The organism is Moritella viscosa, from assembly GCF_900120065.1.
Classification (GTDB): Bacteria; Pseudomonadota; Gammaproteobacteria; order Enterobacterales; family Moritellaceae; genus Moritella; species Moritella viscosa.
The window spans coordinates 1-57,671 of sequence record NZ_FPLG01000034.1; the positions used below are offsets into that span (position 1 = coordinate 1).

Consider the following 57,671-nt stretch of genomic DNA (forward strand, 5'->3'; position numbering starts at 1 on the left):
TGCTGGCTTTGGCTGTCTTGTTGGTCTTGACTGTCTTTGCCTTTATCACCTTGTTGTTGTTTCTGTTGTTGTTTTATTTGCTTAGCAAGTGCTAAGTTACCTTTCGCATCGTTATTTTTAGGATCCAATTTTAGTGCTTGCTCGTAGGCTTTAGTGGCTTCATCAATATTACCGAGCTGCATTAAAGCATTACCTTGATTATAATAGGAATCACTGCTTGGATCATTCGCCCACAGATCGATAGCTTGTTGGTATTTTCCCGCTTCATATAATGCGCTGGCCTGCCATTTTTCGTCAGAGAAGGTATCAGCAGCTTGCTGGTATTGCTTATCTTGATACAGCAATGCACCATTTTCGTTGCTGTTGTTCCATACCGAGGTCTCGGCCGCGTAGCTCGATTCTGGTTGTAGTAAAAACATGAAGAAAAAGCTAAAAAATAACTCTTTACGAAAACTGAATGCCGCTAATAAGGCGATTAAAGGCAGTAGCCAAATACCATCATCATTACGCTGTTCTGTGGTTAGTTCCGTCTTTTGGTTATTTTTAAAACTGAGTGGATGGTTAAATAAGTCCTTCAACTGTTGGCTACCGTGAGTTATTACTTGTACTTGTCCTGAGTTCGATTGTGCCGTGTCTTTCAATAAACGGGCATTCAGCTGAGGTACGACGATTTTTCCTTGGTTGCTCTTAAGTAATTGACCATTAATGGTTTTAATCGGGGCCCCTTGTGCGGTGCCGATACCAAGAATCGATAAGCTGTAATCCGTGTCGGCTAACAACGCGTTGATGCTATTAGCTTGATCTGAATTAATACCATCTGTCACTAGCAGAATTTGTCCTTGCTGATAGCCTGCATTAGTGAGTAACTCGATTGCCTGATGAATACCTGCCTCTGGCTTAGAGCCTTTTACAGGCATAATTTCAGGAGACAAATTTGGTAACAAGTTCAATAAAGTGCTTGTGTCTGTCGTTAATGGCGAGATAACAAATGCATCACCTGCATAAGCAACCAAGCCTATTTCCCCTTCTTTAATGCCATTAATTATGTCTGTGCTTTTAAAGCGAAGTTGCGCTAGGCGATTTGGCTTAAGATCCGTCGCACGTATCGATAATGACATATCTAATACCATTATTTTGGCTTGTGAAATACTTGCCACTGGACGCTCTGTATAGCTAAAACTTGGGCCTGATAATGAAATAGTTGTGAGTACCCAAATACAGACTAATGGTATAAAGAAATGCTTGGATTTTGTTGTTGGTTGATGTTGTGCTAATAAGAACTGCGCTATTTCAGGCGAAAGTACCGTGTGCCAACCTTTTGCTTGATCATTCTTACGAAAATACCAAGCAAGTGCGATGAGAGGTAATAACGCCAGTAACCATAATGGGCGTAATAACATAAAATCAGTCATGGCTCACTCCTTGACGTAAATAGCAGACTAAAATGGACAATAATAACGCGATTGCTAATGGCCAGTGGAACAGATCTGTTTGTGGTCTGAATTGTTGTTGCGCTTGCTCTACTGGTTCTAGTTTATCGAGTTCGGCATAGATAGCGGTTAAGCTACTTGCGTCACGCGCGCGAAAGTATTGGCCACCAGTTTGCGCTGCGATTGATTTTAAAGTAGTTTCATCTAGATCACTTGAAGGGTCTACTTTCTCTTTACCGAAGAAAGTGCGTTGATAATAAGCATCTGCGCCGACGCCAATAGTATAGATTTTAACGCCTTGTTCTTGTGCAAATTTAGCCGCTTCGAGTGGTTTTACTTCACCGGCGGTATTCTGACCATCGGTGAGTAATATCAATATTTTTTGAGGATTGTCTGCAGCATCAAAACGCTTTAACGCTAAACCAATACCTTCACCAATCGCGGTTTTTTCACCAACGAGGCCAAGTACAGCTTGTTGCATATAACCACTGACAGTTTTTAAATCGAAAGTAAGCGGAGCTTGTAAATAGGCATTATCAGCAAAGAAAATAAGTCCGACACGGTCGCCTTTACGCTGTTGGATAAAATCAGCAACAACGGTTTTTACTAATGATAAGCGATCGACCATACGGTTATTGATTTGCATGTCTTTCATCTGCATAGAACCCGACAGATCGACTGCGAGCATCATTTCACGGCCTTTTTGTGGAACTGACTGTGGTTCACCTATCCACATAGGGCGTGCAGAGGCGATGACAAGACATAACCACATTAATGTTAAAAGCACCATGGTACGAGGCTTTTTTGTTGTCGTGCCCGTCGTTGTATCAATATAAGGTAAATTAGGGAGTACTAACGGCAATTGTGGTCGGCTTGCTGTACTTAAAAAACGAATAAGTAGTGGTAATGGTAATAATAGTAATAGCCAAGGCCAATTAAATTCAAACATTACTGTTTCTCCACAGGCATAAGCGGTGTTCTTTTTATCCAGTTTTGGCAGGTTTCAAAATGCGAGGATTCAGCGATCATATTTGGTTTCGCACTATATAAATCAAGTATCCATGATGCTGAATTATTTGAAAACTCGGTAAATACCCGTTTTTTAGAACTGGCTTGTTGATCGAGGAAACTTAACCATGATTTACCGTGTAAAGAGGCCGCGGTTTCACGTGGGAAACTGGCTAAAACAATACGTTTAAGCAGATGGTGTAAGTCGTTTACCTTACAACCCTGCTGCTGTAATTGTGTTAATTCAGCTAGTGCTAAGCGGGTTAATTTGGATTTTTCGATGTAGCGAAATACAGCGTAAATAGCTAATCCAATTATTAATAATACAGCGATGATAGCTAGCCACCAATACAGTGATAGTGGCCATGTCGATACTGGCGCTGGTAGATGAATGTCTTTTAATTGTGCTAACGGATCCATGCGCTTTATTTACCCTTGACCTTTAATTTGACTCAATAATGATTCACCACTACTGATCCTGTGGTGACGAATACCGTATCGATTCATTATTTTTCTTAATGCTTGTTGTTTCATATCTGCATGTTGTTGATATTTTTGACGACAGATCGCGTTACTTGGATTAACGAAGCCATGTTGTTGGCCATTTGATACCGCGAGGCGGACATCGCCAGAAATGCTAGGAAGAGAGAGCTCTAACGGATCGTAAATTTGCCAAGCTTCAACTTCATTATGCCGTTTTAATAACGCTAATTGCTTTTGTGCTTTGTCATCAAGATGAAGAAAATCGCTGATGATCATAATATGACTGCCAGTTTTACATAGTAAGCGTAAACGAGTAAGGGCACTTGTAAGCGATTCTTTCGGCTCGGTATTCATGTTATTAGTCGCATCAACACTAACGGTTTGAGACATAGTCAGTTGTGCATTATGCAAGGTTACTGTTTCACTGAGTAATTGCATAATACCGCGTTGTTGACGTTGTGGTTTTAGCTCTTTATGACCAAAATTTCCAATGATAATACCGCCTACACGATCACTTTTATGTTTTGTCGCCCACGCTAGTAATGCAGTCAGGTGACAGGCTTGCACTGATTTTAGTCGGTATTGACTGCCAAAATACATACTTGATGACAGGTCAAGTAAGACATAAACAGGCCGCTCTTTTTCTTCACTGAATAACTTACTGTAGGTTTTACCTGTGCGTGCGGTAATACGCCAATCAATACTACGGATGTCATCACCAGGTTGGTATTGACGACACTCGCTAAACTCCATACCACGACCTTTGATTGGCGAAAGGTGACCGCCGGCCAACCGTGCTTTGGCTAAGGTTTTGCTCGCTAACAGGCTATTGGTTTGGTAGCTGTATTGTTGCAGCTCTTTTATCGAAACGTCGATTGCAGACATAGACTAACTCGTTTACGAAAATGCAATTAATGACAAAATGCGGTCAATAACTTGGTTTGCAGTAATGCCATCAGCTTCCGCTTCAAAGCTCAGTAGTAAACGATGACGTAGGATAGGGTAGAGGCAGGTTTGGATATCTTCGGGTAATACATGATCACGGCCGTGTAACCAAGCACGAGCACGTACGCAGCGGGCAAGAGAGATAGTCGCACGTGGACTTGCACCATAGTTGATCCAGCTGGCTAGCTGCGTATCTAAGGTATCAGGATTTCGTGTTGCCATGATCAAATCGACAAGGTAATGCTCGAGGGCAGGGGCAAGGTGAATATTAAGTACTTCTTCACGCGCTTGCATAATCGCTTGTTGAGTGATTTTTGTAATGGGTGTAGCCGCGTCTTGCTGTGCTTCTTGTGTGGTTAACCGTAAAATTTGTAATTCAGTATCTTTATCTGGGTAGTCAATTTCTAGATGTAGCATAAAACGGTCGAGCTGTGCTTCGGGTAATGGGTATGTACCTTCTTGCTCAATTGGGTTCTGCGTTGCCATTACCATAAATAGCTTTGGTAATAACATGGTTTTGTTGCCAACCGTTATCTGCTGTTCGGCCATAGCTTCTAGCAGCGCAGACTGTACCTTAGCTGGTGCACGGTTAATCTCGTCCGCAAGCACAATATTGTGGAACAGAGGACCGGGTTGAAAATCAAAGGTGCCGGTTTCGGCGCGATAGATATCAGTACCGGTTAAATCTGCAGGCAGTAAATCGGGCGTGAATTGAATACGATGGAAATTGGCTTCTAAACTATCTGCCAGTGCTTTTACTGCACGTGTTTTGGCCAATCCGGGTGGACCTTCTACTAAGATGTGACCATCTGCTAGTAACGCGATTAATAAATTGTCGACAAGTTTTGCTTGTCCAAGAATTTGGCTGTTAAGATAGCCGCGTAATTGATTAAAGTTTGATTTTGGCATAATTATCTATCGTATAAAGTTAATATAAACACTACTTTACCGACAATGTGTTGACTGTAAAAGTTCAAACTTATTTTATATAAAAATTTTATAAAATGTTTTTACAGAACTTTACTGGTAATGACTATTTTATAGTGCGGATGGGAGTAATATATCTACAGATATTTTCTCTTTAGGTTGATATGACTACTATTAAGCATTATTTTTTCACACAATATTTTCTTTTGGATCACATATCTAAGATGAAAGACTCAATTTTCAAACTAATGTTTGAATATTGTGACCAAAAGGTTAATATTGACTTAATTTTATGAGGTCTGACCTCTTTTTACTTAACGGAATGAGGATAAGTGATGGCTAAACCACAAAGCCTAACCACCCGCAACGGCGATCGTATCGCGGTGGTCACTGGATTACGTACCCCGTTTGCTAAACAAGCAACAGCGTTTCATGGGGTTCCAGCATTAGATTTAGGCAAAATGGTTGTTAATGAGATGCTTACTCGTAACGACATTGACCCTAAAATTGTTCAGCAAGTTGTATTTGGACAAGTTGTTCAAATGCCTGAAGCGCCAAACATTGCGCGTGAAATCGTATTAGGCACTGGCATGGACATCGGCACCGATGCATACAGTGTATCACGTGCATGTGCGACAAGTTTCCAAGCTATTTCAAATGTTACCGAGTCTATCATGGCTGGTTCTATTGATTGTGGTGTTGCTGGTGGTGCAGATTCATCTTCAGTCGTGCCAATTGGCGTATCTAAAAAGCTTGCTCATCAGTTAATTAACTTAAGCAAAGCAAAAACGACTAGTGATAAATTAAAAATTGCCCGTCAGCTAAGCTTGAAAGATTTATTGCCTGTCGCACCTGCGGTTGCAGAGTACAGTACGGGTTTGACTATGGGTCAGACAGCAGAACAAATGGCTAAGTCTTATAACATCTCGCGTCAAGCGCAGGATGAACTTGCTCATCGTTCTCACTCTCTGGCTGCTAAAGCTTGGGAAGAAGGGAAGCTAAAAGACGAAGTAATGACGGCTTATCCAGAACCAATGAAGTCATTTATTGCTGAAGATAACAACATTCGTAAAAATTCAACAGTTGAAGGTTATGCGAAACTACGTCCTGCATTTGACCGTAAACACGGTACTGTAACTGCAGCAACAAGTACGCCACTTACAGATGGTGCGGCTGCGGTATTATTAATGAGTGAAAGCCGCGCGAAAGAACTTGGTCTAGAAGTACTCGGTTATATTCGCAGTTATGCTTATGCTGCTGTGCCTGCTGATGTTGATGGTCTAATTGGTCCATCATATGCGATACCTGAAGCGTTAGACCGTGCAGGTATTAAATTTGACGACTTAGCACTATTTGATATGCATGAAGCATTTGCTGCACAGACATTAGCAAACCTAAAATGTCTAGAGTCAGATACGTTTGCACAGGAAAAATTAGGTCGCCCAGAGCGCGTTGCTAATATCGATGAAAGTAAGTTCAACGTACTGGGTGGTTCACTTGCATATGGTCACCCATTTGCAGCGACTGGCGCACGTATGATCACGCAAACATTGCATGAATTGAAACGTCGTGGTGGTGGTCTAGGGTTAACGGCGGCATGTGCTGCTGGTGGTCTAGGTGTAGCAATGATTGTGGAGAGTGCGTAATGAGTCAGCAAGATAAAACATTTTCACTTGAGATCCGTGAAGATAAGATTGGCGTTCTAACAATGGACGTACCCGGCGAAACGATGAACACTTTACGTGCGGAGTTCGCTGATGAAATTTCTGATTTGATGAAAGAAATTAAATCAAATTCAGACCTACAAGGTTTAGTACTGATCAGTGGCAAAAAAGATAGCTTTGTTGCTGGAGCTGACGTGACTATGATTGATGCGTGTGAAACGGCTGCAGATGCAGAGCAGTTATCACTTGAAGGTCACCGTGTTATGGGTGAACTGGAATCATTAAATATTCCTGTTGTTGCAGCTATTCACGGCCCTTGTTTGGGTGGTGGTTTAGAACTTGCTCTTGCTTGTCATATCCGTGTTTGTACAGAAAGTACAAAGACAGTATTAGGTGTACCTGAAGTGATGCTAGGTCTATTACCTGGTAGTGGTGGTACACAGCGTCTACCACGTCTAATCGGTGTGGCTAAGTCTCTTGATTTGATGTTAACAGGTAAACAAGTACGTGGTAAACAAGCGCTTAAAATGGGACTTGTTGACGATGTAGTGCCTGAAACAGTACTGCTTGAAGTGGCTGTTAAGTTAGCTAAAAAAGGTAAGATCCAACGTCACCTCAAACGTGATTTAACTAGCAAGCTACTAGAAACAAACAAAATTGGTCGTAACATCATGTTCGATCAAGCTAAAAAACAAACGCTTTCTAAAACCCGTGGTAATTATCCTGCACCAGAAGCAATTCTAGAAGTGGTTAAAGTTGGTCAAGAAAAAGGTTTTGAAGCAGGTTTAAAACTTGAAGCAAAACGTTTTGCAGAGCTTGCAATGACATCTGAATCAGCATCACTGCGTGGCATTTTCTTTGCGACAACAGAGATGAAGAAAGAAGATGGCGTTGAAGGTGTTGCACCGAAGAAAGTGAAAAAAGCAATCGTACTTGGTGGTGGCTTAATGGGTGGCGGTATCGCTAACGTTACTGCAACCAAAGCGAAAGTACCTGTGCGTATTAAAGATATTGCACCACAAGGTCTGCTTAACGCCCAAAAATACACGTATGACATTCTAAATAAGAAAGTTAAACGTCGCTTTATGTCGAAAGCCGACATGCAAAGTCAACTGGCTATGATCACAGGTACAACTGAGTACACTGGTGTGAAGAGCGCTGACATTGTTGTTGAAGCGGTATTTGAAGATCTTAAATTGAAGCACAAAATGGTGGCAGATATTGAAGCTAATTGTAACGAAAATACAATTTTCGCATCAAACACGTCTTCTTTACCTATTACTCAGATTGCTTCTGAAGCGAAGCGTCCTGAAAATGTAATCGGTCTGCATTACTTCAGTCCAGTGGACAAAATGCCACTTGCAGAGATCATTACGCATGAAGGTACGTCTGACCAAACTATCTCAACAACGGTTGAATTTGCGCGTAAGCAAGGCAAAACACCTATCGTTGTTAAAGATGGTGCTGGCTTCTATGTAAACCGTATTCTTGCGCCTTACATGAACGAAGCTGCACGTATCATTTTAGAACAAGAACCTATTGAAGCCGTTGATAAAGCATTAGTTAACTTTGGTTTCCCTGTTGGTCCTGTAACACTTCTTGATGAAGTCGGTATCGATGTTGGTGCTAAGATCGGTCCAATCTTAACGAAAGAGCTAGGTAGCCGTTTTGAAGCGCCTGCTGCGTTCGATAAGCTACTGGCTGATGATCGTAAAGGTCGTAAGAACGAAAAAGGTTTCTACCTATATGGTAAGAAAGCGAAGAAAGGTAAGAAGCAAGTTGATGAATCTATCTACAAGCTATTTAACCTGAAACCTGAAGCTAAAATGGATCCGAAAGCAATTGCAGAACGTGCAGTATTATTAATGCTGAACGAAGCGGCACGTTGTCTTGATGAAGGTATCTTACGTAGTGCGCGTGATGGTGACATTGGTGCAATCTTTGGTATCGGTTTCCCTCCTTTCTTAGGCGGTCCATTCCATTACATGGATTCAATTGGTATTGCTGAACTTGTTGACAAGCTAGAACGTCATCAAGATAAATACGGTGAGCGTTTTGCACCGTGTGAATCGCTTATAGCAATGGCAAAAGAAGATAAAAAATTCTATAACTAATTGCGTGATGCATTAGCTTATTAAATTTAAAAGCGGCGTTAGATGTAAATCTAACGCCGCTTTTTTGTTTTAAGTGCACTCATTTAATACAAGATTAATGACTATCACCAGTTATTGGATTAACAGTCGTATCACCATTAGCACTGACCGTAATATTAATACCTTTACCGTCGGGATTGTAACGAATCGTATTATCTGCCGTGATAGTGCCGTTAGCGCGAAAGATAATGACAGAGGTAAGACCTGTAACTGATAAGTTTGAATCACTGTCAGTATCTATCGTTGTTCTATTAACGACTTCAGCTGCAACCGCTGTGCTCGTTGCTAGGGTAAGAACATTATCTGCAGCTGTCATATATAAAGGACGGTTATGGGCAATAGCAGTATTTTTGGCATAACTAAGCGCGCTATTAATCAATGTGGTCGCGTCGTCTATACGGCTTTGTTGTATGGTATTTTGGTAACTGGGAACGCCAATGCCAATGAGTATGGCAAAGATAGCGATAGTGATCATTAATTCGATGAGTGTGAAACCCAATGATTTTTTCATTCTTACACATCCTTGTTAAAGAAAACAATAGATTAACATGATAACAAGGATCAAAAAAGGGACCACTTTTTAGTATATAGAGTGGTCCCTTCACATTACTTTATTAGAGTCTGTTTATGACAGGTTAGATTACCAATGCACACCGCGCATGATAGCTGCAAATGCAACTTGCTCGGTACTTGCTTGTGTTGGTTTATCTTTGTCTTCTTCTTTGCCCTTCGCAGCAGCTGAATCATTAAACATACGGTAGCCCGTGTTCATAATGATCTCACTTACTTTAGGGAATAGTGAGTAAAGTACTTCAGACATAATACCGACTTTCGTCGCGATACGTTTCGGCTTACGAATAATTGCTTGAGCAATCAAATCAGCTGCTTCTGATGGAGCAAGCGTTGGTACATTGTCATATACTTTCGTTGGACCAATCATAGGTGTACGTACTAACGGCATGTTAATCGTCGTCATGTTTACGTTACGGTCAGAGAACTCTGATGCGGCACAACGTGTAAAGGCATCAAGTGCTGCTTTCGATGCAACATAAGCAGAGAAACGCGGCGCATTTGTTAACACACCAATTGATGAGATGTTAATTACATGACCTTGCTTACGTTCTAACATGCTTGGTGAGAAGCCCATGATTAAACGAATTGAACCAAAGTAGTTTAACTGCATTGTTCTTTCGTAATCATGGAAACGGTCAAATGATAAATCAATTGAACGACGGATTGAGCGACCAGCGTTATTGATTAATACATCAACAAATTCATGTTCAGCAAGCACTGACTTAACTAATTCATCACATGATTCCATGTTTGAAATATCACATGAATAGATGTGTGCTTCACCACCAAGTTCTTGGATTTGAGCCTGTGTTGCTTCTAGTTTTGTGACATCTCGTGCAACAAGGATTAATTTGGCGCCTGTTGGAGCGAGTTTTAATGCCGTTGCCTCACCAATACCAGAACTTGCACCTGTGATGATAATTGTTTTACCACTTACATTACCTTTCAGGGTCATGTCATTGACTAGGTCATCATTTAGGTTACGCTCCCAATAATCCCATACCGCAGGTGCGTATGCGTCTAAGCGAGGCACTTTGATATTAGAACCTTCTAGCGCACGTGCTGTTTCACGGTCATCGAAGCTTGTTGGGTAGTTAAGGAAGTTCAATACGTCTTTTGGAATGCCAAGGTCATTTAATACCCCTTCAGTAAGCTGTTTTACTGCTGGTAAATGGGTGATTGCTTGACGAACTGAAGCCGGTAAGAAATTAGCGATTCGAGAATCAATTCGGAATGCCGTTTTTGGTGCGTTACCCGCTGTAGCGAAGATATTAAGTACTTCACCCACTTTAAATGGTTTTGGATCTACAAGGTGGAAGCAGTTACTGTGCACTTCTTCCTTGTGACTAATGTAGTCAATTGCATCTGCAACATAGTCGACAGGGACAATGTTCAGACGACGGCCTTCAACACCGATCATTGGCATCCATGTTGGAATTGTCTCACGAATCTTTTTCAATAGTTTGAAGAAATAGTATGGACCATCTACCTTATCGATTTCACCTGTTTTAGAGTGACCAACAACCATTCCTGGACGATAAATACGGAAAGGAATTGAACATTCATCACGAACTACTTTTTCAGAAACATGTTTGGTGCGAAGATACGGATTCTCCATATTTTCAGCTTCTTCAAACATATCTTCGTAGAAAGTACCATTGAACAAGCCCGCTGCAGCAATAGAACTTACATGATGAAAGCTTTTTGCCTTCATATTTACAGATGCTTCAACAGCGTTGCGTGTACCTACAACATTCGCAGTTTCTTGTGATTCGGCATCGGCCTTCATGTCGTAGATTGCAGCAAGGTGGTAAACGTTATCAATTTGGTCTGTGTGCTCTGCTAACCATTGCTCATCAATCCCTAAATTCGCTTTAGTGATATCACCAGTAACCATTTTGATACGACTTTTAACACTTTTATGCACTCGATCCTTTAATGCATTGAACTTGTGCTCTGAGCCTTGGCGAGTTAATACATAAACTAACGCATCTTCTCTTTCTACTAGACGTTCAATTAAGAATCGACCAATAAATCCTGTACCACCGGTAACTAAGTATTTCATTCCATTATCCTCAATTAAACTGTGTTTGCTTTTTGTTAAATTTAAAGTGAGCGTGTATCACTTATGTAGTAGTAATATCATTGATATAAAAATGAATGTCAATGCTGTTCCGTTAACGTAACTTGATATTTGGCTTTTCTAACAACAGCTTGTCAGTATTTTATGACGCATTGTTAGGTTTTTGTGTTGGTAAGTTCTGTTAACTAAAAATTAACGTTTAGTGTAAAAGCTCGATTTTTTCAATCGTAGTTATACTTCGTTTTTACAACGTAAAAGTTTACTTTTTTACGTGTTATTGACAAGTATTGACTTGTGAAATTAAAAATAATGCTAATTTTGGATGGCATATTCTAAATATTATTGTTAGCTACAACTTGGTGGCAGGGTATTAGCAAAAACTTAATCACCTAAAATAAAAAAGTTATTATTTATCAGTTACTTACTGTTTAAGTGAAAGCTTCTATTTATTTGTAGGTAGTTTGGTGGGCGTTTGCACTAATACTTTTGTGTTAAAGTTTATAAAATCTCACCGCTTTCAACCTACATTATCGATGATTTTCGTATGATTAAAGTCAAAAAAATTAATTTTAGATAACTTATTTTGGTAAGGGTTTTTGACCTTTCAACGTATATTATTAATTAAGTAATAGTGCATAGTAAGACTTTAATATTAGAATATTTATTCAACAGCCCATATCTAGCCCAAAAGTATTAAATTCTAAAATTAACCTTTTCACAATTAATTATTTTTTAATTGTGTTTCTGTAATTGATAGCGCTATCATTTGTGATGCGACTAATTCACTTGTGGTTGTTTAATATTTACCTTCGTTAATAATGTGCTCGATGTCGCCAATTTTTTATTTTTACTCTTTGTAATTGTGATTATTCGTTGATTTCTGCTACCTCTAAATTTTAAACTTGGATCGACTTGTTGTTGTTCAAATTTACCGTCAACAAGATAATCAATATAATGAACGACGGCTTTTTGCTGTGGTGTTAATTGTTCTATCGTATAACCTGTCCATAGCCATATATCTTTTCCAACACATTCTTTTTTAACTCTTTTTATTAGTTTTAATATAGCTTCTAAGTTTGCTGGATAGAGAGGATCGCCACCGCTTAAGCTTAATCCTCGACGGAGTATCCGCGTATCATTCAAGTCATTAATTATTTTGTCTTCTATCTCTTGGTCGAATGGGGAACCATTGCGTGGAGACCAAGTCGATTGGTTATAACAGCCTTTGCATTGGTGTTCACAACCACTGACAAATAAGGTTACCCTTGTTCCTGGGCCATTGATGACATCAAGGTCAAAATATTGAGAATAGTGCATATTTACTTCTTAAACGCTAGCCAATAAGAGATTGACTAGCTAGTTAATTAATCTGAATATGGTTTTTTATAAATGTGTTGTAAAAAATTGATTAATTTATAAATGTTTAACGCGTCGTTTTACTTCTTCTTGTTTACCTTCATTAAAAGGACGCGCATCTGGGCTACCTAAGTAACCACAGACTCGACGGGTAACAGAGACTTTCGCAGCATCGTGATTACCGCACTTCGGACAGGTGAACCCTTTACTGGTACATTCAAACTCACCGGTATAACCACAGGCGTAACATTCATCAATCGGTGTATTAGTGCCGTAATAAGGAACGCGTGAATAGCTGTAATCCCATACATTTTCTAGCGCTTCGATGTTGTGTTGCATATTGGGATATTCGCCGTAACAGATAAAACCACCACTACTAATCGCAGGGTAGGGCATTTCAAAATCTATTTTGTCGTATGGATTAACTTGTTTCTCAACATCTAAATGGAAACTGTTGGTGTAATAGCCTTTATCTGTCACATCCGTGATATCACCAAAGGTTATTTTATCTAATTTAGCAAAACGACTACACAGATTTTCACTCGGTGTTGCATACAAACTAAATGCGTAACCAGTTTCAGTAGTCCACAGTTCTGTAATAGCTTTCATATGAGTAAGCATGGCAGTGGCTTTTTGTTGCAATCTATTACTATCAAAAGGGTGTGTTTGATTACCAAATAGTGCATTGATTGCTTCGTGTAAACCTATGTAGCCTAAAGAAATAGATGCGCGACCATGTTTGAATATTTCTAATACGTCATCATCTTCTTGGAGGCGAACACCGCAGGCTCCTTCCATGTACAAGATTGGCGCAACACGTGCTTTGACACCTTTAAGGCGAGATATGCGAGTTTCTAGTGCGCGTTTACACAGGCTTAAGCGTTCATCGAGTAATTGATAGAAGCGCGATTCATCACCTTGTGCTTGAATGGCGATACGCGGTAAATTAAGGCTGACAACCCCTAAGTTATTACGGCCTTCATGCACTAATTCACCTTGTTCTTCATAATTGCTTAAGAAGCTACGGCAACCCATGGGGGTTTTAAATGACCCCGTAACTTTTACTACTTGGTCGTAATTTAAAATATCTGGATACATACGTTTACTTGCGCACTCTAGTGCAAGCTGCTTAATATCGTAGTTTGCATCTGCGGATTTATGGTTTAAACCATCTTTGATTGCAAAGACCAGTTTTGGAAAAACAGCCGTTTTATGATTTTTACCTAAACCCGCAATACGGTTTTTAAGAATTGATTGCTGAATTAGCCGTGCTTCCCAAGTCGACCCTAAACCAAAACCAAAGGTAACAAAGGGCGTTTGCCCATTAGCAGTGTGTAAGGTATTAACTTCATATTCTAACGATTGGAACGCATCGAAACATTCTTTTTCTGTGCGTGAACGTGCAAACTTCTCTTTATTCGGGATATCCCATTCTTCTGCTAATAGGGTGTTTTTATTAAAACTTGCGGTGACATATGGCGCTAAGACCTCATCAATACGGTTGATTGTGGTCCCACCATAAATGTGGCTAGCCACTTGTGCAATAATCTGTGCAGTGACTGCCGTTGCCGTAGTAATGGATTTAGGTGTTTCAATCTCAGCGTTACCCATTTTGAACCCTTGGGTTAACATGCCGTCAAGGTCGATCAGCATACAGTTAAACATCGGGAAGAAAGGTGCATAGTCAAGATCATGATAATGAATGTCGCCAGATTCATGCGCATGAACAATATCACGTGGCAAGATATGTTGCTTGGCATAATGTTTCGCGACAATTCCCGCCAGCAAATCTCGTTGCGTAGGGATCACTTTACTGTCTTTATTGGCATTTTCATTAAGCAATGATTCGTTGCTTTGTTCAATAAGCCCTTTGATCTCGTTGGTTAGAATACTTTGCGTTTCGCGGGCTATATCGCGCTGATGACGATACTCGATATAAGCGCGGGCAATGAGTTTGTTGCTTTCTTGCATCAACACATCTTCAACGGTGTTTTGAATCGTATGGATTTCGATTGCATGTTCACTGGATACATCTTGCTGGATCAGTATTTGATGAACCTTATTCGCCATTTCTGCCGCATAATGACGACTCTCTTGTTGCACTGATTTAGCCGCTGCGAAAATGGCGTTTTGTATGCATTGAATGTTAAAAGGCACACGACAACCATCTCGTTTAATGACAAATAGATCCACAAAATACTCCTTAGATATTATACACCCACACTATATGTGGGTTAATTTCAAACATTAGACACAATATGTAGTGTATTAGGCTTTAAGTTTACTTTTTTTGTATTGATTTAGATCAAAAACAATTAAGGCTTCACTTGGATTTATCAAGACTGTATTGTCGATCAATAAACAAACTGGTTTTACTTGTAAGTTGCTTTTTAAGCGATGTTTAAACGTAAAGTGAGCAGTGGTATCGTGATGAGATAAAAAGCTTTACAAGTCTGGGAGCTTATTCTAATATCTGCTCCATTGCTGCGGAGGGGTGGCAGAGTGGCCGAATGCACTGGTCTTGAAAACCAGCAGGGGTTAATAGCTCCTCGAGAGTTCAAATCTCTCCTCCTCCGCCATCCATTCAAGAGAGTGCTAATTTTAGTAGTCTTTCTTATCTACAGTATTAAAATCAATCTCCATATCATTATTCGAATACTCGTAATAAACAATTATTAGTTGTTTAGTCCTACCATTATTTCTAATTGGAAAAATCCTATATTCATTTTCAATTCGAAAGTCTTGGCTTTGTAATTCCTTCTTAAATATTCTCTGTTTTACAGTTAAATACCGTTCCTCACGGAAATAGTGCTATTTATATTTCACTTCTAAAAAACAGATTTTCTAACCCTTATTCTGTGATAAATAAATCTTACAGAGGGCATTGGTAGTCAGGCTAACTTGATTAAGCAATGAGTTGCTTAAAGCAAGAGGAGAAATGAAAACTATTTTTGAGAAAGAGGGTTAGTGTGCCCTTATGGAGTCATTGACCAGTAAAGTAACTACAACTAACAAATCACATCAATTTAAGTCGTTAATATTAATATTCCATCCTACATTGACACTTATCACTATAAATGATTTAATTACTAGCATTAACTGAATAATAATGATTTGCGTTCGCGCTTGTGTTCGCCTCGGTCTCACGCCTTTATAAGTTAGGTAATTAATGTTCATTGACAAAAAAAACCAACGTTAATAGTTTTTATTAGTACTGCGTTATACAGTAGCTCTTTATTTGCTCAAAATTTACCAAATTCAGAATCATCTATGAATAATAATGTTGTCATTGGTACAACTGTCGTTAGAGGCTCTAATGCAATAGATGGTGAAGAAGACTCAAGAAAAGAAATTATAGATCGAGCTGAATTAGATTCTAGTTCACATCAACATGCCGCCGAAATGTTACAAGATGCACCAAGTGTTTACACACCTATTAGTTATTCCGATCCAACTGTTAGCGTCAATATGCGGGGGGTACAAGATTTTGGACGGGTAAATACTAATATTGATGGGATGCGTCAAAACTTTCAGAGGAGTGGTTATCAAGACAGAAATGGCTCTTTAATTGTTGATCCCGAATTACTCAGTTCGATCCATATAAAAAAAGGGGTTTCATCAGGTTCTGGGGGACTTGGAACAATTGGTGGACAAGTTAATTTTAGAACTGTTGATTTTGACGACGTTATTAAAAAAAATAATAATGGAGGAATGATTGTTCGTGGTGAAACGGGTGTTGGTAAATGGGCAAATGGTAATAAGTATAAATCAAGTTTTACTGCAGGCTATAAGTTAACTGATAATGTTTCAGTTATGGCTGCTGTCAGTGATACCAAAACTGGCGATTATCGAATGGGTAGTGAAGGTGAGAGTATTATAAGGCCTGGACGAGTTCAATCTGGTCATAGAATCTTAGAAAAATTTGCTGTGCCGGACCATCTACTTAATACATACAAAACAGGCTACTCAATGTCATCGTATTTAGGAAAAATACGCTGGAATTTTAGTGAAAACCAAAGTCTAAAACTAAGTTATATGAAAACTAAATCAGAATTTAATGTTGTTGATTATGATGATAGTCGAAGTGATGAAACATTACATCATTGGCGTTTTAAAGCAAATGATAAAATACAAAATGAAAATATTAATCTTGGTTATACCTTTCAGTCAGATAACCCATTATTGAATTTAAGCGCGAAAGTATATCGAGCAAATACACAATTACATGAATACTTTCCAGAATCATCAAATATTCCAAAGTCAAGCCAAGATCTTTGCATAACAAATCCTGGTAAATATTACTTTATGACGGGTAAACGTTGTTCGGCTCAGACTTCAATTTATGAAACGAACACTTATGGAATTACCTTAAACAATCAATCTTTTATAAATTTCAGAGATACTATTCTTAGTGCTGACTATGGGGTTGAATGGGTAAGTGATAGAACAATACCACGGGAGATAAATGGGCCAAATGGAGCTGCATCAGGGATCGCTTCCACACCTAAAGGCTCGCGAGAATTGGCGAGCACCTACTTAGATACTCGTCTGGATTATCTTGAATGGTTATCTTTATTCGCAGGTGTTCGTTTTGATAGTTATAAATTAAAAGGTGATGCTAGTGTTAAGACTAAGTTCTCAAATATGGATACAGGGATAGATGAAACATACTCGGTGACTAATACTGGTTATGCTACGTCTCCAACTATAGGTATATCAATTCGTCCCTTTGATTTTATGGAAATATCATCAAATTATGGAAAAGGCTGGCGACCACCAAGTTTAACAGAAACACTTCTATCTGGTGGAACACCTGCGTCAGGCCTCTCTGCAACAGTATTAATTCCAAGTCCAGTTTTGAAACCTGAAACATCAACAAATCTTGATCTCGGTGTAACATTTAACTTTGAACAACTTTTTACTCAAGATGACGAGCTAACTCTCGCTTTATCTCATTATCGTACCAAAGTGGATAATTATATGATTATGCATTTAGGTGTTATTACTCCAGATGCGAATGCTACAGATACTCTTGCTTTTGTTAATAGAACTGACCCCGTAATAATTGAAGGCTCTGAGTTGACAATTAATTATGATACTGGCTTTGCTTACGGTGGTATGTCTGCGTCTATTATTGATGTTGATGAAGGTAACCAATGTTATAACCCTAATGTTCTATTAACGCTTAAAGATCCAGTGAATAAAAAGGCATGTGGGAACACTTTTTATTCCCCTTTCCCTAATCAGAACAAGTTAACTGCTTATCTAGGTATGCGTTTATTAAATCAACGTCTCGATACCAGAATTACTATGCGCAACATTTCTGATAAAGAGGATTCAGTAAATACAGCAGCTAAGCCTAATAGAATACTGAATGGTAACTCAGGTATAGGTTATACACGTTGGGACCTGACATTAAAGTATATGGCAACTGAAGAACTAACCATTAATTTATATGGACGAAATTTAACAGACCAACAATATAGTAATTCTCTTGGTGCATATTGCGGTGTAATTCAAGCTCCAGGACGAAGTGTTGCTATTGGAGCTCGATACCAATTTTAATTCTATAAAAACATTAAGCAATCCTAATATTTAATTTCAATATTAAAAGGACATTTTCAATAATGCAAACAACCGTAGTCTTAGCTTTAGCTGGAACAATTCTGCTTACAGGATGTAATAGTAGTGATAATTCATCATCATTAAGTAATAAATCAGTTACGCCTGTTGTATCGGTTAAGCTTTCTAAAAAAGAAGAAGCATTAAAGCGAATACTCGATCAAGCAGGTAAACATACAGCTGTATCGTTATCTTCAACGGATTGGATCATAGCGGCTATAAAGAATTATGATCCCAATAATAAAGCGAAATATGAAAAAGCGTTAGCTGCAGATCAAAGTAAAACTATTATTTCACGTCAATTACTTGAAGCCCTTGTTGCAAAACTTAATATAATTCCTGCTATTGGTGCAGTGTTCTCAACAAGCTCGGCATTTGCTGCTTTAAGGTCTGATGGAACCGTAGTTACTTGGGGAAATAAAACTGAAGGTGGAGATATCTCTAACCTTACAACCCCACTCGTTAACGTAGTCTCTATTTTTTCAAATGAAACTGCATTTGTAGCATTGAAGTCTGACGGAACAATTATTACTTGGGGAAACCCACTGTGTGGCGGTGATAGTAGTAAAATTAAAAAGGATCTTACCGATATCGTATCTATCTACGCCACAGATACCGCATTTTCAGCCTTAAAATCTGACGGAACGGTTATTACTTGGGGCCAGTCTTCTGATGGGGGGGATAGTAGCTCAATAGTTAAAGAACTTAAAAATGTCGTCTCTATTTTTTCTACTGAAAGTGCATTTACGGCCTTAAAGACAGATGGTAGCGTGGTTTCTTGGGGAAATAAGGACGCTGGTAATAACCTAACCAAAAAACTGACAGATGTAGCCTATATTTTCTCTACTAATAAGGCTTTTTCAGCTTTAAAATCAGATGGTTCGGTTAAAACATGGGGAGATGGAAAATTTGGGGGGGGATAGTAGCGCATTAATGGGTTATTTCAGTAGCTATCTTGAATATATTGTCTCTATTTCCTCTACCAACTCCGCTTTTACAGCTTTAACAAAAGATGGAACCATATTTACTTGGGGTAATAAAGCTGAAGGTGGCAATGGTTCAACAATTAAAGCGCCATTAACTGGTATTAATTCTATTTATTCAACTAATTCTGCATTTTCCGCTTTAAAACCTAATGGCGATGTAGTGACCTGGGGTAATAAAGCAGAAGGTGGTGACAGTTCAACGGTGAGTGGTAACTTACATAACGTTATATCGATTTATTCAACTAATACTGCATTTGCCGCTTTAAAATCTAATGGTGATGTAGTGACTTGGGGCTACAATATTAATAGTAGCAATTCGACACTTAAAAATAAATTAATTGATGTGATCAGTATCTATTCAAATAATGCTGCATTTGCTGCCTTAAAATCAGATGGTACAGTCGTTACTTGGGGTAATAAGACTGAAGGTGGTGACAGCTCTAAGCTTAATAATACATTAACTGATGTTATATCTATCTTTTCAACAAATACTGCCTTTGCTGCCTTAAAATCAGATGGTACCGTTGTTACGTGGGGTGACCAACATAATGGTGGTGATAGTAATAGTGTGAAAAATGAGTTAAATACACAAGCTTCTTATCTCACTAACAATGATATGGATAATGATGGACTATCAGATAAAGAAGAAATGGATGTATGTATTAATGCATTAGGGAGTGGCGGTTACCAACTAAATGGTGGTTTACCACCATGTACTTTAGCCGGATTATCTGATAGTGATGGTGATGGCCTAAAAGATGGTATAGAAAAACAACAGCATCTAGACCCATTAACTCAAAGTACAAATGCTAAAAAAGCAATTGAAACATTACAACAGTTTGATTCTAGCCAATCTTATTTAGATGCTTTAGTTAAAGATTCAGGCGATATTCCATTATATTGGCATATACCTAAAACTGTAACTACTTCAAAAAAATCACTTAAATTAACTTTCAGCGATGCTTTTATTAAAACCGATTTTAATAAAGATGGTATCGAAAATAACACCTTGAAAGATTACTTCACTTCATTTGATGGCTCTATTACTTTTAGTAAGTTAAATATGGGTGGTTCATTCAATGGAACAGGTTCATATGAAGGCAGTCAATTTGGACTAACATCGACTTCAGGACCAAATGCTTTTGTGGCATCAGCAAAAAATGGCTATAAATTACAATTCACTTTTTTCAGCTCACCAAGTTTCACGTTATATGGTGAATTAGACAGCCTAGATTTAGGTGTTAAATTAAATAAATCAAATGGAGATGTATGGACAACAGATTCATCAATGTTAATTATTGATAATTTATCTTCATTTATAAATAATGGGACAAATAAAATAGGTCGTATCATTGATCGCTCTACAGGAAAAAATGATGTTCATAATATTGTATATGGATTGATGCTAGGTGAAACTGCAGAATTGGCAAAAACATTGACTAAAGCAGGTGTTAACCTTGATGCCGAGATTACAAGAGCTGGAACAATGGTTTATAATGTTAAATGATTTGGTATAAATAGTTCTGTATCTAGACAAAGAACTAAAGATAAAGGCTCGTTATCCGTTAAGATAACGAGCCTTTATCTAATTCTTGTCAAACTTGAAAACCAGTAGGGGTTAATAGCTCCTCGAGAGTTAAAATCTCTCCTCCTCCGCCATCCATTCAAGAGAACACTAATTGATTTCATCGGTCAGTGTTTTTTTATATCCCATTTTCAACATTTTTTTCACTAATCTTCTGCTAACTTCATTATTATAGCTGCATACTTACTCATCTTCTTGGGATATAAGCTTATGAATCCATGTATCTATAATCGAATTAGTTCTTTTTTTATTACCGTATCTGTTGTTACCAGTTTACTTTTCTCCACGACGATTATTGCTGAAAGCAAGGTCAGCCAAGCGCCGATATTTGCATTACCTGGTATCGATAATACCCAAGTGAATCTTGAAGACTACCGCGGAAAGGTTGTATTAGTTGATTTTTGGGCATCTTGGTGTACGCCCTGTATTCGTTCATTTCCGTGGATGGATGAAATGGTTGAAAAGTATGGTGAAAAAGGCTTTGTAGTGATAGCGATTAATATGGATCAAGAATCTATTTTAGCGACCAAATTTTTGCAACGTTACCCCAACAAATTAACTATCGCGTTTGATCCGCAAGGTGCTGTCGCTGAGCAGTATGAAATAATGGGATTGCCTAATTCGTTTATACTTAATAAGAAGGGCGAAATTGTGTATAAGCATATCGGCTTTAGATTGGCGGAGCTAGATAAATACGAAGCTGAAATCTTGTCGCTATTACCTTAGACCTAGCTGTTACTGGAGAGTTAATTAGTTGTGGAGATGACTTATGAGACGGATTTTATTGTTGGCTAGTGTATTGAGTCTGACTGCGTGTTCATCACTTGGCGTTAGGCCTTGGGAACGAGACTTGTTAGCGAAACCTGAAATGCAGCTTGCAGATAATCCGATGGAAATTGGGTTTGACGATCATACTTATTTCAGTAAAGAAGGTTCGAGTGGCGGCGGTAATTTTGCTGGTGGGGGGTGTGGATGCAACTAAAAAGAAACAGTACAATCTTTACCAATATCTCGATTACACTCGCGGCAGCCACCTGCGTACTTTCTGCGCCAGTGACAGCTCAACCGTCAGAATTCGACAGTTGGGATGTTGATGCAGGTCTGTTGATTTATGCTGAGAGTGATCATCAAGTGCAAGCCTATGAGGGAGCTCTTTCCTTCACTAAGCAAATTGATGACGAGCGCAGTATTAATCTTAAAGGCATTATTGATGTACTTACTGGTGCTTCACCTAATGGCGCGGTTGTACAAAATAAAGCGCAAACATTTACTCGCCCGTCAGGTAATGGTAATTACACTACGGCTGCAGCTGATACACCGCTTGATGATACTTTTCATGATACGCGGGTTGCACTTAGTACTCAATATCAACAGCAGCTAAGTCGCCTTTGGTTGTATTCTGGTGGGGTATATCTGTCTAAAGAATATGACTATCTTGCCTTGTCAATCAATAGTGCGTTGGCGCGTGATTTTAATAAGCGTAATACCACTGCATCTTTCGGTTTTGCTTATGCCTACGATACTATTGACCCAGAAGGTGGCATCCCAAATCCTGGTGTTTCGGTTGATGATCCTAACAACCGTTTAACGGACTCTGATACCAAGCAAACCCTTGATTTTCTCTTTGGTTTAACGCAAGTTATTGATCGTCAAACATTGATGCAATTAAACTATTCGATTAGTGATGTGAATGGTTATCAAACTGACCCCTTTAAAATCTTGTCGGTGGTTGATAGTAATGGGTGGGCGAATGATTATGTTTATGAAAATCGTCCCGATCAGCGCACTAAGCAAAGTTTATTTTGGCGTACTAAATACAATATACAGCCATCTGGCCAAGTGCTTGATGTTAGTTATCGTTATTTTTGGGATGATTGGGGAATAACCTCACATACCATTGACAGTAAATGGCGAGTTCAACTTTTAAATCAATATTTTATTGAACCGCATCTCCGTTATTATAGCCAGCAAGCGGTTGATTTTTATCGTGTCTATCTTGATGAAGGCCAGCCAATACCGGAATATATGACTGCCGATTATCGTTTGGGTGAGTTACAAACTTATACCATTGGGCTTAAATATGGTTTCCCGATTGCGGGTAATGAGTTCAGTGTGCGGCTTGAATATTACCTTACTCAGGTATCGGGTGATGATTCTCTGGCTAAAGGGACTGGTATGGCGGGATTAGATCTTTATCCAGATAAAAGCGCCATCATACTGCAGAGTTTCTATCGCTTCTAATACCGTTTTTAATGTCTATATGAGCAGGTACAAGATTTGAAAAAAGACGATCTATTAAACAAAGACAGCGCTTTACAGCAAGGCGGTACTTCAAAAAAAGCCTTTACCTTAAAACGAAAATCAGGCTATTGGCTCGGTGAGTTTACCGTCATGGCCAGTCCTTGTCAGATCTTATTAGATAACCTAGATGAAGCTCAAGCGTATAGCCTTACTGCGCAAGCATATGCAGAAGCAAAACGCATTGAACTAAAATACAGTCGTTTTCGTGATGACAATATTATTGCCCGCCTTAATAGCTCTGCTGATGAAACCATCTCGGTAGATGAAGAAACGACACGGCTTATTAATTTAGCTGATTTATGTTTTCAACTCAGTGATGGTTTATTTGATATCAGCTCTGGTGTATTAGGTAAACTCTGGCATTTTAAGCAACAAACTCAACTCCCCAATGACGCTAATATTAAAGCGCTATTACCGAATATTGGTTGGCAAAAAGCAAACTGGAATGAACCGCTATTACGTTTACCTAAAGACATGAAAATTGACTTGGGTGGTATTGGTAAAGAATACGCGGTCGATAAAGTTGCGCAGCTATTACAGCAACAACAAACGAATAGTGCATTTTTGGTTAATTTGGGTGGTGATATTTATGTCAATAAATCACGCAGTAATGGTGACGCTTGGCAAGTCGCGATAGAAGATCCACAGCATCTTGGTGAAAGTAAGCTTATGGTTAGCTTAGCCCAAGGAGGCCTTGCAAGTAGTGGTGATAGTCAGCGCTATATTGAAGTCGATGGCCAACGTTATGGTCATATCCTCAACCCCAAGACAGGCTATCCCATTACTGGTGGCCCAGCTCAAGTTACTGTCTATGCCCAAAACTGTGTGCAAGCGGGCATGTTGGCAACCATTGCGTTATTACAAGGCGAGTTTGCTGAAGACTTCTTGAAAGCGCAAGATTGCCGTTATTGGTTGTCTGACTAACTACACTGGTTTTGTGGCGTTCCTGCAATAAAGGCATTTATATTGGCAATAAGCTGGTTAGATAATGTTTGAATTGCAGAGTCTGATCCCCAAGCGACATGCGGTGTTAATATAAGATTAGGCAGATGTGCATTAGCGATTAGGGGATTATTATCATCAGCAGGCTCTTGGGTAAATACATCAACACCTGCGCCAGCAATTTGTTGGCTATATAATGCCTCCACTAACGCCACCTCATCAACCAGACCACCACGTCCCGCGTTAATCAAAATGCTCGTACTCTTCATTAGCTTAAATTCGTCACTGCCGATGATATTGTGCGTTTGTTCTGCAAGTGGGCAATGCAGTGTCAGTACATCCGCTTGTTGTAAGACAAATTCAAATGGGCTGTAGCCTTTACGACACTCATTCGCCCCTTTGCGTTCAGCAAAAAGTACTGTCATACCTAGTGCTCTAGCCAATGTTGCAACAGCATTACCGAGGCTACCTTTACCAATAATACCAATCGTAGAGCCCGCAATATCAGAAATGGGGTGGCTAAAAAAGCAGAACTGCTTTTGCTGCTGCCAAACACCGGCTTGAATATCTTGATGGTAACCGACAAGATTTCGTTTTAGTGCAAACATCATGGCTAATACATGTTCTGGTACGGAGTTGGTGGCATAGCCTTGGATGTTACTGACGGTGATGTTGTGCTGACGACAATAACCTAAATCAATGTTGTTGGTGCCAGTCGCCGCTACGGCAATCATTTTTAATTGTGGGCACTGACTTAATACCTGCGTATTTAAAATGACTTTATTAGTAATGACAATGCTTGCATCTTGCAGCCGTTTAATCACTTGCTCCGATGTTGTTGTCGCATACTCATGCCATTGGCAATCAACATCAGGTTTAGGGATCGTAATGTGTTCTGGGATCGTAGAGCGGTCGAGAAAGACAATAGTATCCATGTAAACAAGTCCAATTTGATAGTTAAGATTGATAGTTAATATTAATGATTAAGGTTGAAAGTAGATTGAAATAACGCTTGTACTAATTTGTCCAGGCTGATATTTTTAATACATGAAATTAAAACCTATTTTTATACTTATCACAACATCTTGGTGGCACTCTCTTTTATAAGAGCGGTGTTGAATACTTTTGTTCACAGATCGCCGGATGGCAACTGATGAATAAAGTATGTATGTCTCCGGTAATCTATTTTGGAGATATACAATGGAAAATAACCTATCACTACATTTAGACCAAACACCTAATTCAAATCAAAATAATGCTACTAGAGAAAAGATCCTCACAGGCGATCGTGCAACGGGTTCTTTGCATCTCGGCCACTTTGTCGGTTCATTGCAGTAGCGTGTAAAGTTACAGCATCAATACGAGCAAACTATCTTAGTTGCTGACATGCAGGGCCTCACTGATAATGGTCATAATCCACAAAAAGTCTCGTCGAATATTTTAAATGTTGTCGCGGACTATCTTGCTGTCGGTATCGATCCATTAAAAACCACTATTTGTTTACAGTCCGCCATTCCAGCCTTGGCTGAACTCACAATGTATTACTCAAACTTAGTGTCTATTGCTCGTTTGGAGCGTAATCCGACGGTTAAAAATGAGATTAACAGTAAATCATTTGGCCGCTCTATTCCTGCTGGTTTCTTAACATACCCGATAAGTCAGGCCGCTGACATCACTGCATTTAAAGCCACATTAATACCAGTGGGGGAAGATCAATTACCTATGATCGAACAGACCAATGAAATCGTAAGAAAGCTAAATAACATTGCCCAACAAGAGATTTTGGTTGAGTGTAAGCCATTGTTAAGTAAAGTTTCACGTTTGCCTAGTGTCGATGGTAAAAGTAAAATGTCTAAATCCATGGGTAACACCATTATGCTAAGTTCGAGTGAAAAGGAGATCTCCAAAGCGGTTAAAGCCATGTATACCGATCCGAATCATTTACGCGTGAGCGATCCGGGACAAATTGAAGGGAATGTGGTATTTACTTATTTAGATGCATTCCATCAAGAGCAGGTGTACGTTGCTAATTTAAAAGAACAATATACAGCTGGTGGATTAGGTGATGGCACCGTGAAGAAGATTCTGGAAGAATGCTTACAGGATTTATTAAAACCAACCCGACAGCGTAGAGCTGAGTTTGTCGCTGATCGTTCGCAGCTTATTTCTATTTTGAAAGCAGGAACAGAACGTTCTCAAGATGAATCTAATGATGTATTACGGCAGGTGAAAAGTGCATTTGGCTTAAACCTATTTTAAAAGGATTGTTAAAATGAATAATATTTTCGATTCGATACCCGCAGATCTCAGCAGTGAAGTATTTGAAGATTTGGTCTCGAGTGAGAAGGTTAAAATTGAACGCATTATCTCAAAAGGGCACTCGTCACCTGATGTTGGTTGGTATGATCAAGAGCAGAGTGAATGGGTGATCGTTATTGCAGGCAGTGCCATTATAGATTTTGATGACAAACCATCGATTACGCTGAAAGCGGGTGATTACCTTAATATCCCTGCACACCAAAAGCATAAAGTCGCGTGGACGGATCCTGATGTGGAAACTGTTTGGTTGGCTGTACATTATTGATGGACAAATAAGATATGCACTCTAAAACAAGTCCACTGTATTAAAATCAGTTTTTATCATGGATATACTAAAGTAAGGTATTGATGTTAAAATATTTATTACTTCGTTGTTAGTTAATGATAAAGGATAGTCGAAATGGAAATTCGTATAGATGATTTAAAAGGTAAAGAAGTTGCCCTTTTATTACAAGAGCATCATGAAGACATGCTAGAGCATACCCCTGCTGAAAGTGTACACGCGTTAGATTTAACCGGATTAAAAGTGCCTGAAGTGACTTTTTGGAGTGCGTGGATTGATGGTGATCTTGCCGGCTGTGGTGCGATGAAAGTAATCGGGGCGGGTCATGTTGAGATAAAATCAATGCGCACAGATCGCTCTTATCTTCGACAAGGGGTAGCTCGGAAATTATTAACCCATATTTTGGTTACAGCAAAAAATCAAGGTATTACTACTGTTAGCTTAGAAACTGGTACTCCTGATTCGTTTATACCTGCTCAAAAATTATATCGAGATTTTGGTTTTAATGAATGTGCCCCTTTCGCTGATTATCGTGAAGATCCGTACAGTTTATATATGACTAAAGAACTCGGTTGATGATTTAGTCGCCTTGAGCATAGCTCGATATGCCCAAGTTACGGTCAAGGCGCTAAGTTTCAATCTAAATAGCGCTTTCACTAAGTACCATAACGCCTTCAAGCAAGTTATACATAATTGCACTTGATACAGCCATAAACAGCAGCCCGGTAAACAAGTTGATTGCTGGCGCTGCCTTTTGTACACGTTGCTGGATCATCGGTTTTGATAAAATCAATGCGATAAGGACAAACCAAATCAAGGATAATCCCAACATAATGACTGTTGCTGATAGCTTAGTGATAAAGCTAACATCAGGGGTGATCATGGCTGAGAATAAAATAATGAAAAACACCATCGCTTTGGGGTTTAACAGGTTAGTCCAGAGCCCTTGCATGAAGCCTTGTTTTGGCGTTAATTGATTTAATTTAAATGGGCTACTATTCACTGATACTTTTGCTTTCCAATGTTGCAGTGATCCTTTTACCGCACTAAATCCCATCCATGCTAAATAACCTGCGCCAACCATTTGCACAATGGTATACAGCGTTTGTGAGCTTTTAATAATCAGACTAACCCCAGTTAAACTTAAGATTGTATGAATTAAAATAGCAATTGAAATACCAACCGCAGAGGCAATAGCAGTACTTCTTGATTCTTGACTTGCAAGTCTGACAACTAAAGCAAAATCAGGACCTGGGCTAACTAAGGCAACTGCGTGAATAATAGCGAGTGATAACAACAGTTCTATGTTCATTGATAAATCCTTAAACGTAAATTCTGTCGCTATTTTGCTGGTTGAAGAGCGAGGATTATAGGAAAAAATTGCAGAGTCGGTACCTGTCTTGATTAATCAACATAATAACAGCTTGTTAATACATCTAAATGAGTTATGTCTATTTGTGATAATGATCAAGTAAATTAATCAACACTGTATCAAATGATAATGAATCTCATTACCATTGGGATCTATTAGGGAAAATAATGGATATCAGTAATGACTAATACGACAAGATGTAAATTAGACAAAGAGGAATTAGAGACCAACACAAGTATTTGTGAGGGATGTAATAATGACAGTGCGAATGAACCCTCTCGTGAAGACCGTCGACAATTAATGCTTCAATATTCTTTTATTATTTTTGGCTTATTATCTATACCCCTCATGTTAATTAATGATTGGCTAGGCTGGATTGATATTAAGAGAGAATGGTCAACATACTTTTTTGGTTATATTGTGCTGTCTTCAGCGGTCATATTTATCTCATTGATTACTTTCTTATGTTGGAATAAATTTGTGAACACTGAAAAATGTGAGAGCGGTTCTCGTGCAGTTAAATAACTAAAGTACACGACGTTGAAAGTGGGATGGGGTAATAAGGTAGGCATTCTTGAACGCTTTATTAAAATGGCTTTGATCGAAAAAACCAACCTGATAAGCAACATCTGACACATTACCGCCTTTCATTAACGCCTTTTTCGCATACTCTAATCGTACTCTTTTTAAATATGCATGCGGTGTTATTCCCATCGACTGTTTAAACTGACGTAAAAATTGAAATTTACTTAAATCAAGTTGCTGCGCTAACTCATCTAACTGAAATGACTGTCCGGGTTCATCGTGGAATAGTGCTTTAATATAATCTAGCTGCTGCGTTGATAGCTGCTTGATTGATACGTGCTGCTGTGTCGGAACCCCACCATTATGGATAAACAATTCTGTGATGAACGCCATCATAGTTGTTTCTATCTGCAGTTGTACAGAAGCATCTTGCTCTGTGGTTAAGAGCTTATGTAAGTGTAAGAAAGCATGCGATAGTGTCGGGTTGTTGATAATTGGCGCATTAAAAAAGGTTTCAGCCTGGTTCATTTCTCGGCTAATCTCGTTAACATAATCAACTGGTAATGCCATTACATGTGATTGATAACCACCAAACGTAATGTTCTCGCCATTGTGTGCTTCGTCTGGGTTTAACGTAGAGATAAACCCAGGAGCAAGGTGGTATTGCTTGCCCTTATGTAGATATTGCTGGCAACCACTGGTTACAATACCAATGTGATAATCAAGATGAATGTGCGGTTCGAAAGAAAAATTTTCAAAATTCGCTGAGCTTAGTTCTATATTGGGTAATACAGGGTTATGCCAGTATTCAATTTTTTCTTGTCCCATCGTATTTACCTATATCATCAACCACATCACCTTAATCTTCATATTAACAGTGCCGTATTAGCGGTGATAGTAAATAATTGCATAAAAATTATTTTTGTATAGGGCAAGATTAATCCATCTTTAAACGCTGAATATCACAGATATAACCTTTGCTTTAAAATTGCAGTGTAACTGTCTCGTTTTGGTGTCATGGTCCTTATTTAGGCGCTGTAGGTATTACAGCGTCATCATAAATAATAGAAGGAACGCTATTTATGTCAATATCTGAAGTTATGCGAAATCAACTGCAAGGGAATATGCAATCAAATAATATTTTTGAGCAAAATCTACCTATTACCAACGCAAATTATGCAGCATTAACCCCCATTTCTTTTTTAGAACGTTCTGTATTTGTTTATCCAAACCATACCGCGACGTTGAATGGCGACATTCGCCATACATGGTCAGATGTATACCAACGCTGCTGCCGTTTTGCTAGTGCGTTGAGTCAACGTGGTATCGGTAAAGGGGATACCGTGTCGATCATCGCTCCGAATATTAATGAGCACTTTGAAGCGCATTTTTCAGTACCCATGTCAGGTGCTGTATTGAATTCAATTAACACTCGTCTAGATGCTGAATCGATAGCATTTATTCTTACACATGCGGAAACCAAGGTGTTAATCACTGACCGTGAGTTCAGCACTGTTGTCCAGCAAGCAATAAATAAGTTGGTTAATAAACCGTTGGTGATTGATATTGATGATCCGGCATTTGATGGCGGTGAATTTATCGGTGACTTAACGTATGAGTAATTCTTAGCGGAAGGTGATGACGATTTTACTTGGGTAAGACCTGATAATGAATGGGATGCTATTTCACTTAATTATACCTCGGGCACAACGGGTGATCCAAAAGGCGTTGTTTATCATTATCGTGGGAAATGGGCGCACATCCTGTGTATTTATGGACGTTACCCATGTTTCATTGTAATGGTTGGTGTTTTCCATGGGCGATTGCTGCTACAGCCGGCGTAAGTGTCAGTGTCCGCCATGTTCGTGCAGATGCTATTTATGATTTAATTAGAGCTGAAACAGTGACACATTTTTGTGGTGCTCCGATTGTATTAAATATGCTTAATGGCGCGGATGAATCACTTAAAATGGGTATTGAACATGAAGTAAAAGTGATGACCGCAGGGGCGCCACCACCTGCATCTGTGATTGAGGGGATGGAAGCGTCAGGCTTTAAAGTGACGCATGTTTATGGACTAACAGAAACGTATGGTCCTTCTGTTGTTTGTGCATGGCACGATGAATGGAATGATAAAACCAGTGAGCAACAAGCACGTTTAAAATCACGCCAAGGTGTTCGTTCACCTTTGCTTGATGAACTAATGGTTGCTGATCCTATTACGCTAGAGCCTGTAGCAAAAGATGGCAAAGCAATAGGTGAAATTTTTATGCGTGGTAATTTGGTAATGAAAGGGTACCTGAAAAACCCTGCGACAACACAAGCGGCTTTTGCCGGAGACTGGTTCCACTCGGGTGATTTAGCCGTATGGCACGAAGATGGTTATGTCGAGATTAAAGATCGATCCAAAGATGTCATTATTTCTGGCGGTGAAAATATTTCGAGTATTGAAGTTGAGGACATTCTCTATCACCATCCAAAAATACAAGATGTCGCAGTTGTGGCAAAAAAGGATGAAAAATGGGGTGAAACACCTTGTGCTTTTATTACCTCAATGCCACATGTCGATATTACGAAGCAAGAAATCATACTCTTTTGTCGTGATAATATGGCGCATTTTAAAACACCAAAAACCATTGTATTTGGGGAGTTACCAAAAACATCGACAGGTAAGATCCAAAAATTCCTATTACGAGAACGGGCAAATAATTTGATTATGGAAAATGAGGATAGCTTTGCATAAAGACATTATGTCGTCATCAGCCCTGCCATGATTGGTACTTTAACCATTTCACTCAAATGTCGCACCCACTATTATGCTGTTATTTCATAGCCATATGTGTGTTTATACCTATAAGTATGTAAATTTGATGTGACCTATGTTGTATTATGGTTAACAATACTTTACATCAATATGAAGCCTATGTATTGTGCATATCACTGATTTTTAGGCTTTAAGCAGTTGAGTTATCCATATTTAAGTTTGAGTGTGGATAAATAAACTGCGTTCGATATATCAAGGATTAATACGTGTTAAATATTAAGAGTAGTCAATCTCATTCTCAAGTTGATTCAGATTCTGGCAGTTGGAGTGTCCATGATACCAAGTGGACGATTAGCTTATTTGGTACTGCGGTAGGGGCCGGCATATTATTTTTACCTATCAATATAGGGGCTGGTGGATTCTGGCCGCTTATAATAATGGCATTGCTCGCGGGTCCGATGACTTTTTTTGCGCATAGAGGTTTATCTCGATTTGTACTGTCCTCGAATAATCCCGAGGCTGATTTTACCGATGTTGTTGAAGAACATTTTGGTCACAATGCGGGTCGTGTTATCTCTATTCTGTATTTCTTATCTATTTATCCTATCTTACTTATTTATGGTGTTGGGTTAACTAATACTGTCGATAGCTTTATCGTTAATCAACTTGGCTTAGCATCTCCTTCACGTGTGTTGTTATCCGGTATATTGGTTGCTGGCATGGTGAGTGTGATGATGGGGGGAGAGAGGTTAGTACTCAAAGCGTTTGAGATCATCGTTTATCCATTGGTGTTTATTCTTGCGGGGCTGTCAATTTACATGATCCAAGATTGGCAAGTGCCTAACATATCGATGGTGACGGATATGGGTGAGTTCTCGCGTACATTATGGTTAGCAGTGCCTGTCACTGTATTTGCGTTTAGTCATGCAGCAGCTATCTCTAGCTTTTCCACGGCACAAAAGCGCCATTATGGTAAACAAGCTGGGGAGAAGTCAGAACAGATCCTTAAACGTACGTCAATCATGCTTATTTCGTTCGTCGTATTTTTTGTTTTCTCCTGTGTGTTTAGCCTAACACCAGCGCAGTCGTTGGAAGCTAAAGTACAAAATATATCTGTTTTATCGTATCTTGCAAATGTGAAAGACAATGCTTTAATTGCTTCTTTAGGTCCGTTAATTGCCTTCATTGCCATTACATCTTCATTTTTTGGGCATTTCTTAGGTGCTCGTGAAGGCTTAAATGGTTTGATACGTAAGCAAGTAAACATGACGCCTACAGCGACTAACAAGCTGACTATTTTTATACTGTTTATCAGTATCTGGATTGTGTCAGTAATGAACCCAAGTATTTTAAATATGATGGAAATATTTTCGGGGCCGGTTATTGCGATGATCTTGTTTGTGATGCCTATGTACGCGGTATCTAAAGTTGAAGCATTGGCTAAATACCGTGGTGCCTTAAGTAATATTTTCGTTACAATCATGGGATTGATTGCAATCTCAGCACTACTATTTAACGTCTTTTTGTAAAGGCTGCGCATAACAAGATAAGGCGCTTTTAGTTTCGCGGAAAAGGACTCAATTGCATGTGTCTAAGTAGAACGTACAATTGAGTTCTGGCTTACTTATTAAAGCGCTATTATGACTTGGCTTGAGTACTAGCTAAACGCGGTAGTTTTTCTTTTAGTGCCGTGATATGCATGGTTTTATTGGTTAGATAATCATTTAAACCATTATTACGTAATAGACAGGCCGGGCAGTCGCCACAACCTTTACCCACAACCCCGTTATAACAAGTCAGTGATTGATGAGTAACAAAATCAAGTTCATCATGCAGGTCTGCAAGTGCCCATGTTTCTGCTTTGTTCAACCACATTAATGGTGTTTCAAATTTAAAATCTTTAGCCATACCTAGATTACAAGCTTGATTAATAGACTTGATAAACTCATCTCGGCAATCTGGGTAGCCAGAAAAATCAGTTTCACACACACCGGTAATAACCGTATTCGCACCGACTTGATAAGCATAAATACTCGCAAGCGTCATGAATAAGATATTGCGACCCGGTACAAACGAATTTGGTAAGCCGTTATCCATTAGTTCGTGAGATACCGCGATGTCGTCACGTGTTAGCGAACTAATCGCTAATTCACTAAGCAGATCAACATTGATAATTTTATGATTATTTATACCGAAATGCGCTGCTGTTTTTTTCGCTACCTCGATCTCTTGGCTATGACGCTGGCCATAATCAAAGGTAATACAGTCTACGCTGTCATAACGTTGTAATGCATCAACTAAACAGGTAGTACTATCCTGACCACCACTGAATACTAATACCGCTTTGTTTGCTGTCTGCTGTGACATTTTTTGTCCTTTAATCTATTCTAATGAGGCGATAATAGCACAGGTATATTCAAACAAGGTTAAACCGGTTGTTTAAATCGCTTAAACAATTACCTGCCAGTGGTTAAAAAAAAACGATGTAATAGCACCTATGCAGGAGGATTTTGTTTCGGTAGAATGTAATAACTGCTGTATAAAAACATAGTGATATTTATATATACAGTATTCAATTTTATGTATAAGTCGGCTTTGCTGGCTTTTTGTTTTTATTGGTAAGTACAAGCATGTCAGACAATATCGAAAATGCGCGAGTAGAACCGCGAGATCCTCGTTTACAAATCGTGGCAGAAGCCGAGCAAGGGAGTCCCTTCTCTCAGTTGGCTGCTGCGGATATGTTTTATGCACGAGGTTCTTATGAAGATGCTTTTTATTGGTACTGTATCGCAGTGCGTTCGTTTACCAGTAATCCGAATGCTTTTTCTGCCGAAGTGATTAAATATGAAGTGTCAGCAGCAGAGTGTAATCTAGCTACTATGTTTTTTCACGGTTTAGGTACTGAATCAGATAAAAAACAAGCGTTTAAGTTATATGCAGAAGCAGCACGTAAACGTCATTTAGCTGCGCAAGTACAATTGGGTATGATGTATGCCTATGCTGAAGGTATTCAGCAACATTATGGTTTAGGTTATGCGTGGCTTTATGCTGCAGAGTTAAATGGTGAAAACAGCAAAGACGTGAAGAAAGCCCTAAAAATGATCGAAGGTAAAATGGATCGTAAAGCGCTTGATAATGCACGTAAAATGTCGGAACAGTGGACTGATGAAACTGTTTTAGAAAAATTTGAACAACGTAAGAAAACCCGTTTTGCTTTTATTAGTAATTGGTTTAAAAAATCATCATAAAAAATTAAATGTTAACACTACCTGTGGAATCTTACTCACTCTTCTAAACTTAACTTATCAGCATATGATTGATAGGTGATGAAGATGGATTTAAGTAATTTTGAACAAATGGATACCGCGATATTATTGGGTATTGTTAACGAAAAACTACGACTAGAATGTACCGACCTGCACGATCTTTCTGCATCTTATGATATGCCTAGCGAAGCCCTCGCGAATAAATTAGATACGCTTGGTTATCATTACGATACAAAAACGAATCAGTTTAAAAGTTTTTAGCCAAGCGACGATCGTTAGTATTTTACTATTTGTAGAGGCATCCTTATACTGGCGCTATGATAATCGATATATTATCAAACCAGAGAAGCCAATAAGGAGGGCGTATGTTTAAAAAAATCTTACCTTTAGTCGTATTATCATCGTTAGTTGTCGGGTGTACAGCATCGCCAACGGGACGAAATCAAGTGTTATTGTATTCATCGGGTGATATGTCACAGCTTGGCGTTCAATCATTTGAACAAATTAAGCAGCAAGAAAAAATCAATACCGATCCTAAGCTGAACAATTACGTGCAATGTATTACTGATACATTGACGCATTATGTCGATCAACCAACGAACTGGGACGTGGTTATTTTTGATAGTCCACAAGTTAATGCCTTTGCCCTGCCGGGCGGTCATATCGGTGTGTATACCGGATTGTTAAAAGTAGCGAAAACCCCCTCGCAATTAGCGGCCGTAATGGGGCATGAAATTGTTCACGTCACTGCCAATCACAGTAACGAACGTTTATCACAATCAAAGATCAGCAACTTTGGTCTGCAGATGACGGATTACGCATTACAAAATCAAGAGTACAGAGAGACGGCAATGCAAGCGCTAGGTTTAGGGCTGCAATATGGCGTGGTGTTACCGTATGGACGTACACAAGAATCTGAAGCAGACGTTGTCGGTTTAGAATTGATGGCGAAAGCGGGTTTTGATCCAGAAGAAAGTGTTACGTTATGGCGTAATATGGCAGCCGCATCAGGCGGTAAACAACCTCCTGAGCTTCTATCAACTCACCCATCACACGATACTCGAATTAAAGCTTTACGTAAGGCAATCGCGAAACTACCTGCTGAATATCGTCGACCGAAAGAACTGAGCTGTAAATATTGATAGGCAAATAAGTCATGCTTCTAACACCGTAATATTTACGTTTTTTTATTAAAAATGAAGCTTTTAAATTTGTGCTTAATTACTTTTTCTACAGTTAATGGTCGGTTGGTACTTTTTGTAATTAATTGCTGAATGTCTTTAGGCGTGATCTCAGAGAAACCATCGTGTGCCATAAATATCTTGCTGATGTTAAGTTGCAATAGTTTGTTGAGTGACTGCTTATAGGCCTTGGGCTGATAGATAGGAAAGGGTGAGGTGAACTTGTTTTTTAGTTTTAAGATCATATCCCCTACATACATTTGTTGTGTTGGCTGATGTAAAAAAGACAGATCCCGATCGGTATGCCCTGGGGTAAAATGCACAATCCAGTCGTTAAAGTCAGGAACATTGGTTTTGTCGTATAAAATGATATCGGGTTGTAGATGTGGATGATAATAAATATTTTTGATTTTTTTACCTTTGCGGCGGGCGACATATAACGCCAACATCACATCAATAGCATGGCCAACACGCCCATTAAACCCTTGATACCACTGACGTTCAAAATCAACTGACGCAATTTTACAACCAAATCGTTTACGTAATAAGTGCGCTCCACCAGCATGGTCAGGGTGCATATGTGATACTAATACTAATTTTAAGTCACTGATTTCACGTTGCAGTGTTTCGGTAATGAAGGTTTTGATTACAGGGACATCACATCGACAGCCGCCATCAAGTAACAATAACTTGTCTGGGTATTCAACTAATAGAATCGTTTGAATATAGCCTTCAATGTGGTGTATCTGCATAAACAATACTTCTTTTCGTGTTTAGTTATTTGGCTATTCTCGCATAAATCCTCTGTTATGTTAATTTTTTGTAACTTAAATGATTGGGGATAAAACAACTGGAAGTAAAACCAGTATTTATCTACACTAGCGATAGATTACATTTACCGCTAGGAAACAAACGTTTCATGAAAATATTGCACACTTCAGATTGGCATCTTGGCCAGCATTTCATCACAAAAAGTCGCGCTAACGAACACAGCTGTTTTATGGCTTGGTTACTCGAACAGGTAGAGCTGCATCAAGTGGATGCGGTTATTGTCGCAGGTGATATTTTTGATACAGGCACACCGCCAAGTTATGCACGTGAGTTATACAATAGTTTTGTTGTAGCTATGAGTAAAGTGCAGTGTCAGTTAATTATTCTAGCGGGTAATCATGATTCTGTGGCGACGTTAAATGAATCAAAGCAATTATTATCGCAGCTTAATACCCGGGTTATCTCGAGTGTGTCACTTGATTTAGAACAGCAGGTATTAGAGTTAATGGATCGCCAAGGTGAAGTAGGGGCATTACTTTGTGCTGTACCGTTTGTACGCCCTCGTGACGTGATGCAAAGTGAAGCATGGCAATCTGGTACAGAGAAGCAGCAGCGATTGGGCACGGCGATTACCGAGCATTATGCGGGTTTATATAAAGTCGCGCAACATAAGCGTGAACAGCTTGGCGATGCAGTACCTATTATTGCCACAGGTCATTTGACTGCGTTGGGCGTATCGGTCACTGAGTCGGTACGCGATATCTACATTGGTACACTTGAAGCATTCCCAGCCAATCAATTCCCGGCTGCAGATTATATTGCCCTTGGTCATATTCACCGTGCGCAGAAGGTCGCAAAGTCAGAACATATCCGTTATAGCGGTTCGCCCATTCCGCTTAGTTTTGATGAAGTTAAACAGCAAAAAAGCGTTAACCTCGTCAATTTTGTTGATGGTAAATTTGACTCGGTTATTGAACTCACTATTCCACAATTCCAACCAATGCAGGTACTGAAAGGTAACCTTGAAAGTATCGAAGCGCAATTAGCTGAATTTAAAACATACGATGGTGAGCTACTTGTTTGGTTGAGTATTGAAGTACAAGAGCAAGATTATTTAACAGATTTACAAACCCGCATTGAAATGATGACCATAGACTTACCTGTTGAGGTATTGCAAGTTCGTCGTGCCCGTAAAGATAGAGAACAGCATTTGCATAGCGAAGTAAAAGAAACTTTAACAGAACTATCTGTGAGTGATGTTTTCCAGCGTTGTTTACAAGGGGTTGAGTTTAATACAGATGCGGAAATTGCTCGTAAATCACGTATTGAATTAGCTTTTAAACAAATTGTTGAGCAAGTAGAGCATGCGACACAGGAGGACAAACAATGAAGATCAAACGTCTTTCTTTTAAAAATATTAACTCGTTAAAAGGCGAGTGGCAGCTTAATTTTGACCAAGAACCGTTTTTAAGTAACGGTCTATTTGCGATCACCGGTCCTACAGGTGCCGGTAAAACCACCATTCTCGATGCGATCTGTTTGGCCTTGTATCATGAGACACCACGTCTAGCGATATCGAAATCGCAGAATGAGGTTATGACGCGTAATACCGCAGAGTGTGCCGCAGAAGTTGAGTTTGAAGTACAGGGTAAAGGTTACCGTGCCAGTTGGAGCCAACGTCGTGCTAAAAACAGTACGCAGGGTAATTTACAAGAAATGAAAGTAGAGCTGGCCGAAGTGGTTTCAGGTCAGATCCTTGCAAGCCAAGTGAAATTGAAAAAGCAGCTGGTGGCTGAGATCACCGGACTGGATTTTTCTCGATTCCGTAAATCTATGCTGTTGTCGCAAGGTGAGTTTGCCGCGTTTTTGAATGCGCCCGCTAACGATCGCGCTGAGTTATTAGAAGAGCTGACTGGTACCGAGATTTACGGTCAGATCTCACAAGCTGTATTTGAAAGTCACAACCTTGCCAAAGCGGAATTAGATAAATTACGCGCGAAAGCAGATGGGGTTAACTTACTTAGTGACGAGCAACGCACAGAGATCGTCAGTGAGCAAACTAGGGTAGAAAGTTTAGTTATTGACCTTAGCCAACAGCAAGTAAGTTTACAACAGCAAAAACAGTGGCGAGAACAGCTTGAAAAAGCACAAACAGGTGTAACTGAAGCGCAAAGTCGCTTAACGAATGCAGAACAAGACACAGCAAGCCAACAGCCCGAATTAGAACGATTAGAAAAGTCTGAACCAGCGGAAGCGTTACGCTTACCTTTTACTCATTTAACGCAGGCAAATACCAAGCTAGCGGAATTAGAACAAAATCAACAAGCATTGCAAGCGTCAGTGGCTTCTGCTCAAATGGCGGTCGCGGATAACCAGTTGAAACTGCAATCTAGCCAAACACAACTTGATGCCAGTAAACAGCAGAATAAAGCACAAGAAACATTAATCAATGAGCAGATCATACCTCTGGATAATGAGTGTGCACAGTTGACCAAAGAGCAACTGCAATTTAAGTCGCAACGGCATCAACAAAATAGCGAACTGCAGACCACGCATCAGAATCTCGCCGCATTAACGAAAACAGCCGAAACAGCTAAAGATACTGTCAACGCATGCCAAGCGTATCAGCAACAACATGCACAAGATGCGCAGCTAAGTACCCGATTACCGCTATGGCAGAGCCAGATACAGCAATGCAATCAGCAGCAAGCGAATGTCGAATCACTACAGCAACAAGTGATAACTAATCAGCAATCATTACAGCAAAGTCTAACTGCGCAACAGCAGTTAGCGAATAACGTGGCGGTTAATGCTGAACGTGAGCAGTCGGTGAAAGAGGCTGCTAATAAAGCGCTGCAGCAAGTCTCTAATTTACTCGCGGGTGATGATTTAGCTGATCTTGAACAGGCCTTTAGTCAGCAGTCACGCTTACAGGGTATTGTTGATCAGCTACCCAGTTTACAACAGCGCTATCTGACAGAGTCACAAGAGTTTGAGGGCAATCAAGCAAGTATAGCGGGACTACAGCAACAACTTGCCGATATTAATGTCGAGATCACCGTCAAACGCGATCTGTTTAAAGCCAAAAAGAACGAGTTAAATGATGTTCAGCGTTTATTAGTACAAGAACAGAAAATTGCGAGTTTAGAACAATTACGTAGTCAGTTAGAACCGGGGCAAGCGTGTCAATTATGTGGTTCGACAGCGCATCCGCTGGTGGAAGAGTACCAACATATTGCCGACTCACAGGCTGTGCAGCGTAAAACCCAACTAGAGTTAGATCTAAAGCAAATTGAAGCTGATGGCGGTGAGTTAAAAGGTCTGTTGGTCGAAGCAAATACCAAGCTTGAACATTTTAATCGCCGTAATGCGACACTGCAGCCACAGTTAACGTCTTTAATTGAACAATGGCAGGATTATACTCAACAACTGAATGCTAACCTTATGATCACGGATAGCACCAATTCGCAGGCATTTATCCAGCAGCAAGGCCTGCAATTAACGCAGTTGTCACAACGTATTCAAGCTTTGAAAACAGCGAATACTCAATTACAGCATGCCCAACAGGCATTGACTGAATTTGATAAGAACAGCGCAGAGCTACAGCATCAGATTGAATTGGTAAATCGTGACGTTAAAGCAACAGAAGGCACCGAGCAGAAACTAACACAAGAAATGCAGCAACAAACATTAGTATTAACCGAGTTACAACACGCGTTGACTAATAGCGTGAGAGAGTTAGGGCTTACGTTACCGGAGTGGAGTCAACTTGATCACTGGTTAGTACAATGCCAACAAGCATTACAAACGTGGGAACAGCAAGCGCAGTTGTTACAGTCAGCGAATGAGCAGTCTGTCGCGGCAGAAAGTCAGTTAACGCCATTACGTGAACAACTGGCGAAACTGGAATTAGCGATAACGCAGACCTTAGAAACCTTGTCTAGCTTGTCTGAGAACCTCACTGCTAAACAGCAGCAACGCCAGCAGTTATTTGGTCAGCGTAGCGTAGCAGATGCACGACAAACGATGCAGCAACAATTAGCGGCTGTTGAACAAGCACATCAGGCATGTTCTACGCAAGGTCATGCGTTATCGAATCAGTTACATGCACAGCAAGGTGAGTTAGCTACATTACAACAAGGTTTGACGCAACAACAGCAAGAATCGAGAGACTGTTTAGCGGCATGGCAGCAAGCGCTAGCGACGAGTCCTTTTGCCACTGAAGCAGAGTTTAATCAGGCGTTACTACCTGCAGAGGAAAAGCAGCGTTTATTGGTGCTTAAATCACAATTGACCGCGAATTTAACTCGTTGTCAGGCGTTATTTGAGCAAGCCAGTGAGCGTTTGCTCACGCTGGAACAGACACCATTAACTGAATTGAATATTGTCACTATTGTTACTAAGTTAGACGAGATCACAGCACAGTTAAATCAAGGTTTGCAGCGTCAAGGTGAGTTGAAACAACGCCTTGCCGATGATGCCGCTCGCAGCGCAGATTTAGCCAGTTTTTATCAGCAAATCAAAACCTGTGAAGCAGACTACGATGACAAAGCTTATTTACATAGCTTGATTGGCTCGAAAGATGGCAGTAAGTTCCGCCGCTTTGCGCAAGGGTTAACGCTGGATCATTTAGTTACTTTAGCCAACCAACAATTAAATCGTTTACACAGCCGTTACCAGTTGCAACGTAAATTAGCGTCTGGCAGTGAAGCCTTGGCCCTACAGGTTGTGGATACTTGGTTAGCGGATGCAGTGCGTGATACCAAAACCTTATCTGGTGGTGAAAGTTTCTTAGTGAGCTTGGCATTAGCACTGGGTTTATCTGACTTGGTCAGCCATAAGACCAGTATTGATTCGCTATTCCTTGATGAAGGCTTTGGTACGCTCGATGCTGAGACATTAGATATCGCCTTGGATGCGTTGGATAACTTGAATGCTTCAGGCAAAATGATTGGCGTTATCAGCCATGTTGAAGCTTTGAAAGAACGTATTCCAGTACAAGTTAAAGTGAACAAGGGCAGTGGCTTAGGGCTGAGTTCATTTACTGTGGTGAGCTAGTTTAAATTGTATTAATGGATGATGAAATGAATGGCGGCGGGCTTTGTACTGTCGCCTTTTTTATATAAAATTTGCTGTATCGAGCATGCTCGGGTGCCAAAATGTTCGTATCTAAGATTCAAGTAATGAGATAAATAATTTGGTATGTAGTGCTTCCTGTTAAAGCATTGCTAGGGAATTAATACTTAATGTAAGTCTAATTAATATCTAATGCAAAAGAATGGTTTTAGCCTTATTTTTGGATTTTAGTTATTTATAAAGGGGTATGTGTGCTACCGTGCGTTTACATTTTTGCAACATTTGTGCCATGCATGTCATACATATTGTATTGCATGTAGCTTGCATGTAGCTTGCATGTACATAACATAATGTATGACATGTCTGTTGTTGCTTTGGCTTATGGATCTAAAAGTTATGATATCTCCGAATTCGCTTACCTGGATAAAAAAATTAACGACAGTTGCAGTATCTCTGTGCGTTGTGTTCCTAATTTTTCTTTATTTATACAATTTCAGACCTGACACCGGTTCACTACCATCCGCGCCAGATTTGAGTTCGGACGATGTTACGATTACGCCAGGGCTAATTGTGGTGAATACCAATACCGAGTCAGCTTTGAATGAAGCGATTCAAGCGGCGAAGTCAGACCCAAATTGTGTTGATGGTTGTGTGATTGATATTCGTGAAACAGGTCATATTTCACTGAGTAGCGCCTTAAATAAAGTTACGGATTTTAATCATCCGATTTGGCTGCTGGGTAATAGTACTAGCACAACGACAATTGACGCAGGTAGTAAAGATCAGCATCTGTTTGTAGATAACAGTAAAGACGGTTTTTTCGCGCTGCAAGCCGTGACGTTGAGTAGTGGTTACGTAAAAGGTGGCGATGCGACGGACGGTGCTGGTGGCGGATTAGGCGCCGGTGGTGCCATGTTTGTCAACAATGGCATGGTGATTATAGAGCACGCAGCAGTTACGGGCAGTAAAGCGGAAAAAGGTACTTCACAAGGTAACGCTGGTAGCGGTGGTCGTTATAATGATCAACCTGGGGGCAATGGTTCTTCTGGCGGCGGCATGAATAGCAATGCAAAATATCGTCCTGTTGACTCTATACCAGGAGCTGCGGGCATAGGTGCAGGTCCATGTTGGGACGATGACGGTTGTAATGCGACTAAGAGACAGTTCGGTAAACTTGGTGGTTTTGGCACTGGCGGTGGTTCTGCTGGAGGCGGTGGCGGTAGTCATAGCGATGCTGCTGATGAAGGTGGCAATGGTGGCGGCGGTGGCGCGGGTGGTTTTGGCGGCGGCGGCGGCGGTGGCGGTGGTGGCGGCGGTGACGACGATACTTTCGGTGGCGATGACCCCGGTGCTGGTGGCCCTGCTGGCGCAGGCGGTAGTGGGGGAGGTAAAGAAGGAAAGGGAGGTAACACTGGCAGTACGAATGGTGGTGCTGGTGGTTCTGGTGGTTCTGGTACTGCTCTAGGAGGCGGTATTTTTGTTCGTGGTGATAATGGCGCTAAATTAATCGTTAATAATGCGAGTTTTAGCGGCAATAGCGCCGACAATTCAGCCAATGCGATTTTTGACTGGAACGGATCTGCAGCTACAAGCAAAGATAATAATGCCACTGACTACAATAACAGCCAACTCACACTTAGCTTGTCGGTTGTAAACCTTGATGGTGTTGATCAAACACGCTTTGTTGAAGGTGAACGCGCTAACTTAGTGATTAACATTACTGGTAGCGTCGGTAGTAAAGGTATACCTGTGTATCTATACCTCTCTGATCTTGCGAGCTTGGCGGAAAAAGGCACTGGAAATATCGCACAAGACAGTAATACAGACTTCGCGTGGAATGGCTCTAACTTAATCAAAATCGAGTTGCCAGCAGAGCAAACTGAAAAGTATTACGTAAACTTACCAAATGCCAAAGGCACTAATGAGCTCGGCGTCTATAGCGGTATACAGCTGTATTTAGATAAAGTGTTAGAGGGTGATGAAAGCTTTACAGTGTCACTATTAGCAGGGCCTGACTATCAACTCGCCAACGATAATATCTCGCAAACAATTATTATCGAAGACGCCAACTATCAGGTGGAACTACTGCAAGACGCAGCGATGAATCACACTGTTATCTGTGATGCGGCAGATGCGTTAGAGCAGCGTGCGCAAGTTCCAGAAGTGGATTGTAAATCGGGCGGTCGAGTAAGTCGTATCGACGTGAACGACCTTAAAGGTTTGGGTTATGTGACTATGCAGGCCAAGCGTCCGATTAATTTCTTTCGCGATGGAAAAAACAGTGGCTTACCGAGCAACTGGACAGTAGACGATAGCAAGCACACCAACTTCATTACTGGAGAGTTATTTAATAATGCCTTGGCGGGCGGCTTACCCGTACATTACAGTATTGCGGGTAAACCGAGTGATGTTCTCAGTAATCAAGTTAATTACAACAATGAACTATACGCTGCTATTGACAATGAATTGCTGAATTTAGATGGTGCGCAGGTGTTTAATGCTGTGGTGATTCCTGTTACGGAAGTTGAGTCGGAAGAAGGCAGCTCGTTACCACCGGGCGCTGCTCGTATTTATTTTAGCGCATTGCCAGATGCCGTAAAAGACGCGACACAAAGCTTTACTCTATCGCTCGAAGCATTTCCTAACGATCCTAGCTATGACGAGGATAATTTCTGTAACGACGAAAACCTCTCGGTTTGCGAGGTGTTATATAATACGCCTGCGGGAGATTATCAGTTCTATACGGTGACAAATGACAACGCTGCCAATAATGCTAAATTAACTGTGCACGATAGTGGTGAATTTATACCAGAAATAGTGATTATCGATGGGATTAACGGCGAACCAGTGACGGATGACAATGATTCTAACAACCCGTTATTAATCGATGAAAATGGTAGTCTGGTTTTTTGGGTTAAACTAGGGAGTCAACCCACTGCAAATGTTGTGGTTATGATAAATAACCAAGAATTAATCTTTGGTGATAATAACTGGTATTTATATCAATCTATTAGCATTGCAGATGGCAATTGGGAGAGCTCAATTTCCGTCACCGTAAGTAGTAGCGACGGTGAATATAATGAGGATCTTAACCGTACGTTGACACCAAGCGACAACCCTACTCGCTTTAAAATCAAAGAAGCGGCTATACCGCAAGTAAGTGCCCGCGAAGTGCAAGTCGGCGTGCAAGCCACCATGGAAGACTATCGGGAAGGATTTTTAGATTACCCAATCTTCAATGTGGTGTTGAGCCAGCCCTTACCTGTCGCCGTTGTGGCGAATGTTACGTCCGTCATAAACAGTAACACCAAAACCTATAAAGTCGCCATTCCAGCATGGCAGCAAGTCGCGCAAGTGGCCATTCCCGTGGCTGACGATAGCTTAGTGAATGGTGATCGCTTACTGAGTGTTACTGTTAATTCGGTGGTAGATCAAAGCGACTCTGTGTTAAGTAATATTCAAGTCAGCGACATGCACACGGCGACGGTACAAGTAAAAGATGACGAGCAGGCGCGTATTTTAATCAGTCAGCATTTGCCAGATTCTTCTTCCAAAGGCGACATGGTGCGCTTGCTGCCAGAAGTGGAGATCCTTGGGGTTTCCCCATCGGGTAACTTACAAGTACAGCAAAACGACAGTCGAATAAAAAATATTGTGATCTCCCAAGTTAAGGACGGTCTTGATGATAAGGGGGGCAATATCACTCAGCATGGTTTGTTGTACGAACTTGTGGTGAATACTCCGGGATCAACAGGCCAAATATTGGAGTCTGCACCTTCGACAGATTTTAAGTACATAGTGTTACCGGATCAACCTTACAAAGCAAAAATCAACGACAGTGATGATCCTCTGACATTAGCGACAATTCCATCACATCATATTGTGCGCCAGCGCGGAAATATTATTGTCGATCAAACCGGCTGGTATACCTTTAGCTACCAGGAACAAGATAATCAGCGTGTTGAATTGTGGATGAATAGCATCGATGATTACAGTCAAAACAAAGGCTTAATTGCTCCTTACTTCGAAGATACAGATCACAATGGGATCCCCGATGAAAAACCGGTTGCAGAGTCTAAACCCATTGCCCTAAAAGCGAATACACGTTATTACCTCGAAGCCCTGTATGAAGCGCCAAGCACTGGGCAGTTCCAAGCAGTGCAAATGAACTATTCATTCTCTGACGTCGAGCCTAATCAATATCCACAAGCTAGAACGGCACACAACAGCGCGACACCGGTTCCATTGGAATGGTTGTCGCCAGCGACGGTTGATGGCGGGTTTGTGGTGGAAGTGTATGAAAATATTGGTAGTGAATCCCTAGATGCATTTATGCAATCAGAGGCGTTCATTCAAGGTTTACCGAGCCGCATGGATATTCTGACGGACAAACTGGAGATACCTACAACAGATTGGAACACTGATATTGGTCGACGTATAACAGTCAATATTACTGCACCGGAAAGTGGCGAATATCAATTTGCGTTAGCATCAGATGGTGATGCTAAAATGTACCTGCTTGATGTTGATGGTAAACGTGAAGAGATCAGTTGGATTAAAGGTGCTGAAAAGTACGGCAGTTACAGCATCGAAACCAAAAAAAATGACTATGTTGGCACTAACGTAACTCGCACCAAGTTTAATTTGGCGCGCTCTAGTGACGGTATTAATGCAGATACACCATGGGAAATTGAATACACTATGGCAGAGGACACAAAAGGGACTAAGCCTTTTGGTGCTCACACTAACGTTACAATGTTTGAGGATATGACTTCTAATGGACATATTTGCCAAGACGATAATTTAACAACTTCTGACGAAGGCACAACGACGACCGCAGGAGCGCCGGGGGTACAGACTAACGTCTTATATTTCGATGGACCAGGGGGGTGTGATTTCTTTACGGATGATTACGACGGTAAATCCCTATCACTGATCTTCCTAGATATGCCTGCTACGTATACTCAAGAACATTACACTAATATTATTCTCGATGGCCACCCGTTGGACAAAGGTCCTGATTATCCTGGTATCCGTGAATGGTACTGGGATGATGTAGCAGAGGATGAAGAAACTGACGGACAACGAAATTCACAGCAACGTTCAGCGTTATTAACGTTCACTCAAGGTAAAGAATACACGTTAGAAATAGTGCAAATAAATCCACGTGATGATGACCATTTGTCCGTCGCGTGGAAGCGCCCGAGTGTTGAAACCTTGGAGATTATTGATGCTACTAATATTTCATTCACTCGATTTATCTTGCCTGTTACCTTGCTAGAAGCCTCTGACGCGGGTGTTGAAACAAGAAGTGATGCCATTGATTTACGTTTGAGTGCATCACCTTTCCTCTATAAAGGCCGTGAATATCAAGTAACCTCTGTGACTTTGGCTGGTGATCCAAAAGGTCAAGTTGAAGGTGTTACACCGCACCAAGCTCCAGGCTGGCTAGAGTTCACCTCTGGCTTTTCGGCAAGCCTAGTTAAAGACAGTAACCTGACTGTCGATAACACAAGCAATGTAGAGATTACACTGCAAGATCGCCCTACCGATCCTGCCGTTGTCAGTCTAAGCGTTGGTCAAACTCAGCGAATTGGCTTCCAGCTTGCTGGCGAGCCTGCAGACAATGCGAATATTGTTATCGATGTTGCTATTGAATATCCAGACACAGCGACTGGTAACAGCGCAGAATTGGGTCTGAAGTGTATAGATGGTGAGGGAGATAGCTGTAAACAATTTACTTTTAATTCCCTGAATTGGTCTATTCCACAATACGTTAATGTTACCGCAATAGCGGAAGGGCCTGTGGTAAATGTTGACTATGATCCCAGTTTGTCGAAAGCGACGGTAAGAGCGACGCAACGAGATGCTTCTGGATCCACTGATGATTTCGATACCGATGCGATCACAATCCAAATTTATCCAAATATGGCACTAAACGACACCATATATTTCGCAAAATCCAGTGGCGAAGCAATCAACAGTATTGGTTTCACCGAAGATACGTTAGACAGCATTAAAATGAAAGATGGCCAAGGCAATGATCTTGGCTGGTTCTGGCGTTTGGAAAGCGGAAAATTACTGGGTTCAAAAATAGTAGATGGTGACTACGGTATTATCATTAGCGCTATGAGTGATGATGAAGAGGCTGGACTTAACATTACACCAGTTCCAGAGCATGCAGACCCTGTAACGTTCACCGCAGCCGTAGAGCTTAATAGCCAATACTATACTGACATTGGTGACATTGGTGACATTCGTGATGTGGTTACAGTGTCGGGTATTCAATGGATGATCAATGCAGACCAGCAAGGTGCACTTGGTACTTTGGTTATTAACGCTGGTCAGCCAGGGCTAACCTTAGCCAACCAGTTAGTTAGCTCAAGTTCTGAAGCTTTCTCTGAACTTGAGTATTTTAGCTACCAGCCTAAAGGACGTGAACCAGTGCGTGCGGCACTAAATGAAGTGCTAGTCACTGAATTCGGTGAAATTACACTCGTCAATGGAAACCCTGATATTAAGTGGTATTTTGAGCCGAATCCGCGTCCACAACCGCAAAATCTCAGTTTTAGTCTGCATTTCTCAACTGGCGAGCATGCCCCAAAAGAAATTGATTTGAGTGAATATAATAAAGCTTCGGCTCTGGCTACCTGCATGAGCGCATTACCAGATTTCAGCCAGCCGCGGGTTGTACTTAGTGGTTTTTCTGCTGTGCAGGAAAACGCTGACGCACAAACGTTGACGGTGATGCTTAAATCTGCAGATGGCAGTGAAGTTATTACCGCAAGCGAAAACATCAATGTGTACTACACCGTAGCACAGCTCGGTGTAACCGATCCGGGTAATAAGGCCTTAGATCTCGCACCGCAACCTAGCAGTGATAACATTACCTTGCATAAAGCTCGTGCGCTAGAGTTGACCAAACCTGTTGTATTGCAAGAGAAAAATAGCGTTCGATTTACTCTAGAAGCGTGGGTCTATCCGACAGAAAGAGACTCACAGCAGGGCATTTTTTCGGGTCTTGATGCAAGCGGTCAGTCAATAGATTTACTGTATTTGTCGGATGGCCAGTTACAGGCATTTGGCGGACTGTCGGCAGCGTTGCCCAGTAAGCTCGCGGCAGATATTGGTTTTCATATCGCGTGGCAAGTAGGTGATTTAGGCCAAGCATTATTCGTTAACGGTGAAAAAATTACGCAAGGCGATATCTTATCTAGCGGCAGCGCGTCGTTAATGCTCACTCATATTGGTAAGGGTAAAGCAGATTACCTGAACGGTTTAATAGATGAAGTTAGGGTGTGGGGGGAAGCACGTTCAGATCTAGAAATTGCGCAAAACTATTACACCAGTTTGGTCTCTCTATCTGACAGTGGCAATGCTGGTTTACTTGGGTATTGGGCATTTAACGATTTTACCTTGCAGCAAGCTGAAAACGAACTACTCCTGCTTAACCAGAACGGTGAACACATTGATACCAGCTTGCAAGTCAACCAGCAAGCATTGTGGAAAATTCAGCGTTCTGCTACGGTCAATATGGATTATGAAGGGTTAAGTAGCCATGCACAGCAAGTGCAAAATATTTTTGAACTAACACCAGAAATGACCGATGGGAAAAGTACGTTTGCCATCGGGGACCTCAACAATGACCAACGCAATGATGTGGCTATTGTTAATCGCCGTGGAGAGTTGAGTTTTATGCTTTCAACACCAGCTTCTAAAGGCGTAGTTGAAGTTAAAGCTGAGCATTATCAACGGATCACTACTGATATTAATTTAGGTCATGCTGCGCCTCTTGCATTGGGCGATATTGACGGTGACCAAGATCTTGATCTAGTTGCGGGTTTGAACTCTGGCGAATTAGCTCTACTACGTAATATAAGTAATACTGCTAATATTCGTGCTGGTGGTGGTTTAGCTAATAGCGCATTACAATTTGTTGAGTCACAAAACGTTGAGGTTCAACACCGCACACTCGTTAAATCCCAAGAAGAACCGCATATATTCGCGCCTGCTTTTGTGCCGACTAGTAGCGGAAAACTGCGATTATTACTCACAGCTAAGAACCTAGTATTGAGTTTTGATGTAGATACGGATGATCAACAATGGCAGTTGCGCCAACGTGAACGAGATAGTTCGCCATTTGCACAATTATCACTCAGTAAGCGGCTACAGCAACGTAATATTACTCCGCAATATGTGGACTTAGACCGTGATGGCGACCAAGATTTGATCCTTGATACTTTGGGTAATTTACCAGGGCAAACGCCTGGTGCGCTGACTTATTATGAAAACTTTGGTAGTGACGCAGCTCCAGTGTATTTTCCTGCGCCGCGCAGCCATATTGCGCGTTTCTTACAGCAATCTGCGCGTTACCTTGCTCCTGAATATCGCCGCGTTAACGTTAAGTATCATCCGTTCGATCAAGTCGCTTATTCGCAATTCGCGGATATGAATAACGATGGCTTTGACGACATATTGGTCAGTGATAATGCTGGACAAATTAACTTGTTCACGTCACAAGGTTATGATTTTGTAACTATACCAGAAGGCAGTAGCAGTGCAGATATTACATTTAACATAATTGATGATGCCTATGTGGAAAATACTGAAAGTATTGTAGTGCAGCTGGTTGAGGGTAAGCCTGAGCAAGCGCAGTATCACTACGCTGCAGGAGAAGACCGTGCGATTATTAAAATTGAAGATAATGATCAGCCAGGGCTAGTATTACTCGATGCTACTGGTGCAGAAGTTCTTACTGTAGTGAAAGTGTCAGAAACTGGCGATGCGACTGCTTACCAAGTCAAATTACAGAGTCAGCCAACACGTGAAGTATCTCTTCGTGTAGCGAGCAGTAATCCGGTTAATGGGGGATTACTGGCGTTGGGGAGCAGCTTGGAAGCTGTGCCCGAGGACAGCGGTTTTACCGATACTATTTTTGTGCAATTCACTGCGAATAAAAATGACTGGAAAATACCTAAAGTATTCTGGATTAAAGGTATTGATGATCAAGTTGATGATCCCAGTGCTGAGTTTGTTATAGCGGTCGTAGCAAGTAGCAGTGATATTGCTTATGACAAGCAAGCCGCAGTGCTCTCGGCAGTGAGCAGTGACAATGATGATAAAGCGGTGGTTAGTTTAGAATTTACTAGTTTACCGAATGTTGATGCGATGGGCGCTGTTGTATCGAGTGAAGGGCAAGTGAATGCATTAACAGTGAGTTTAGCTGCCCAACCTACGGCTCCCGTTATGTTGACATTGCAACCGACAGACAAGGAGCTTACTCTTTTCCCACAGCGTAAGCTTGTGCGCGCGCTAACAACTAATGATGATAGCCAGCAAATTCGCCGCATTGATAGCAGAAGCATTCACCGTGAAGCTAGCATCTTAGGCTGTACATTACCAAGTAATGCTGCTGGTATTGTAACTAAAGGCGATTACGGTAATTGGTGTTGGCATGAGTCTGGTGAATATCAGTTCCAACAAATGCGATATGCTGAGCGAAATAAACCACTAGAGCAGCTGTCATTTATGGTCGACAATAGTTATGGCAAGCTTAGTACCGAGACTATCAGCGCGCGTTTATCCGCTGCGGATGTTAGCAATAAATCACCTGCCATCGAAGTGATTAATCTGTTAACGGGAGAAATCATCGGCACTAGTGCTAGCGCAGAGCAAGAACTCTTGCATACAAATAATCTGGTTCTAGACGTGCAGGCCCCTGTTGTGAGTTTTGGTGTTCGCCCTAGCTCGAAGATTAGCGGCGATGACAGCATCACATTTACTATCACTGGTACCAGTATAGAACATAAGTTTATCTTTACAGCACATGACTGGCTGCAGTGGCAACGCATCGATGATGAATCTCTTGACTATAATTCGAAAGTGAGTATATCGGCTATATTCACTGGCGAAGGTGGTGACTCTATCTATGGTGAAGACCGTAATTTAACTGTTGTAGGTAAGTCTACACCACGTCTAGTGTTACAAGATTGGCGTATGGCGCTTACCAAAGGTGGCGCACAGCTAGCGGATAATGATGATGCCGCTGTATTCACTGATGGAGGTGGCAAGGTTATCCTCAATGTGCGTTTATCTGTCACTCCTGAGGACCGCGTGGATGTTAGCGTTGTGGAGGACTCTAGTGCGACGGTGAGTTTCACCAAAGAGAATTTCCAACAATGGCAAAAGCTTGTAGTAAATGCTGATAAATTAGATTCGATTCAGATTCAGAGCAAAGATCACAATAGCAATGATTATGCTTCGGTCCGTTCTCTTACTGTTGTGAAGCAAGCTATGGGCGAAAGTTACGGTAATTTCTTCGAATACGCTGGTAATTTAGCTGGAGACAGCTTGTCCTTGTACTTTACGCCAGATAATTGGCAACTAGGACAAACCTTTACTGTAAGTGCCATTGATGACCAGAAAGTGGAGTACACCAGTGTATCAAATATTAATGTGCTGCTGGCAAATCCTGAGCAAGCCTTGTCTGGTGACATAGGACAACTACGCTGGAATTTCGACGGTACGCTAAGCTACGCTTTACGACCAGACCTTCATGAAGGTTTATATGTAGAGCAACGTTTCTACTTTACAGATGATGATGCGAGTTACAACAACCGTAGCCTTGATATTACGGTACGCGTAAGCGAGTCCATGTATAAAGGTGAACCGACACTGAGTTATGAAGTTCTGGGTTATGTGGATGCGCCAGTTTGCGTTCTAGTTGACCAAAATTGTGAGGATATGCCTGCGTCAATCAGCTTCACGCAAGTGGGAAATAATTTTGAATCTAATTTGGATTTAACAGCTAACTTGACTGGTGTTGCACAGCAGCCATTAGCAGCGGCCTTCCTTGCTCGCTTACAAGACCCTATCACAGTAAGCATCGAAGACAACGACAAACCTGTTGTACGCGCAGGGGTAGATCTTAACGCCAGTGAAAACAGCCATCCTGGCTATTTCACTTTATCGGTATTAGATCCTGTGGGTATTCCCGGTGGATTAGGCGTGCATTATCGTGTTATTGGCGTTGAAGAGGGGGCTGAATTTGGCGCAACCGCGGAAACAGTACCACCATCGGGAGGAGGCTTAAACGATCCAGGACCCGATTTTCAAGCTTACGATGTGATCAAGCAAGGCACCTTGTTTATTCCACAAAACAAAACTCGTGTCAGTTTGCCGATCTTCCCAATCGATGACTTCACACCGGAAGAAAGCTTAGCGGCCCGCTATGAAAAAGTGGTACTTATTATTGAACCGCCAGTAGGCAACGGTGATTACGACGGCGATCAATATCTGTTAGATGAACGCAATCCACAATATAAAACTGCAGGGGTGCGCATTATGGACAACGAAGAAGTTGGCCTGAAATACGTATTTCCAATGCAGGGGTTGACCGTGGACGAAGGTAACTTCAATGGCTTTAAGGTGGGTTTGATGTCCCAGCCACAAACACAAGTAAGTTTAGATTTCTATAATACCAGCGTGCGACATGAAAATGCTTTTGATGGTTCTTTTTTCAATGTATCCAGTGTGATATTTGATAACACCAACTGGAACCAATGGCAGACGATTGATGTGCAGCTGTACAATAATCAAAGGGAAAATTACGATAGTAAATCGCCACGCTTCAGTGACCTTTATTTTACTTTGTTAGATAGTAGTTTGGTTTGTGCGGATGATCCAACGAACCCAAGTTTGTGTGAGCCGTTTTACAACAATATGAAAGGGGCGCTGAATATGACGTCGCCGGATAATGATAATGACGGTGAAGCCAAAGTGGTGGAAATTAGTGACGTGATGATGACAGACCAGGAGTCAGGCTTCGGTACACTGACACCACTTAAAGGTACGGATGGTATTTTTGCGGGCGACTTTGTATATGTGCTTAGCAACGGTGACTATGGCAGTGCGGATCACAGTCAAGACATGTTGAAAGCGATAAGCCAATCAGCCAGCGGTGAAATTTATGATGTGTTTGATTACACCATGGAACCATTGCAAGGCAGCGAAATTAGCCAGCAAGTGGCGGTGCAAATCAAAGCTTTAGAGCGGATTGAATTTACCGAGGTGATAGATCAAGCCGGCATCAGCTTCCCTGCTGGGAAATTCGGTAACTTAGTCTTCAATTTCGATGGTAGCCACGGCAGATATACCTATATGTTTGATACCGCCGCGATTGAAGATGCTTTAGAGGATACCGAAGAGTGGCGCGTGACAGATTCCTTTGTGTTTGAAATGACTAGCGGCGTGGTAGGTGTGGCTGACGGTGAATTGCAGCAGGAATTTGTCGCCTTCAATATCGAAGTCAATAAATACCAGCAGGATGACAATGGCACTGACAAAACTTATTATCAAGCCCTGATCAATGGTAACCCGCCAGTCGCCTGTGAAGGAGCCGCCGACCAAACCGTATGTGTAGGGGCTGGATCGCAACGCTTCATTAGCGGCGACGTGACGCCAAACACCATAGGTGGTTCGGTAGCGGATAGTAGTGTGCAGTACAAGATTATTAAAGTAGGCCGTCCTGTTCTGGAGCCTGTAGTCACTCGGGTTAATTTACGCGATAGTGATGGTGCCGATTTATGGGCCGGTAACCAGCTGATCCATACTAATCAGCTCTTTGATGTCAACAGCATCAATGGCGCTGATAATCTAGTGCAAACAGGCGAGGTGTTACGGGGTGATTATGGTCAACTAACCTTAAATACTGATGGCAGATTTTGGTATCAAGTCGATTTAGCATTGCTGAATAATGATCTTGAATCCACGGATATGCGCCAAGTTAACGATGAGTTTGTCGTTCAACTTAGCAACCATGCTCGGGTTGCGATGTCTTTTGTTAGTACTTTGCAAGTGGATCAAAACGCAGAAAAACTGATCGTCACCATGAATGATGAGTTACTGGCACAAGATGATAGCAACACTGAAAAGTTTAGCGGCTCATTATTGTCAGCAGAGGACATGTTGGGTGTGGTGCGAGTTGGACGTTTGCCACATACGATACGTTTACGTGAGCAAAGTTTGCCACCGCAAGTATTAGCACAGGGACTTGCGGAAGCATTGAGTTTTATACAGCAGCGCTTTTATGATATTAGCGTACCTGTGTTTGGCCGTATGGGCGGAGGACCTACTTCTGACACAACGGGCAATAGCGCAGAATCCAAAGCTCCAAGTTTTATCGATCGTATGCTGTCGCTGCTAATCATGAGAATGACAGCCCAGCCGCATCTAACTACTGAAGAGTTAGCCAACTTGATCAATGCTGTGCTGCAAGCTTCGTTCGCTCAGTACAATGTGCCGCTGCAGGTTCTTAAGTTAGATAGTGAAAAATTGATCATGCGATTGTCATATACTTTGGGTACTAGTATTGCCAGCAATGAACTTAAAACCGATTTAGGGATGCCGAGTATGGGGCACTTCTCCGGTTCGGCAGCGGGTACGGCTAAGTTCACCGCAGACTTAGTGTTTGGCATAAATTTCCGCTCTGTTCAAAGTGGTGATGACGGCAATAACAAGATGACCCCAAATGTGTTTGTGGTGACAGAACAAGCAATGCTTGATGCATTACTCGGCGCGCCGCAAATAGAGCCTGTGAATATTTATGAACTGAAAACTTGGGAAAGTACCAGTGTGGGAAATTCCGGAGTATTGTTTGTCAACAGTAATGGTAATTTATTGGATAAGCAAATTCCGGCAATGGCACCAGATAATATTAAATATATTAACGAAGGACTGAAAGAGCATTACTGTTCAGAAGTCTGGAATATTTGCCCTGAGTTACGATGGAAATGGCTGGAAGAAAGCCAAAGTATGAATTGGGATTTAAGTTCTCGTGATGGAGTGAAAGATTTCGGCACCTTGGTTGGCTATGTAGTAAACGCTACGAGCGAAAGTGTTTATGGCGATGTGATTGCCATCACTTTGCGTCAGCCTGACTCGATTGGACCGAATAAAGTTACTCAGATCCAGCTAGGTGTTACTATCGATCCTGGTAATGTACTCGCTTCTAATCGTCAATCGGACTCCTTGAAAAAAGAGTATATACGCGGGGTGTTGGAGTATTTGAGTAGTACGAATACTAAATTAACTTATGCCAATGAGCATATTCGCGTATTTGATATCTACTCGCAAAACTATGGCCCTAACGATAAATCCATGACTGCCCACTCGTCGCAAACCATGAAATTAGGCTTTAGTGTTGGTGTACAGCGAGAGGGTTCAAGTGATCCGTTAGGTTACTTTCATCCGGATAGCTATGTAGCGAAATCTAAAATCACCAATGCTACTCCAGATGATAATTTGACCGCAGATGAAATTATCGTGCCAGTGAATAGTACCTATTCTGACAAAACCAAGTCGGTGACTACTGGATGTAATAGCGCTACAAGCAGTGAAATTTGGAAATGTGATACAAGCAACTCTCAATTAGTGGTGAGAGCTTCATGGCAGCAAGGAGGCAGTCAGTCGGAGTTATATTTCCCATCCGATAGGAATGCATTTAAAACTAAAAAAACTTACACGGAAACTGTGGCAGTTGCTCACGGTAAGTTGAAGATTAAAGGTAGGGTTCAAGGTTCCGGTACTAATAAAACAGTTAAATGGACGTGGAAATTTGCATCTCTGCCGGCTAAATCGCAGAATTTCCCCCCCAATTCTAACGTGATAGACGTACCTGTGATTAAGGTATACAAGCAAGGCGATAGTGCCTCTGCTGAGAAGCTAAGTTACAGCATCACGCGACACATGCTGATGTTCGCGAGTAACCAGCCGGGTGATGATAGTGAAAAGGCCTCTGCAATATCAAAATTGACTGGTGAACTGGCTGCTTCCATAGAATTTCGTGGTGACATGCAATTCTTCTTACTTGGCGGGTCCATCAATCAGGCGCGACGTATTCCAACCAATGTGGATGCGAGCAGTATTATCGCGCCTGATGAAGTATTTGGTCGCTTAACCGGTAAGATGAATGCTAAAAGCACTATTGTTAATGTAGAAGAAAGTAACACGGGCGATGCCCCTGCTTATGTCGTGGGTCAATACGGGGTGCTGGCCATTGCCAAAGACGGTAGCTACAGCTATTACCGTAAGCCTGAACTTGAACTAGAGAGCTGGGATCTAAAGTGTGGTGACTATGAAAAACTTCCAATCAACCCCACTGACGCCAGCTTAAAAGCCTTTTGTAAAGACTTGCTCGAAGTTGATGAAGAGGGCCGCGCCTTGTATTGGGATGATGAAACTCAAGCACAAAGTAAGATTCTAATAAAGGGTTACCAAGTTGACAACTGTGGCAGCTACACGGATGTCGCTGCTGGCAAGGCTGGCTGTACAGTGAATAACCCGAATGTGATATATGTACCAGAAGACGAGACGGAGTTAACTGAAAGCGGAGTATCATCTTTAGAAAGCGCAATTGATGTAGAGTTAGTGGGTTTAACTGGTTGGCAAGATACTGCTAACTTAGTTAACCGTAAAACCTTAAAGCAGGTGTGGGAGCTAATAAAAGTATCTGATACTGATGGTGTTATGTACGGACAAACTCAGTTAGTTGATGACTTCTTTATCTCTGTTACTAGTGATACAGCTTTTCGTAAACTGAGCTTTGAACTGGGTATCGATAACGGCATTCAAGCCATTTTTAATGATGTGCCATTTGATGGGTTAGCACCCGACACCGTATCGTATCCGGATGATGATGCGCTTGAGGCTAAAGGTTGGGCTGGTGGGCGTATCAACTACCACGAATTTGGTTTTGGGGAAATATTACAAGCTTCGTCGCTGGCTATTCAGCCTATGGCTGAAGCAAATATTTACCTGAGTGTAGCGCTTCGTGATCCGCGTACAGCTCATCAAACGGATGGGGTTGAGGGATTGGTTTACCTGACAGACTTTACCAATCCAAAAGATCTAGTATCTTATTCGCTCGGTGGCAATGCAGCGCTGTATGCGAAAATTAACGCAGGCATTGATACTAATTTATATAAAGAAACCGATGATGATGAGCAGTACCAAGGCTTCAGTATTCCCGGACCGTCAGTATCAACTAATATTGGACTT

General features: G+C 41.0%; 34 protein-coding genes, 1 tRNA gene and 2 pseudogenes (1 of these 37 running past the window's edge). 23 read left to right on the plus strand and 14 right to left on the minus strand.

Going from position 1 to position 57,671, the window contains the following annotated elements; all coding sequences use genetic code 11:
* The 5 genes from BT797_RS04925 to BT797_RS04945 form a co-directional block, all read right to left on the minus strand.
* Positions 1-1,412 (minus strand): VWA domain-containing protein (locus BT797_RS04925; RefSeq protein ID WP_075471234.1); only part of this gene is annotated, 1,412 nt, incomplete at its 3' end.
* The gene (locus tag BT797_RS04930) at positions 1,405-2,379 is read right to left on the minus strand and encodes a vWA domain-containing protein (RefSeq protein WP_075471235.1); all 975 of its coding nucleotides are present in this window, start codon (positions 2,377-2,379) and stop codon (positions 1,405-1,407) included. The genes BT797_RS04930 and BT797_RS04925, both read right to left, overlap by 8 nt.
* Positions 2,379-2,858, minus strand: coding sequence for a DUF4381 domain-containing protein (locus tag BT797_RS04935; RefSeq protein ID WP_075471236.1), 480 nt, complete (start codon positions 2,856-2,858; stop codon positions 2,379-2,381). Before BT797_RS04935 ends, BT797_RS04930 begins: the two co-directional genes overlap by 1 nt.
* Positions 2,859-2,867: 9 nt before the next feature.
* Positions 2,868-3,806 carry a DUF58 domain-containing protein gene (locus tag BT797_RS04940; protein WP_075471237.1) on the minus strand — a complete coding sequence of 313 codons (939 nt, stop codon included), beginning with the start codon at positions 3,804-3,806 and terminating at the stop codon, positions 2,868-2,870.
* A 12-nt stretch (positions 3,807-3,818) separates the two neighbouring features.
* Positions 3,819-4,775: an AAA family ATPase gene (locus tag BT797_RS04945; protein ID WP_075471238.1), complete on the minus strand. Its 957-nt coding sequence runs from the start codon at positions 4,773-4,775 to the stop codon at positions 3,819-3,821.
* Positions 4,776-5,128: 353 nt separating this feature from the next.
* Here BT797_RS04945 and fadI point away from each other — a divergent pair, with 353 nt between their 5' ends.
* Positions 5,129-6,439, plus strand: coding sequence for an acetyl-CoA C-acyltransferase FadI (gene fadI / locus BT797_RS04950; protein WP_045109717.1), 1,311 nt, complete (start codon positions 5,129-5,131; stop codon positions 6,437-6,439).
* On the plus strand, positions 6,439-8,571 hold the full coding sequence (fadJ, locus tag BT797_RS04955; RefSeq protein WP_075471239.1) for a fatty acid oxidation complex subunit alpha FadJ: 2,133 nt from the start codon (positions 6,439-6,441) through the stop codon (positions 8,569-8,571). Before fadI ends, fadJ begins: the two co-directional genes overlap by 1 nt.
* A gap of 94 nt (positions 8,572-8,665) precedes the next feature.
* Here the strand turns inward: fadJ and BT797_RS04960 are convergent, their stop codons facing one another.
* From BT797_RS04960 to nrdD, 4 genes are all read right to left on the minus strand, one after another.
* A complete protein-coding gene (locus BT797_RS04960) occupies positions 8,666-9,121 on the minus strand; it encodes a GspH/FimT family pseudopilin (RefSeq protein ID WP_045109719.1) in 456 nt (151 codons plus the stop codon).
* 129 nt (positions 9,122-9,250) lie between these two features.
* Positions 9,251-11,248, minus strand: coding sequence for an SDR family oxidoreductase (locus BT797_RS04965; RefSeq protein ID WP_075471240.1), 1,998 nt, complete (start codon positions 11,246-11,248; stop codon positions 9,251-9,253).
* A 795-nt stretch (positions 11,249-12,043) separates the two neighbouring features.
* Positions 12,044-12,583, minus strand: coding sequence for an anaerobic ribonucleoside-triphosphate reductase-activating protein (gene nrdG, locus BT797_RS04970; protein ID WP_075471241.1), 540 nt, complete (start codon positions 12,581-12,583; stop codon positions 12,044-12,046).
* Between the two features lie 96 nt (positions 12,584-12,679).
* Positions 12,680-14,815 (minus strand): anaerobic ribonucleoside-triphosphate reductase, encoded by a 2,136-nt coding sequence (gene nrdD / locus BT797_RS04975; RefSeq protein WP_075471242.1) that lies wholly within the window; start codon positions 14,813-14,815, stop codon positions 12,680-12,682.
* Positions 14,816-15,110: 295 nt separating this feature from the next.
* On the opposite strand from nrdD, the gene BT797_RS04980 reads away from it, so the two are divergent.
* The 8 genes from BT797_RS04980 to BT797_RS05015 all read left to right on the plus strand — a co-directional run bounded on the left by BT797_RS04980 (position 15,111) and on the right by BT797_RS05015 (position 24,040).
* Positions 15,111-15,201 (plus strand) — tRNA-Ser (locus BT797_RS04980).
* Positions 15,202-15,892: 691 nt separating this feature from the next.
* Positions 15,893-18,187: a TonB-dependent receptor domain-containing protein gene (locus tag BT797_RS04985; protein WP_075471243.1), complete on the plus strand. Its 2,295-nt coding sequence runs from the start codon at positions 15,893-15,895 to the stop codon at positions 18,185-18,187.
* A gap of 62 nt (positions 18,188-18,249) precedes the next feature.
* On the plus strand, positions 18,250-19,167 hold the full coding sequence (locus BT797_RS04990) for an RCC1 domain-containing protein (RefSeq protein ID WP_075471244.1): 918 nt from the start codon (positions 18,250-18,252) through the stop codon (positions 19,165-19,167).
* A complete protein-coding gene (locus tag BT797_RS04995; RefSeq protein WP_170860718.1) occupies positions 19,145-20,737 on the plus strand; it encodes a heme acquisition protein HasA in 1,593 nt (530 codons plus the stop codon). The genes BT797_RS04990 and BT797_RS04995 overlap by 23 nt, the downstream gene beginning before the upstream one ends.
* 288 nt (positions 20,738-21,025) lie before the next feature.
* The gene (locus BT797_RS05000; RefSeq protein WP_075471246.1) at positions 21,026-21,541 is read left to right on the plus strand and encodes a TlpA family protein disulfide reductase; all 516 of its coding nucleotides are present in this window, start codon (positions 21,026-21,028) and stop codon (positions 21,539-21,541) included.
* Positions 21,542-21,584: 43 nt separating this feature from the next.
* The gene (locus tag BT797_RS05005) at positions 21,585-21,797 is read left to right on the plus strand and encodes a DUF4266 domain-containing protein (protein WP_045109725.1); all 213 of its coding nucleotides are present in this window, start codon (positions 21,585-21,587) and stop codon (positions 21,795-21,797) included.
* Positions 21,788-23,056, plus strand: a complete 1,269-nt coding sequence (locus tag BT797_RS05010; protein WP_075471247.1) for a DUF3570 domain-containing protein — start codon at positions 21,788-21,790, stop codon at positions 23,054-23,056. The genes BT797_RS05005 and BT797_RS05010 overlap by 10 nt, the downstream gene beginning before the upstream one ends.
* A gap of 36 nt (positions 23,057-23,092) precedes the next feature.
* Positions 23,093-24,040, plus strand: coding sequence for an FAD:protein FMN transferase (locus tag BT797_RS05015; RefSeq protein ID WP_082293672.1), 948 nt, complete (start codon positions 23,093-23,095; stop codon positions 24,038-24,040).
* Here the strand turns inward: BT797_RS05015 and BT797_RS05020 are convergent.
* A complete protein-coding gene (locus tag BT797_RS05020; protein WP_075471248.1) occupies positions 24,037-24,993 on the minus strand; it encodes a D-2-hydroxyacid dehydrogenase in 957 nt (318 codons plus the stop codon). The genes BT797_RS05015 and BT797_RS05020 overlap by 4 nt on opposite strands.
* A gap of 265 nt (positions 24,994-25,258) precedes the next feature.
* Between BT797_RS05020 and trpS the strand changes: the two are divergent.
* The 3 genes and pseudogenes from trpS (at position 25,259) to BT797_RS05035 (ending at position 27,236) form a co-directional block, all read left to right on the plus strand.
* Positions 25,259-26,317 (plus strand): annotated as a pseudogene (trpS, locus tag BT797_RS05025) (tryptophan--tRNA ligase).
* A 13-nt stretch (positions 26,318-26,330) separates the two neighbouring features.
* Positions 26,331-26,642: a cupin domain-containing protein gene (locus BT797_RS05030; RefSeq protein ID WP_045109729.1), complete on the plus strand. Its 312-nt coding sequence runs from the start codon at positions 26,331-26,333 to the stop codon at positions 26,640-26,642.
* 135 nt (positions 26,643-26,777) lie between these two features.
* Positions 26,778-27,236 (plus strand): GNAT family N-acetyltransferase, encoded by a 459-nt coding sequence (locus tag BT797_RS05035; RefSeq protein ID WP_075471249.1) that lies wholly within the window; start codon positions 26,778-26,780, stop codon positions 27,234-27,236.
* A 64-nt stretch (positions 27,237-27,300) separates the two neighbouring features.
* Here the strand turns inward: BT797_RS05035 and BT797_RS05040 are convergent, their stop codons facing one another.
* Positions 27,301-27,972, minus strand: a complete 672-nt coding sequence (locus BT797_RS05040; protein ID WP_075471250.1) for a LysE family translocator — start codon at positions 27,970-27,972, stop codon at positions 27,301-27,303.
* A 240-nt stretch (positions 27,973-28,212) separates the two neighbouring features.
* Here BT797_RS05040 and BT797_RS05045 point away from each other — a divergent pair, with 240 nt between their 5' ends.
* Positions 28,213-28,557 (plus strand): hypothetical protein, encoded by a 345-nt coding sequence (locus tag BT797_RS05045; protein ID WP_045109732.1) that lies wholly within the window; start codon positions 28,213-28,215, stop codon positions 28,555-28,557.
* Here the strand turns inward: BT797_RS05045 and BT797_RS05050 are convergent, their stop codons facing one another.
* Positions 28,558-29,385 carry an AraC family transcriptional regulator gene (locus BT797_RS05050; protein WP_045109733.1) on the minus strand — a complete coding sequence of 276 codons (828 nt, stop codon included), beginning with the start codon at positions 29,383-29,385 and terminating at the stop codon, positions 28,558-28,560.
* A gap of 296 nt (positions 29,386-29,681) precedes the next feature.
* Here BT797_RS05050 and BT797_RS05055 point away from each other — a divergent pair.
* The 3 genes and pseudogenes from BT797_RS05055 to BT797_RS05060 all read left to right on the plus strand — a co-directional run.
* Positions 29,682-30,799 (plus strand): annotated as a pseudogene (locus BT797_RS05055) (AMP-binding protein); the annotation flags it as partial.
* Positions 30,800-30,844: 45 nt separating this feature from the next.
* A complete protein-coding gene (locus BT797_RS24695) occupies positions 30,845-31,300 on the plus strand; it encodes an AMP-binding enzyme (protein WP_367889024.1) in 456 nt (151 codons plus the stop codon).
* 287 nt (positions 31,301-31,587) lie between these two features.
* Complete coding sequence (locus BT797_RS05060; protein ID WP_075471251.1) at positions 31,588-32,850, plus strand: SLC5/6 family protein; 1,263 nt, start codon at positions 31,588-31,590, stop codon at positions 32,848-32,850.
* A gap of 109 nt (positions 32,851-32,959) precedes the next feature.
* On the opposite strand, the gene queC is transcribed toward BT797_RS05060, so the two are convergent.
* Positions 32,960-33,688, minus strand: a complete 729-nt coding sequence (gene queC / locus BT797_RS05065) for a 7-cyano-7-deazaguanine synthase QueC (RefSeq protein ID WP_075471252.1) — start codon at positions 33,686-33,688, stop codon at positions 32,960-32,962.
* 263 nt (positions 33,689-33,951) lie between these two features.
* On the opposite strand from queC, the gene BT797_RS05070 reads away from it, so the two are divergent.
* The 3 genes from BT797_RS05070 to BT797_RS05080 all read left to right on the plus strand — a co-directional run bounded on the left by BT797_RS05070 (position 33,952) and on the right by BT797_RS05080 (position 35,729).
* Positions 33,952-34,569 carry a tetratricopeptide repeat protein gene (locus BT797_RS05070; protein ID WP_045109736.1) on the plus strand — a complete coding sequence of 206 codons (618 nt, stop codon included), beginning with the start codon at positions 33,952-33,954 and terminating at the stop codon, positions 34,567-34,569.
* 84 nt (positions 34,570-34,653) lie between these two features.
* A complete protein-coding gene (locus BT797_RS05075; protein ID WP_045109737.1) occupies positions 34,654-34,848 on the plus strand; it encodes a DUF4250 domain-containing protein in 195 nt (64 codons plus the stop codon).
* A 104-nt stretch (positions 34,849-34,952) separates the two neighbouring features.
* The gene (locus BT797_RS05080) at positions 34,953-35,729 is read left to right on the plus strand and encodes a M48 family metallopeptidase (RefSeq protein WP_045109738.1); all 777 of its coding nucleotides are present in this window, start codon (positions 34,953-34,955) and stop codon (positions 35,727-35,729) included.
* Positions 35,730-35,764: 35 nt separating this feature from the next.
* On the opposite strand, the gene BT797_RS05085 is transcribed toward BT797_RS05080, so the two are convergent.
* The gene (locus BT797_RS05085; RefSeq protein ID WP_045109739.1) at positions 35,765-36,520 is read right to left on the minus strand and encodes an MBL fold metallo-hydrolase; all 756 of its coding nucleotides are present in this window, start codon (positions 36,518-36,520) and stop codon (positions 35,765-35,767) included.
* A gap of 167 nt (positions 36,521-36,687) precedes the next feature.
* Here BT797_RS05085 and sbcD point away from each other — a divergent pair, with 167 nt between their 5' ends.
* The 3 genes from sbcD to BT797_RS05100 all read left to right on the plus strand — a co-directional run.
* A complete protein-coding gene (sbcD, locus tag BT797_RS05090; RefSeq protein WP_045109740.1) occupies positions 36,688-37,929 on the plus strand; it encodes an exonuclease subunit SbcD in 1,242 nt (413 codons plus the stop codon).
* Positions 37,926-41,597 (plus strand): AAA family ATPase, encoded by a 3,672-nt coding sequence (locus tag BT797_RS05095; RefSeq protein WP_075471253.1) that lies wholly within the window; start codon positions 37,926-37,928, stop codon positions 41,595-41,597. Before sbcD ends, BT797_RS05095 begins: the two co-directional genes overlap by 4 nt.
* Positions 41,598-42,011: 414 nt before the next feature.
* A protein-coding gene (locus tag BT797_RS05100; protein ID WP_075471254.1) for a LamG-like jellyroll fold domain-containing protein crosses the window boundary here: on the plus strand, positions 42,012-57,671 show its 5' portion. Its footprint extends 1,800 nt past the window's final position; the window shows 15,660 of its 17,460 coding nt (coding positions 1-15,660); its start codon is at positions 42,012-42,014; the stop codon falls past the right edge of the window.

Bases quoted from the DNA above. Each gene is read 5' to 3' on its own strand.
- BT797_RS05045 (WP_045109732.1), top strand. From the start codon at position 28,213: ATGACTAATACGACAAGATGTAAATTAGACAAAGAGGAATTAGAGACC.
- BT797_RS04960 (WP_045109719.1), bottom strand. From the start codon at position 9,121: ATGAAAAAATCATTGGGTTTCACACTCATCGAATTAATGATCACTATC.
- BT797_RS05095 (WP_075471253.1), top strand. From the start codon at position 37,926: ATGAAGATCAAACGTCTTTCTTTTAAAAATATTAACTCGTTAAAAGGC.
- BT797_RS24695 (WP_367889024.1), top strand. From the start codon at position 30,845: ATGAAAGGGTACCTGAAAAACCCTGCGACAACACAAGCGGCTTTTGCC.
- BT797_RS05020 (WP_075471248.1), bottom strand. From the start codon at position 24,993: ATGGATACTATTGTCTTTCTCGACCGCTCTACGATCCCAGAACACATT.
- fadJ (WP_075471239.1), top strand. From the start codon at position 6,439: ATGAGTCAGCAAGATAAAACATTTTCACTTGAGATCCGTGAAGATAAG.
- BT797_RS04995 (WP_170860718.1), top strand. From the start codon at position 19,145: ATGGAAAATTTGGGGGGGGATAGTAGCGCATTAATGGGTTATTTCAGT.
- BT797_RS04965 (WP_075471240.1), bottom strand. From the start codon at position 11,248: ATGAAATACTTAGTTACCGGTGGTACAGGATTTATTGGTCGATTCTTA.
- BT797_RS04945 (WP_075471238.1), bottom strand. From the start codon at position 4,775: ATGCCAAAATCAAACTTTAATCAATTACGCGGCTATCTTAACAGCCAA.
- BT797_RS05070 (WP_045109736.1), top strand. From the start codon at position 33,952: ATGTCAGACAATATCGAAAATGCGCGAGTAGAACCGCGAGATCCTCGT.
- fadI (WP_045109717.1), top strand. From the start codon at position 5,129: ATGGCTAAACCACAAAGCCTAACCACCCGCAACGGCGATCGTATCGCG.
- BT797_RS04990 (WP_075471244.1), top strand. From the start codon at position 18,250: ATGCAAACAACCGTAGTCTTAGCTTTAGCTGGAACAATTCTGCTTACA.
- BT797_RS04940 (WP_075471237.1), bottom strand. From the start codon at position 3,806: ATGTCTGCAATCGACGTTTCGATAAAAGAGCTGCAACAATACAGCTAC.
- BT797_RS05040 (WP_075471250.1), bottom strand. From the start codon at position 27,972: ATGAACATAGAACTGTTGTTATCACTCGCTATTATTCACGCAGTTGCC.
- BT797_RS05085 (WP_045109739.1), bottom strand. From the start codon at position 36,520: ATGCAGATACACCACATTGAAGGCTATATTCAAACGATTCTATTAGTT.
- nrdG (WP_075471241.1), bottom strand. From the start codon at position 12,583: ATGCACTATTCTCAATATTTTGACCTTGATGTCATCAATGGCCCAGGA.
- BT797_RS05000 (WP_075471246.1), top strand. From the start codon at position 21,026: ATGAATCCATGTATCTATAATCGAATTAGTTCTTTTTTTATTACCGTA.
- BT797_RS05005 (WP_045109725.1), top strand. From the start codon at position 21,585: ATGAGACGGATTTTATTGTTGGCTAGTGTATTGAGTCTGACTGCGTGT.
- queC (WP_075471252.1), bottom strand. From the start codon at position 33,688: ATGTCACAGCAGACAGCAAACAAAGCGGTATTAGTATTCAGTGGTGGT.
- BT797_RS04935 (WP_075471236.1), bottom strand. From the start codon at position 2,858: ATGGATCCGTTAGCACAATTAAAAGACATTCATCTACCAGCGCCAGTA.
- BT797_RS04930 (WP_075471235.1), bottom strand. From the start codon at position 2,379: ATGTTTGAATTTAATTGGCCTTGGCTATTACTATTATTACCATTACCA.
- BT797_RS05075 (WP_045109737.1), top strand. From the start codon at position 34,654: ATGGATTTAAGTAATTTTGAACAAATGGATACCGCGATATTATTGGGT.
- BT797_RS05035 (WP_075471249.1), top strand. From the start codon at position 26,778: ATGGAAATTCGTATAGATGATTTAAAAGGTAAAGAAGTTGCCCTTTTA.
- sbcD (WP_045109740.1), top strand. From the start codon at position 36,688: ATGAAAATATTGCACACTTCAGATTGGCATCTTGGCCAGCATTTCATC.
- BT797_RS05010 (WP_075471247.1), top strand. From the start codon at position 21,788: ATGCAACTAAAAAGAAACAGTACAATCTTTACCAATATCTCGATTACA.
- BT797_RS05030 (WP_045109729.1), top strand. From the start codon at position 26,331: ATGAATAATATTTTCGATTCGATACCCGCAGATCTCAGCAGTGAAGTA.
- BT797_RS04985 (WP_075471243.1), top strand. From the start codon at position 15,893: ATGAATAATAATGTTGTCATTGGTACAACTGTCGTTAGAGGCTCTAAT.
- BT797_RS05080 (WP_045109738.1), top strand. From the start codon at position 34,953: ATGTTTAAAAAAATCTTACCTTTAGTCGTATTATCATCGTTAGTTGTC.
- BT797_RS05050 (WP_045109733.1), bottom strand. From the start codon at position 29,385: ATGGGACAAGAAAAAATTGAATACTGGCATAACCCTGTATTACCCAAT.